General features: G+C 69.0%; 40 protein-coding genes and 1 pseudogene. 27 read left to right on the forward strand and 14 right to left on the reverse strand.

What is annotated here, in order from left to right:
- Positions 1-611 (reverse strand): annotated as a pseudogene (locus V7053_RS04815) (transketolase); the annotation flags it as partial.
- 286 nt (positions 612-897) lie between these two features.
- Between V7053_RS04815 and V7053_RS04820 the strand changes: the two are divergent.
- Entirely contained in the window at positions 898-1,875 is a 978-nt protein-coding gene (locus V7053_RS04820; RefSeq protein ID WP_443022510.1) for a heme o synthase, read from the forward strand.
- Between the two features lie 149 nt (positions 1,876-2,024).
- Here the strand turns inward: V7053_RS04820 and V7053_RS04825 are convergent, their stop codons facing one another.
- The 3 genes from V7053_RS04825 to V7053_RS04835 are packed head-to-tail and all read right to left on the reverse strand — an operon-like array spanning position 2,025 to position 4,745.
- Entirely contained in the window at positions 2,025-2,954 is a 930-nt protein-coding gene (locus V7053_RS04825) for a COX15/CtaA family protein (protein ID WP_334171134.1), read from the reverse strand.
- A 43-nt stretch (positions 2,955-2,997) separates the two neighbouring features.
- A complete protein-coding gene (locus tag V7053_RS04830; RefSeq protein ID WP_334171135.1) occupies positions 2,998-3,741 on the reverse strand; it encodes an ABC transporter permease in 744 nt (247 codons plus the stop codon).
- Entirely contained in the window at positions 3,738-4,745 is a 1,008-nt protein-coding gene (locus V7053_RS04835) for an ABC transporter ATP-binding protein (protein WP_443022511.1), read from the reverse strand. Before V7053_RS04835 ends, V7053_RS04830 begins: the two co-directional genes overlap by 4 nt.
- Before the next feature lie 145 nt (positions 4,746-4,890).
- Here V7053_RS04835 and V7053_RS04840 point away from each other — a divergent pair, with 145 nt between their 5' ends.
- From V7053_RS04840 to V7053_RS04870, 7 genes are all read left to right on the forward strand, one after another.
- Complete coding sequence (locus V7053_RS04840; protein ID WP_334171137.1) at positions 4,891-5,715, forward strand: helix-turn-helix transcriptional regulator; 825 nt, start codon at positions 4,891-4,893, stop codon at positions 5,713-5,715.
- Entirely contained in the window at positions 5,715-7,184 is a 1,470-nt protein-coding gene (gene sufB / locus V7053_RS04845; protein WP_334171138.1) for a Fe-S cluster assembly protein SufB, read from the forward strand. The genes V7053_RS04840 and sufB overlap by 1 nt, the downstream gene beginning before the upstream one ends.
- The gene (gene sufD, locus V7053_RS04850; protein ID WP_334171139.1) at positions 7,184-8,464 is read left to right on the forward strand and encodes a Fe-S cluster assembly protein SufD; all 1,281 of its coding nucleotides are present in this window, start codon (positions 7,184-7,186) and stop codon (positions 8,462-8,464) included. The genes sufB and sufD overlap by 1 nt, the downstream gene beginning before the upstream one ends.
- 76 nt (positions 8,465-8,540) lie before the next feature.
- Positions 8,541-9,314 (forward strand): Fe-S cluster assembly ATPase SufC, encoded by a 774-nt coding sequence (sufC, locus tag V7053_RS04855; RefSeq protein WP_334171140.1) that lies wholly within the window; start codon positions 8,541-8,543, stop codon positions 9,312-9,314.
- Positions 9,315-9,331: 17 nt separating this feature from the next.
- The gene (locus V7053_RS04860) at positions 9,332-9,676 is read left to right on the forward strand and encodes a metal-sulfur cluster assembly factor (protein WP_334171141.1); all 345 of its coding nucleotides are present in this window, start codon (positions 9,332-9,334) and stop codon (positions 9,674-9,676) included.
- Positions 9,677-9,837: 161 nt separating this feature from the next.
- Complete coding sequence (locus tag V7053_RS04865) at positions 9,838-11,238, forward strand: class I adenylate-forming enzyme family protein (protein ID WP_334171142.1); 1,401 nt, start codon at positions 9,838-9,840, stop codon at positions 11,236-11,238.
- A complete protein-coding gene (locus V7053_RS04870; RefSeq protein WP_334171143.1) occupies positions 11,219-12,445 on the forward strand; it encodes a thiolase family protein in 1,227 nt (408 codons plus the stop codon). The genes V7053_RS04865 and V7053_RS04870 overlap by 20 nt, the downstream gene beginning before the upstream one ends.
- Here the strand turns inward: V7053_RS04870 and V7053_RS04875 are convergent.
- From V7053_RS04875 to V7053_RS04885, 3 genes are read right to left on the reverse strand one after another with little or no spacing between them, the layout of a single operon-like run.
- Positions 12,442-13,083, reverse strand: a complete 642-nt coding sequence (locus V7053_RS04875; protein ID WP_334171144.1) for an energy-coupling factor transporter transmembrane component T family protein — start codon at positions 13,081-13,083, stop codon at positions 12,442-12,444. The two genes, V7053_RS04870 and V7053_RS04875, sit on opposite strands and share 4 nt — an antisense overlap.
- A complete protein-coding gene (locus V7053_RS04880; protein WP_334171145.1) occupies positions 13,083-13,805 on the reverse strand; it encodes an energy-coupling factor ABC transporter ATP-binding protein in 723 nt (240 codons plus the stop codon). Before V7053_RS04880 ends, V7053_RS04875 begins: the two co-directional genes overlap by 1 nt.
- Positions 13,802-14,428: a biotin transporter BioY gene (locus V7053_RS04885; RefSeq protein WP_334171146.1), complete on the reverse strand. Its 627-nt coding sequence runs from the start codon at positions 14,426-14,428 to the stop codon at positions 13,802-13,804. The genes V7053_RS04880 and V7053_RS04885 overlap by 4 nt, the downstream gene beginning before the upstream one ends.
- 276 nt (positions 14,429-14,704) lie before the next feature.
- On the opposite strand from V7053_RS04885, the gene V7053_RS04890 reads away from it, so the two are divergent.
- From V7053_RS04890 to V7053_RS04915, 6 genes are all read left to right on the forward strand, one after another.
- The gene (locus tag V7053_RS04890) at positions 14,705-14,989 is read left to right on the forward strand and encodes a CBS domain-containing protein (RefSeq protein WP_334171147.1); all 285 of its coding nucleotides are present in this window, start codon (positions 14,705-14,707) and stop codon (positions 14,987-14,989) included.
- Positions 14,990-15,004: 15 nt separating this feature from the next.
- Positions 15,005-16,750 (forward strand): RecQ family ATP-dependent DNA helicase, encoded by a 1,746-nt coding sequence (locus tag V7053_RS04895; RefSeq protein ID WP_334171148.1) that lies wholly within the window; start codon positions 15,005-15,007, stop codon positions 16,748-16,750.
- Between the two features lie 117 nt (positions 16,751-16,867).
- The gene (gene fdh, locus V7053_RS04900) at positions 16,868-20,113 is read left to right on the forward strand and encodes a formate dehydrogenase (RefSeq protein ID WP_334171149.1); all 3,246 of its coding nucleotides are present in this window, start codon (positions 16,868-16,870) and stop codon (positions 20,111-20,113) included.
- Positions 20,110-20,928: a 4Fe-4S dicluster domain-containing protein gene (locus V7053_RS04905; protein WP_334171150.1), complete on the forward strand. Its 819-nt coding sequence runs from the start codon at positions 20,110-20,112 to the stop codon at positions 20,926-20,928. Before fdh ends, V7053_RS04905 begins: the two co-directional genes overlap by 4 nt.
- Positions 20,925-21,947, forward strand: coding sequence for an NrfD/PsrC family molybdoenzyme membrane anchor subunit (gene nrfD / locus V7053_RS04910; protein WP_334171151.1), 1,023 nt, complete (start codon positions 20,925-20,927; stop codon positions 21,945-21,947). Before V7053_RS04905 ends, nrfD begins: the two co-directional genes overlap by 4 nt.
- Before the next feature lie 81 nt (positions 21,948-22,028).
- On the forward strand, positions 22,029-23,630 hold the full coding sequence (locus V7053_RS04915) for an ABC-F family ATP-binding cassette domain-containing protein (RefSeq protein WP_334171152.1): 1,602 nt from the start codon (positions 22,029-22,031) through the stop codon (positions 23,628-23,630).
- Here the strand turns inward: V7053_RS04915 and pdxR are convergent.
- Entirely contained in the window at positions 23,617-24,954 is a 1,338-nt protein-coding gene (pdxR, locus tag V7053_RS04920; protein ID WP_334171153.1) for a MocR-like pyridoxine biosynthesis transcription factor PdxR, read from the reverse strand. The two genes, V7053_RS04915 and pdxR, sit on opposite strands and share 14 nt — an antisense overlap.
- Positions 24,955-25,035: 81 nt before the next feature.
- Here pdxR and V7053_RS04925 point away from each other — a divergent pair, with 81 nt between their 5' ends.
- A complete protein-coding gene (locus V7053_RS04925) occupies positions 25,036-25,737 on the forward strand; it encodes a pyridoxamine 5'-phosphate oxidase family protein (protein ID WP_334171154.1) in 702 nt (233 codons plus the stop codon).
- On the opposite strand, the gene V7053_RS04930 is transcribed toward V7053_RS04925, so the two are convergent.
- Genes V7053_RS04930 through V7053_RS04945 form a run of 4 tightly spaced genes read right to left on the reverse strand, consistent with a single transcriptional unit; the run spans position 25,706 to position 27,843 of the window.
- Positions 25,706-26,209, reverse strand: a complete 504-nt coding sequence (locus V7053_RS04930; protein WP_334171155.1) for a YbaK/EbsC family protein — start codon at positions 26,207-26,209, stop codon at positions 25,706-25,708. The two genes, V7053_RS04925 and V7053_RS04930, sit on opposite strands and share 32 nt — an antisense overlap.
- The gene (locus V7053_RS04935) at positions 26,206-27,120 is read right to left on the reverse strand and encodes an SURF1 family cytochrome oxidase biogenesis protein (protein ID WP_334171170.1); all 915 of its coding nucleotides are present in this window, start codon (positions 27,118-27,120) and stop codon (positions 26,206-26,208) included. The genes V7053_RS04930 and V7053_RS04935 overlap by 4 nt, the downstream gene beginning before the upstream one ends.
- 1 nt (position 27,121) lies before the next feature.
- Positions 27,122-27,361: a hypothetical protein gene (locus V7053_RS04940; protein ID WP_334171171.1), complete on the reverse strand. Its 240-nt coding sequence runs from the start codon at positions 27,359-27,361 to the stop codon at positions 27,122-27,124.
- Between the two features lie 11 nt (positions 27,362-27,372).
- Complete coding sequence (locus tag V7053_RS04945) at positions 27,373-27,843, reverse strand: DUF3099 domain-containing protein (protein WP_334171156.1); 471 nt, start codon at positions 27,841-27,843, stop codon at positions 27,373-27,375.
- A 199-nt stretch (positions 27,844-28,042) separates the two neighbouring features.
- On the opposite strand from V7053_RS04945, the gene V7053_RS04950 reads away from it, so the two are divergent.
- Both V7053_RS04950 and V7053_RS04955 read left to right on the forward strand, forming a co-directional pair.
- On the forward strand, positions 28,043-28,768 hold the full coding sequence (locus tag V7053_RS04950) for a beta-ketoacyl-ACP reductase (RefSeq protein ID WP_334171157.1): 726 nt from the start codon (positions 28,043-28,045) through the stop codon (positions 28,766-28,768).
- A 39-nt stretch (positions 28,769-28,807) separates the two neighbouring features.
- A complete protein-coding gene (locus V7053_RS04955; protein ID WP_443022512.1) occupies positions 28,808-29,566 on the forward strand; it encodes an SDR family oxidoreductase in 759 nt (252 codons plus the stop codon).
- A gap of 72 nt (positions 29,567-29,638) precedes the next feature.
- Here the strand turns inward: V7053_RS04955 and serB are convergent, their stop codons facing one another.
- Positions 29,639-30,517 (reverse strand): phosphoserine phosphatase SerB, encoded by an 879-nt coding sequence (serB, locus tag V7053_RS04960; protein WP_334171159.1) that lies wholly within the window; start codon positions 30,515-30,517, stop codon positions 29,639-29,641.
- 67 nt (positions 30,518-30,584) lie between these two features.
- Between serB and V7053_RS04965 the strand changes: the two genes are divergently transcribed.
- The 6 genes from V7053_RS04965 to V7053_RS04990 all read left to right on the forward strand — a co-directional run bounded on the left by V7053_RS04965 (position 30,585) and on the right by V7053_RS04990 (position 35,859).
- On the forward strand, positions 30,585-31,388 hold the full coding sequence (locus tag V7053_RS04965; RefSeq protein ID WP_334171160.1) for an ABC transporter ATP-binding protein: 804 nt from the start codon (positions 30,585-30,587) through the stop codon (positions 31,386-31,388).
- A 1-nt stretch (position 31,389) separates the two neighbouring features.
- Positions 31,390-32,184: a sulfite exporter TauE/SafE family protein gene (locus V7053_RS04970; protein WP_334171161.1), complete on the forward strand. Its 795-nt coding sequence runs from the start codon at positions 31,390-31,392 to the stop codon at positions 32,182-32,184.
- The gene (locus V7053_RS04975) at positions 32,181-33,026 is read left to right on the forward strand and encodes a TrmH family RNA methyltransferase (RefSeq protein ID WP_334171162.1); all 846 of its coding nucleotides are present in this window, start codon (positions 32,181-32,183) and stop codon (positions 33,024-33,026) included. Before V7053_RS04970 ends, V7053_RS04975 begins: the two co-directional genes overlap by 4 nt.
- A 543-nt stretch (positions 33,027-33,569) precedes the next feature.
- Entirely contained in the window at positions 33,570-34,187 is a 618-nt protein-coding gene (locus tag V7053_RS04980; protein WP_334171163.1) for a hypothetical protein, read from the forward strand.
- Positions 34,188-34,420: 233 nt separating this feature from the next.
- The gene (locus V7053_RS04985) at positions 34,421-34,678 is read left to right on the forward strand and encodes a type B 50S ribosomal protein L31 (protein WP_138442799.1); all 258 of its coding nucleotides are present in this window, start codon (positions 34,421-34,423) and stop codon (positions 34,676-34,678) included.
- 122 nt (positions 34,679-34,800) lie between these two features.
- The gene (locus tag V7053_RS04990; RefSeq protein WP_334171164.1) at positions 34,801-35,859 is read left to right on the forward strand and encodes a lipoate--protein ligase family protein; all 1,059 of its coding nucleotides are present in this window, start codon (positions 34,801-34,803) and stop codon (positions 35,857-35,859) included.
- 128 nt (positions 35,860-35,987) lie between these two features.
- Here V7053_RS04990 and pepN read toward each other — a convergent pair whose 3' ends face one another.
- Positions 35,988-38,633: an aminopeptidase N gene (gene pepN, locus V7053_RS04995; RefSeq protein ID WP_334171165.1), complete on the reverse strand. Its 2,646-nt coding sequence runs from the start codon at positions 38,631-38,633 to the stop codon at positions 35,988-35,990.
- Positions 38,634-38,757: 124 nt separating this feature from the next.
- On the opposite strand from pepN, the gene V7053_RS05000 reads away from it, so the two are divergent.
- The 4 genes from V7053_RS05000 to V7053_RS05015 form a co-directional block, all read left to right on the forward strand.
- On the forward strand, positions 38,758-40,314 hold the full coding sequence (locus tag V7053_RS05000; protein WP_334171166.1) for a circularly permuted type 2 ATP-grasp protein: 1,557 nt from the start codon (positions 38,758-38,760) through the stop codon (positions 40,312-40,314).
- 78 nt (positions 40,315-40,392) lie between these two features.
- Complete coding sequence (locus V7053_RS05005) at positions 40,393-41,319, forward strand: alpha-E domain-containing protein (RefSeq protein ID WP_334171167.1); 927 nt, start codon at positions 40,393-40,395, stop codon at positions 41,317-41,319.
- A complete protein-coding gene (locus V7053_RS05010) occupies positions 41,316-42,167 on the forward strand; it encodes a transglutaminase family protein (protein WP_334171168.1) in 852 nt (283 codons plus the stop codon). Before V7053_RS05005 ends, V7053_RS05010 begins: the two co-directional genes overlap by 4 nt.
- Before the next feature lie 164 nt (positions 42,168-42,331).
- Positions 42,332-42,747: alcohol dehydrogenase catalytic domain-containing protein (locus tag V7053_RS05015; RefSeq protein WP_334171169.1), on the forward strand; the 416-nt coding region annotated here is incomplete at its 3' end.

Genomic DNA, 42,747 nt, shown 5'->3' on the forward strand with positions numbered 1-42,747 from the left:
GTGTCGTCCTCGATCGAGATGTGGTTCTCGTCGTAGATCACCACGAGGTTGCCCAGCTCCTGGTGGCCGGCGAGGGAGGACGCCTCGGAGGTCACCCCCTCCTGCAGGTCGCCGTCGGAGGCGATGACCCAGACGGTGTGGTCGAACGGGGACTCGCCCTCGGGCGCCTGCGGGTCGTACAGGCCCCGCTCGCGGCGCTGCGAGTACGCGAAGCCGACCGAGGAGGCCAGGCCCTGGCCGAGCGGCCCGGTCGTGATCTCCACGCCCTTGGTGTGCCCGTACTCCGGGTGGCCCGGGGTGAGCGAGCCCCACGTGCGCAGCGCCTCGAGGTCCTTGAGCTCGAGGCCGTAGCCGGCGAGGAACAACTGGATGTACAGGGTCAGGGAGGAGTGGCCGGGGGAGAGGATGAACCGGTCACGGCCGATCCACTGCGGGTCGGCGGGGTCGTGGCGCATGAGCTTCTGGAACAGCAGGTACGCCGCGGGAGCCAGGCTCATCGCCGTGCCCGGGTGTCCGTTGCCGACCTTCTGCACCGCATCGGCCGCCAGCACACGGATCGTGTCCACCGCTTTGCGGTCAACGTCAGTCCACGTCAGTTCTTCAACATCCACAGCAGGCACGTAAACGAGCCCCTCTCCATCGCTGACGGCGGACCGCTGCCTCAGGAACCCGTCATGGTGGGCCCTCGGCAGCCTGCCGGCCGTTCACCATCGAAACGTCACTTGTGCATCCCGGCATGTGACCCGCACGTTGCGGGATCGGGACAACCAGCTCACATACTACGCACGCGCCTCCTCAGAGGTCAGCGGTTTGCCTCAAATTGCGCGGATTGTGAATCACGCGGAGCCCTGGGAAGGGTGAGCCCGCGGAAATGCCGGTGATACGCGCGCGGGTATGATGGAGGCTCCGAGAGCAGAAGAAAAGAGTCGCGCACCCGTGAGTACCGATGCCCATGCACCCGCCCGCCCTCAGGGGTCGAGGGTAGCCCGCAAGCTCAAGGCCTATGTGGCCCTCACGAAGCCTCGCGTCATCGAACTGCTCCTCGTCAGCACGCTCCCGACGATGATTTACGCTCACCGCGGATTCCCGTCGATCGGACTCATCGCCGCGACCCTCATCGGCGGGGCGTTCGCTGCCGGCAGCGCCGGGGCGTTCAACTGCTACATCGACCGCGACATCGACCGCCTCATGCGCCGCACTGTGAACCGGCCCCTTGTCACGGGTGAGGTGACGCCTCGTGAGGCGCTCGCGTTCGCGTGGATCCTCGGCATCGCCTCGCTCGCGATTCTGTGGTTCGGAGCGAACCCGCTCTCCTCGGTGCTCGGCGCAGGCGCCATCTTCTTCTACGTGGTCATCTACACGCTCATCCTCAAGCGGCGCACGGCGCAGAACATCGTATGGGGAGGGGCTGCCGGCTGCTTCCCCGTGCTCATCGCGTGGGCGGCCGTGACCGGCACGGTGAGCTGGCCCGCCGTCGTCCTCTTCATGGTGATCTTCCTCTGGACGCCGCCCCACTACTGGCCGCTCTCCATGCGCTACGGCGAGGACTACCGCAACGCCCAGGTGCCGATGCTCGGCGCCGTCGCGGGGGCGAAGATCGTGTCGGTCCAGGTCGTCCTGTACGCGTGGGCGATGGTGATCTGCTCGCTGCTCCTGATCCCGCTCGGCCACGCGGGCTGGGTCTACACCCTTTCGGCTCTCGTGGCAGGGGGGTGGTTCCTGCGGGAGTCGCATGCGCTCTATTCGCGGGCCCAGCGCGAGGAGATCGAGGACAAGAAGGCGATGAAGGTCTTCCACGGATCGATCAGCTACCTCACGATCCTCTTCCTGGCCCTCGCGGTCGACCCCTTCGTCGGGCTGCCGCTCGTTCACTGACCCTGGTTCGTCGAGGGCTTTGCCGCCTCACGTCGTGGAGCCCATGACGGCGCTCAGGGAAACCAACGGATCATGCAGGAGGGCCGCGGCGAACAACGCCGCGGCCCTCCTGCATGCGGGGACTGTGACTGTCAGGCCCGCGGGGACTGTCAGACCCGCGGGCTCCAGCGGGCAAGGTCTGCGGCGTTGGTCGCCTCGGCCATGAGCAGGGCGCCGACGAACATGTGGAGTCCGACCAGCAGAGCCGGGATGCCCGTGTAGTACTGGGTGATGCCGATGGCCGCCTGCAGGACGGTGAGGCCCAGGAGCCCGAGGACGGCCGTCCGGAAGGGCCCTCCCACGCGGCGGGTCAGCACGACGACGAGCGCGAACAGCGCGCCGAACGTGACGAGGTAGGCCGGGACGGCGTGCAGATGCGCGACGAGGTCCCAGTCCAGGCCGTTGCGCGGAGCGTTGGCGTCACCCGCGTGGGGGCCCGCGCCGGTGACGACGACGCCGAGGACGACGGCGAGGGCCACCGCGCCCGCCGTCGCCGCGGTGACCGGGCGCATCGAGCTCGGGAGAGCGGGCAGCGAGCGCGTCATGAATCGGCCGGCGCGTCCGTAGGCCCTGTTCACGAGGAGCATCGCGAAGACGACGAGCGCCATCGACACGAGGAAGTGAAGGGCGACGACCCAGGGGTTCAGCTGCGTCAGGACGGAGATCCCGCCGATGACCGCCTGCGCGGGGATGCTCGCGAGGAGCGCAACGGCGAGCCAGAAGAGGTCCTTGCGCTCCTTGCGGAGCTTCCACACGGCCACCAGCATCGCGAGGGCGACGGCGCTGAGGGCGAAGGTGAGGAGCCGGTTCCCGAACTCGATGATGCCGTGGTAGCCCATCTCGGGGGTCGTGGTGAGCGAGTTCGCTGTGCACCGGGGCCAGGTCGGGCAGCCGAGGCCGGACGACGTGAGGCGTACCGCGCCGCCTGTCACGATGAGCACTATCTGCCCGATGAGTGAGGCGACGGCCAGCGCGCGGACGCGGACGTCGACGGCGGTGGGCAGCCAGCCGGCGAAGCGGCGGACGGCGGTCTGGGACATGGTCAGTTTCCCTCCGGATCGGGGGCGGGACGAGGGTGGGCGGTCAGTTCCACTTGAACCAGCGAATGGCAGAGAGGCCAGCGGCGGCGCCCCACACCACGAGCACGACGGCCGCCTGCAGGTCGAGGGTGCCATGCAGGAACGCGGCCCGGGAGGCATCGCCGATGGCCCCAGAAGGCAGGAAGCCGACGATGCCGGAAATCTGGGACGGGAGCTTGGTGCTCGGCATCACGATTCCCCCGAAGACCCCGAACAGGATCCAGACGAGATTCGTCACGGCGAGGGTTGCCTCGGGGCGGGCGGTTCCGGCCACGAGGAGCCCGAGCGCGGTGAACACCGCTGCGCCGACGGCAAGCAGCACGAGTCCGAGGACGGCTCCCGGGAACGACGGCCGCCAGCCGAGGAGCCATGCAACCCCGCCGATCACGACGATCTGGATGGCGAGGACGACCAGCACGGCGAGGGTCTTCCCCGCGATGAGCCCGGCCCGGCCGAGCGGCGTGGTCGAGAGGAAGCGAAGCACGCCGTATCGGCGGTCGAATCCCGTCGCGATGCCCTGACCTGTGAAGCCGGTCGACATCGTGCAGAGTGCGAGGACCCCGGGGGCGGCCACGTCGACGCGGTTCGGGCCGAGTCCGTCGAGGAACGGTGTGAGAGTGAGGCCGATGAGGGCCATGAGGGGCAGGACGACCATGAGCACGAGCTGTTCGCCGTTGCGCAGCATCGTCAGGGTCTCGTAGCGTCCCTGCTGCCAGACGCGTCCCGACAGGGAGGTGGCGGTGCTCATGCTGTTTCGGTCTCCTTCTCTCGGCCGGTCGGCAGGGAGTCTTCCGCGGCGGACGCCTCGGCGATGCCGAGGAACACGTCTTCGAGGCTCCGGCTGCCGAGTTCGAGGGAACTCGGCATGATGCCCCGCGCGTCGAGCCAGTGGGCGAGGGCGGCGAGGTGCGCGGTCGTCAGCTCGCCCTCGGCGGTGTAGTGGCCTGCGGGGGACTCTCGCACGTCGATGGCCGGAACGGCTGCGGTGAAGGCCTGGGCGAGATCGAGCCCTGCCGGAGCGTGGAGCGTCATCCGACGTGCCGTCTGGCTCGCGCTTCCCAAGAGCTGGGCGACAGTGCCCTCCGCCACGATGCGCCCCCGGTCAAGGATGGCGACCCAGTCCGCGAGGCGTTCGGCGTCATCGAGGAGATGGGTCGTGAGGATGATCCCGAGGCCTTGGGAGCGCAGCTCGTGGATGAGGTCGAACACCACCTGCCGGGACTGGGGATCGAGCCCCGCGCTCGGCTCGTCGAGGAAGACAACCTCCGGCCGGCCGACGAGCGCCGCCGCGAGGGCCACGCGCTGCTTCTGTCCGCCCGAGAGCCGCCGGATGTTCGTGCCGGAGAAGTCGTTGAGCCCTAGCCGCTCAGCCAGCTCGTCCACGGGAAGGGGGTCGCGGTACATGCCCGCCACGTGCTTGAGCAGCGCGATCGGCCGAGCGGAAGGCGGCAGGCCGCCGTCCTGGAGCATGACGCCGACGCGCGCCCGCAGGTCGGCATCTGCTGTCTGCGGATCGTGGCCGAGAAGACGGATCGTGCCGCCGGTTCGGCGGCGGAGGCCTTGTGCGCACTCGAGGGTCGTCGTCTTGCCGGCTCCGTTGACGCCGAGGAGGACCGTGACCCGGCCTGCGTGGGCGGTGAGGTCCACGCCTGCGAGCACGCGCTTCATTCGCCCGCCCTCTGCGGCGATGGGCCCGACGTCGTGGATCAGCCCCTCGATCTCGAGGCAGGGGGAACCGGTTCTGAGCACCAGTCCATTCTACGCAATGTAGTAACGGTGCCCGACGGGCGCGGATAGGGCCGTGCAGGGCAGCGGATGTGACGCACTTATCGCCGAACTAAGCCCGCCCTTACTGGAGGTGAGGAAGAGATTAGGTGAAGATTGTGTTGTGTATTCCATGACGATGACACAGGCGCCGGCTCATTCGCGCGCCCGGGGCGTGCCCCGCGACGCTGAGGACCGCACGCGTGACCGTGTCCTCAGCGCGGTGCTCGAGCATGGGCCGGTGAGTGCAGCCGAACTCGGCGAGCTGCTCAACGTGACGCCCGCGGCGGTCCGCCGTCACCTCGACGCCCTCACCAAGTCAGGCGTCGTCGAGGTCAAGCGGGTTGCCACCTCCGGAACGGGTGCCGGACGGCCCGCCCGCCGTTACGTGCTGACCTCACGCGGGCAGTCGTCCATCGGCGACGACTACCTCGACATCGCTCGCACGGCTCTTCACCGGCTCTCCGACGTCGCCGGTCCCGGCGCCGTCGAGGATTTTGCCGAGGAGCGCTTCGCGGCGATGGAACAGCGGTACCAGCCGCTCGTCGACGCGGCCGGAGACGACATCGCGGCTCGGTCGCGCGCCCTGGCCGAAGCGCTCACGAACGATGGTTTCGTGGCGTCCTCAGCGGAGGTCACGAGCCGCGCGGGCAAGCGGATCCCGGAACACCTTGCGAGCGTCCAGCTCTGCCAGGGCCATTGCCCGGTGCAGCAGCTTGCGGCGGAATTCCCCGTCTTCTGCGACACGGAGACGGCGGTGTTCTCCCGCCTGCTCGGAGTCGACGTCCGCCGTCTCTCGACGCTGGCCTCGGGTGGCCATGTGTGCACGACGCACATCCCCACGGGGCGTGGGGCTGGGGCCTCCCTCGCCGCCGTCTCTGGTATCGGGCGCGAACGCTCCGACGCAGAGCAACTTCATTCGGACGCAGAAGAACTCCATACGAACGAGAGGCCGTGATGACGGATCAATTGGCCGAGAAGCACAACGTGGACGTCGAGCCCACAGTGATCTCGGAGATTCTGGAGAAGAACCCCGAACTCCACGGGATCGGCACCTACGAGTACGGGTGGGCCGACACGGACGTTGCCGGTGCCAACGCACGCCGCGGACTCAACGAGGACGTGGTCCGCGACATCTCATCGAAGAAGGGCGAGCCCGAGTGGATGCTCGACCTGCGGCTCAAGGGTCTCAAGTACTTCGACCGCAAGCCGATGCCGCTCTGGGGAGCGGACCTCTCCGGCATCGACTTCGACAACATCAAGTACTTCGTGCGCTCGACGGAGAAGCAGGCCGCCTCGTGGGAGGATCTGCCCGACGACATCCGCAACACCTATGAGAAGCTCGGCATCCCCGAGGCCGAGCGCAGCCGTCTCGTTGCCGGCGTCGCCGCCCAGTACGAGTCCGAGGTCGTGTACCACCAGATCCGCGAGGACCTCGAGAAGCAGGGCGTGATCTTCCTCGACACGGACACAGCGCTCAAGGAGCACCCGGAGTTCTTCAAGGAGTACTTCGGCACGGTCATCCCGGCCGGCGACAACAAGTTCGCCTCGCTCAACACGGCGGTGTGGTCCGGTGGCTCGTTCGTCTACGTCCCCAAGGGCGTCCACGTCGAAATCCCGCTTCAGGCCTACTTCCGGATCAACACCGAGAACATGGGCCAGTTCGAGCGGACGCTCATCATCGCGGACGAGGATTCCTACGTCCACTACATCGAGGGCTGCACCGCGCCGATCTACACGTCCGACTCGCTGCACTCGGCGGTGGTCGAGATCATCGTGAAGAAGGGCGCCCGCGTCCGCTACACGACGATCCAGAACTGGTCCAACAACGTGTACAACCTCGTGACCAAGCGGGCGATCGCGCACGAGGGCGCCACGATGGAATGGATCGACGGCAACATCGGCTCCAAGGTGACGATGAAGTACCCGGCCGTCTACCTCGTGGGCGAGCACGCCAAGGGCGAGACGCTCTCGATCGCATTCGCGGGAGAGGGCCAGCACCAGGACACGGGTTCCAAGATGGTCCACATCGCGCCGAACACGAAGTCCTCGATCGTTTCGAAGTCCGTCGCGCGCGGCGGCGGCCGTGCTGCATACCGCGGCCTCGTCCAGGTGCGCGAAGGCGCGAAGCACTCCGCGAACACGGTTCGCTGCGACGCGCTCCTCGTCGACACGATCTCCCGCTCCGACACGTACCCGTACATCGACATCCGCGAGGACGACGTCGTGCTCGGCCATGAGGCCACGGTCTCGCGCGTGAGCGAGGAGCAGCTGTTCTACCTCATGTCCCGCGGGCTGCCCGAGGACGAGGCCATGGCCATGATCGTGCGCGGCTTCATCGAGCCGATCGCGCGCGAACTGCCGATGGAGTACGCCCTCGAGCTGAACCGCCTCATTGAACTGCAGATGGAAGGGTCCGTCGGTTAATGACTGAGATGACTGAAGAGGTCGCCAAGGATCAAGCGCGCGTCGGCGCGCCTTCGATCGCAGGATTCACCGAGGAGGGCGAGAGCCTCTCGCCCACTCCTGTGGCCACGGGCCCGCTCGGCGGGGCCGCGGCCAAGAGCCACTCGCATGGGGGCGGCTACGGTATCCCGGACAGCTCGCGCGCGGGCCGTCTCACGTCGTACCGCCTGGCCGACTTCCCCGAGATCAAGGGCACCGAGGAGGAATGGCGGTTCACCCCGCTGCGGCGACTCGGCGGCCTGCACAAGAACGCGCTCGACGGCGCAGCCCCGACTGTCGCCGTCGAGGCGCCGGAGCGTGTGCGCGTCGAGACCGTCGGCCGGGACGACGCCCGGGTCGGCTCCGCAGGGATCCCCGAGGACAGGGTGTCCGCGAACGCCTGGGAGCACTTCAGCGAGGCCACCGTCGTCACGGTTCCTGCTGGCGCCCAGCTCGAGGACCGCGTCCTCGTCACCTTGACCGGCTCCGGCCTGGCCGCCGCCGCCCAGCACGTCGTGATCATCGCCGAGGAGGGCACGCGCGCCGTCGTCGTCCTCAACCACACGGGCCAGGCGGTCGTCTCGGAGAACGTCGAGATCGTCGTCGGCGACCGCGCCGAGCTGACGCTCGTCTCACTCCAGGAGTGGCAGGACGATTCCGTCCACGCCTCCTCACAGCAGGTCAAGGTGGGCCGCGACGCGAAGGTCAAGCACGTCTCCGTCTCGCTCGGCGGCTCGCTCGTGCGCGTCACCCCGACGGTGCGCTTCGCGCAGCCGGGGGGCGAGGCCGAGCTCTACGGCCTCTACTTCGCGGACGCGGGCCAGCACCTCGAGCACCGGACGTTCGTGGACCACGCTCAGCCCAACTGCGTCTCCAATGTCCTCTACAAGGGCGCGCTCCAGGGCAAGGATGCGCACACGGTGTGGGTAGGCGATGTGCTGATCCAGAAGCAGGCGGAGGGCACCGACAGCTACGAGAAGAACCAGAACCTCGTCCTCACCGACGGGGGCCGTGCCGACTCGGTGCCGAACCTCGAGATCGAGACAGGCCTCATCAAGGGCGCCGGGCACGCGAGCGCGACCGGACGCTTTGACGACGAGCACCTGTTCTACCTCATGGCGCGGGGAATCCCGGAGGACGTCGCCCGCCGGCTCGTGGTGCGCGGCTTCCTGAACGAGATCATCCAGAAGATCGGCGTTCCCTCGATCGAAGAGCACCTCACCGAGGCGGTCGAGCGCGAGCTCGAAGCCGGAGACCACTGACCCACAGGATTCGACCCGGCGGGAGCCGGGCGCCCCTCAGCACAGCCCGGTGAGCCCGGGCGCAAGGAGAAACTACATGTCGACTCTGGAGATCAAGGACCTGCACGTCTCGATCGAGACCGAGCAGGGCGTCAAGGAGATCCTCAAGGGCGTGACGCTCACCGTGAAGACCGGCGAGACGCACGCGATCATGGGCCCCAACGGCTCGGGCAAGTCCACGCTCGCCTCGACCATCGCAGGCCACCCGCGCTACACCGTCACCTCCGGGACCATCACGCTCGACGGCGAGGACGTCCTCGCGATGAGCGTGGACGAGCGCGCGCGGGCCGGACTGTTCCTCGCGATGCAGTATCCCGTCGAGGTTCCGGGCGTCACGATGACGAACTTCCTGCGCACCGCGAAGACGGCGATCGATGGCAAGGCGCCGGCGATCCGCACGTGGACGAAGGAAGTCAAGGACGCGATGTCCCAGCTGCGCATCGATGCCGACTTCGCCCAGCGCAACGTCAACGAGGGCTTCTCGGGCGGCGAGAAGAAGCGCGTGGAGATCCTCCAGCTCGAACTCTTCAAGCCGAAGTTCGCCATCCTCGACGAGACCGACTCGGGCCTCGACGTGGACGCGCTCAAGGTCGTCTCCGAGGGCGTCAACCGCGCACATGAGGCTGGCAACATGGGCACGCTGCTCATCACCCACTACACGCGCATCCTGCGCTACATCAAGCCGGAGTTCGTCCACGTGTTCGTGGACGGCAGGATCGCCGAGCAGGGCGGCCCCGAGCTTGCAGACCGCCTCGAGGAAGAGGGCTACGACCGCTACCTCGCCGGCGCCGGCTCCGCGGTGCAGGCCTAGTCCAACAAAGGAGAGCCATGTCTGATCCCCAAGCTGCTGGGATCCAGCCAGCACAGACCGCCCTCGAGGATGTCGAGGAGCGGCTCAAGGACGTGATCGACCCCGAGCTGGGCGTCAACGTCGTGGATCTGGGACTGGTCTACGGGCTCGAATACGGTGAGGACGGGACGCTGCTCATCAGCATGACCCTGACCACCGCAGCCTGCCCGCTCACCGACATGCTCGAGGAGCAGGTGGGCCAGGTCCTCGACGGCGTCGTAGACGAGTGGCGCCTCAACTGGGTGTGGATGCCCCCGTGGGGCCCCGAGCGCATCACCGAGGACGGGCGCGATCAGATGAGGGCGCTCGGCTTCAACATCTGACGCGGCGCAAGACGGCGCCTCGCTTCACGGCAGGCCAACGGCCGGCGGTTCCCCTCATGGAGGTGCCGCCGGCCGTCGTCGTCCGCGCCGGCAAGCGTCAAGCGCCGTCATCGAAGGGCCTTGGCCCGCCTCATCGCGAGGTCGGTGCATAAAATCGTGAGATGCCCTTCCTCGACCGTCTCGCCGCATGGGCGGCCGAGAAGCCTGACGAACCCGCCGTGGTGTGCGGGCGCGAGCACCTCTCGTGGGGGGAGCTCGCGGAGGAAGCGCGGCGCCTCGCGGGGTCCGGTCAGGACGTGCGTGTGCTCCGGGAACCGAACGGCGTGCGCTTCGCCGTGGATTGGGCCGCGGGGGTGGCCGGAGAACGGGAGTGCGCGGTGCTCGACCCGGCGTGGCCAGAGCCCCTCGCCGAGCATGTCGGCCGTCTCCTCGGCGTGCGCTGGCGCGGCAGGGCGGTGGGCCCCGCGGCCCTCGCGGACGGCGACGACGATTCGAGCTTCCTCGTCGGCTTGACCTCGGGGACGACGTCGGTGCCGAAGGCCTTCTCGCGCACGAGGGCATCGTGGCGACGATCCTTCGAGGCGTCGACCCGGCTGTTCGAGCTCGGACCCGAGGACCGTGTGCTGGCTCCGGGGCCCCTCTCGGCCAGCCTCAACCTCTACACGCTCTCCGAGTGCCTCTACGCAGGCGCCACCTTCCACACCCTGGGGCACTTCGATGTCGCCGACGCCCACGCGGAGATCCTGGGCCGAGGCATCACACGGCTCGTGCTGGTCCCGACGATGCTGCGGGTGATCGCGGAGCGCGGCCTCGCGGGCGATATCGACGCAAGCGGCGTCACCGCGATGGTCTGCTCGGGCCAGAAGCTCGACCGTAGGACCCTTGAGGCGACCCGACGATGGGCCCCGCACGCGGTCGTGTGGGAGTACTACGGCGCCTCCGAGCTGAGTTTCGTGGCGGCGACCTCCCACCGGCCTGGTGACGGGCCTGCCGAGGTGGGCACCGCCGTCGGACGCTCGTTCCCGGGCGTCGAACTCGCGATCCTCGACGACGAGGGAAGGGCCCTCCCGCCCGGCGAGACCGGCAACATCGCGGTGCGGAGCGCGATGGTGAGCGACGGCTACGTGTGGGGCGACGACGGTCGCGCCTTCACGCGTCTGGGCGAGTGGTGCACTGTCCGCGACCAGGGCTTCCTGCGCGACGGCGAGCTGCACGTCCTCGGCCGGACGCAGGACATGATCAACACCGGGGGCCACAACGTGTACCCGCACGAGGTGGAGGCGGCCCTCGCGATGCTTCCCGGCGTCGCCGAGGTCGTCGTCGCCGGCGTGCCCGACGACGTTCGCGGGCAACGCGTCGTGGCCGGGGTCGTGCCCGCCCACGCGGGACTGTGCCAGCTCCAGCTCCGCGCGGGCCTCGAAGGCCGGCTCGCGCCCGCCAAGCGACCGCTGCAGTACCTCGAGCTGGACGAGCTGCCCCTGACGGAGCGGGGGAAGCTCAGCCGAGCGGAGTTCCAGCGGTGGATCCTTGAAGGCGACAGCCGTGCGCGGCAGCTTGCCTGACGCGCGGACGGCACCTCTCATCGTTGCGGGCCTGCGGACCCCGCTCGCTCGCGCCGGCACCTCGCTCGCGGGAGTCGAGGTCCAGCACCTGCTCGCGCCGGTGCTCCGCGAGCTCGTCGAGCGGACGCGGGTCTCGGCCGAGGCAGTCGCCGAGGTCGTCGTCGGCAATGCCGCAGGCGGCGGCGGAAACCTCGCCCGCCTCGCCGCGCTCGAGGCCGGCCTGCCCGCGTCCGTTCCAGGCTTCACGGTCGATCGCCAGTGCGGCTCGGGTCTCGACGCAATTGTGCTCGCGTGCCGGCTCGCGCAGACGGGTGCGAGTCGGCTGCTTCTGGCAGGGGGTGCCGAGTCGATCAGCACGGCGCCGTTGCGGGGACGGCGGGCGGCCGACGGCGCCATCGAGTTCTACTCCCGGGCGCGGCACGCCCCGCCCGGAGACGCAGGGGACGGCGACCCGGACATGGGAGTGGCGGCCGAGACCGTGGCGCGAGAAGCCGGGATCTCCCGGGACCGCCAGGACCGCTTCGCCCTTCGCAGCCATCGGCGGGCCCTCGCCGCCGCGGCGGCAGGCAGGTACGACGCCGAGCTCGTGCCCGTGACCGCTGGCGCAACGTCGGTGAACGCCGACAACGGTCCCCGCGCCCGGCTTGACGCGCCGCTCCTTGCACGCTTCCCGGCGGCGTTCGTGCCCGGGGGAGCGGTGACGGCGGGGAACTCCTGCGGCGACGCGGACGGTGCCGCGGCCGTCGTCGTCGTCGGACCCGGAAGCAGCGCAGCCCTCGACAGCCCGCGGGAGACGGCGCTCGCCTTCCTCGACGCGGAGACGGCAGGGGTCGATCCCCGAAGGCTCGGACTCGGCGGCGCCGCGGCGGTAGAGAGTCTGCTCGGGCGCCACGGCCTAGCAACGACCGATCTCGCGGCCATCGAATTCAACGAGGCGTTCGCGGGCCAAGTGCTCGCGTGCATGGATCGGCTCGGCCTCGACGACGCCGCGATAGACCGGGTGCTGAACACCGACGGGGGCTCGATCGCCCTCGGCCACGCCTACGCGGCGTCGGGAGCGGTCTCCGTCGTCCGGCTCCTCGCCCGGGCCCAATCGCTCCCCGAGGGGTCGCTGTGCCTCGCGATGATCAGCTCGGCGGGCGGCCTCGGCACCGCGGCCCTCTTCGAAACGTGCCGCGTCACGCCGAGCACGCGGCGCGCCGTCTAGCCCAAGGGGACGTCGTCGGCCTCGCCGAGGCCCCTGGCGGCCAAAGCGTCGCCCGTGCGCCGCGCGTAGGCAACGGCCGAGAGCACGACGGGCAGCGTCCGCGCTCGGACGCTGCGCTCCAGCCCGCGGGCCCGCGCTGCGTCCCCGACTTCCTCGAACGCGCTCGCGAGGACAGGGATGCTGCGGACCATGATCGCGATCGCGAGGGCGAAGCGCTCGGGATCGGCCCCGAGGCGCCGGAACGGCGAAGCGAGCCGAGCGACGGCGTCGAGCAGGTCCTGCAAGGGGACGGTCGCGGTCAGGAGGCCTGCAGCCACGAAGCAGAGCAGGAGGTTCAAGACGATGCGTGCCGCCGTGGCCGGCCCCTGCTGCCACCACTGGAACGCGAAGAGGATCGCGACGAGGGGCAGGACCACGCGTGACGAGTCGGCGAGGCGCCGCAGGCCGAGGCCGGCCGTGAGCCACGCGACCAGGACGGCGGAAAGGGCTGCCGCGGAGGCGCGCCAGTCGAGGAGTAAGAAGCTCGCCGCGCCGGCCGCGAGCACCGCGAGGAACTTCGCCGCGAGAGGAACGCGATGAAGCCAGGAATCCCCCGTGACGTAACCGGCGAGAATCCCGCCGCGCCTTCGCCTGCCCATCAGCGTGGCTCCATTCCCGCACCGCACAGCTCCCGGTAGAAGCGGACCGCTTCCGCGGGTTCGCCGTCGAACGCCACGCGGCCGGCCTCGACGACGAGGACGCGATCAGCGTCGAGGGCGAGCTCGAGGTCATGGGTCGAGAGGACGACCTGCTGGGGCAGCGCGGCGAGGGTCCGGCGCAGGAGTTCGCGGTTGCGGAGGTCGAGCAGGGTCGACGGCTCGTCGAGGACCAGGACGGCGGGCTCGACCGCGAGCACCACGGCGAGCGCCATGAGCTGCCGCTCGCCGCCCGAGAGCTCGTACACGCTCTGATCCGCGAGCCGCGCGAGCCCGAATCGGTCCAGGACATCCTGCGCGGCGGCAGCGCGCACGCTCCGCTCCCGGTGACGGCGGCGCAGGGACAGCTCGACGTCCTCGCGGCCGGTCGGCATGACGAGCTGGGAGAGCGGGTCCGTGAACACGAACCCGACGCGCTGGCGGACCGCCCTCGTCTCCTGCTGCGCATCGAGCCCGTCGATGCGGACCGTCCCTGAGCTCGGCTCGACGAGCCCGTTGAGGAGGCGCAGCAGCGTCGACTTCCCCGACCCGTTGGCCCCGACGACGGCGACGCGACGCTCGGTGAGCACCGCGTCGACCCCGTCGAGGACCACCTTCTCCCGCGGGCCGCAGTCCCCGTCCACGGGCACGCTCACGCGGACTTCGGCCAGCTCGATCCGGCTCACGCGCGGCGGACGCGCCGGACCAGCACGTCGGGGAAGGCCCGGTGGACGGCCGTCGCGGCGAGGGCGGCGACCACGTTCTTCAGGATGTCGCCGGGGTAGTACACGAGGTCCGCGACGAAGGCCGCCTGCCACGAGAGCTTGAGATTGACCATCATGCCCAGGACACCGAGCGCGTGGATGATGACGATGGAGACAGCCGTCGCGGCGAGGAAGAACCACAGCGTGCGGCGCCGGGGAGCGGCGCGGCGGACGACGAGCTGCGCGAGCGCCCCGAGCACGAAGGCCCCGACGAAGAAGGCAATGATGTAGCCCGCAGAACCGCCCGCGAGGATCTGCAGGCCGGCACGGCCTCCGGAGAAGATCGGCAGCCCGGCGAAGCCCAGAACGAGGTAGAGCCCGACGGCGGCCGCAGCCCTCGACGCCCCGAGGACGAGCGCCGTGAGCGCAACCGCGAGGGTCTGGAGGGTGATGGGGACGCCGAAGCTCCCCACCGGGATGCCCGGGGCGAGGGCGGACGCGGCGATGAGGGCCGCAAACACGGCGACGAGTGCGAGGGACTGGGCGTCCCATGTCCGGCGGTGACCCGACGTTCCCGCCGCTGCCCGCTCGGTCTTCTGGCTCATGGATCCTCCTTGGTCACCCGGCACCTCGCCGGAGCTCTGCTTCAGAAGGCTACGCACCGCCGTCGTACGCCATTTTGTGAGGAGTCGACGATGCTGCCCGCCCCGCCCTTGGCGGTGGTCTACAAGAGTGCTGGCCGCCGCGGTGGTGCGTTTTCTGCCGAACCGTACGGGTAACCCGAAGGTGGTCCCGCCTCGACGGGGCTGGGACTTCGCTTCCGCCACCGCGACAGAACCGGGCGCGGCTGGCGCGGACCGACAACCCACAGGAGGAATCGGATGGCTACCGCACGCGAAATCATGACCCCAGTCGCTGAATGCGTCGGCGAGAACGAGACCCTCGAGGTCACGGCCCAGAAGATGCGGGACCCGGCCGTCGGGATGCTGCCCATCTGCGGCGAGGACAACCGGCTCAAAGGGGTCATCGCTGACCGCGACATCGTGGTCAAGTGCCTGCCCGTGATCGACGGGCATGACCTGGTCGGCATGGTCGCCCAGGCCGACACGGCACGGAGCCTCCCTGAGGACCAGGTCGGCGAGCTCGTCAAGCTCATCTCGTTCTGAGACCGGCCTCCCTGAATGACGGCAACTCGGCCACATCTGGCGGACAACCGCGCAAGCGAGCCGTCGGCCCCGGAGGCTCCGCCTTCGACCGACGGCTCCACTACCCCCTGGGCGGAGCGGCTCGGGCGCATCGCCGCGGAGCAGTTCGGGATCGACGCTTGGCGAGAAGGGCAGCTGGAGGCGTTGGTGGCGGCGGCCGAGGGGCGCGACGTCCTCGCCGTCATGCCCACGGGCCACGGAAAGTCCCTGATCTACCAGATCCCAGGAACGGCGCTTCCTGGCGTCACCGTCGTGGTGAGCCCCCTCATCGCCCTCCAGCGCGAGCAGGCCGACACGATCAACGAAACCCTCGGCGCCCCGCGCGCCGTCGCCCTCAACTCCTCCGTGGGGGCGCGCGCGCTCCGGGAGGCGTGGGCAGCCCTCGACGGCGGGGTCGCCTGTTTCGTGTTCCTGGCCCCAGAGCAGCTGGCCCGGGAAGAGACCATCGAGCACCTCGCGCGGCTCGACGTCGCGCTCTTCGTCGTGGACGAGGCGCACTGCATTTCCTCCTGGGGCCACGATTTCCGCCCCGACTACCTCTTCCTCGGCGACGTCGCCCAACGCCTCGGCGCCCCGCCCGTCATCGCGCTCACCGCGACCGCCTCCCCGCACACGCGCGCCGAGATCGTGGAGCGCCTCAGACTCAGGGAACCGCTCGAGCTCGTGCAGAGCTTCGATCGGCCCAACATCGAACTTCGGGTCGTCCGGCACGCCGGCGACCTCGACAAGCGGCAGGCGGTCCTGGACCAAGTCGCCGGGCTCCGGGGCCCCGGTCTCCTCTACGCCGCAACGCGACGGGGAGCCGAGGAGTACGCCGAAGAGCTGTCCCAGCGTGGGCTTCGCGCCGAGGCCTACCATGCAGGACGGCGGGCGGCAGACCGCACCGCGGTGCATGAACGGCTCCTCCGCAACGAGATCGACGTCGTCGTGGCCACGACAGCGTTCGGGATGGGCATCGACAAGCCGGACGTCCGCTTCGTAGTCCACGCTGACATTCCTGACTCCCTCGACAGCTATTACCAGGAGATCGGCCGGGCCGGCCGCGATGGCGAGCCGGCGCTCGCAGTCCTCCACTACCGGTCCGAGGACCTAGGGCTCCAGCGCTTCTTCGCGGGGCGTTCCTTCAACGCCGAGGACGTGGACGCAGTCTTCCGCGCCGTGCGCGGCGGAGGTCCCGTGCGGGCGGCCGCCTTGAGGCGCGAGGCCGGCCTCGGTCCCCGCGCACTCTCCCGGGCGCTCAGCCTGCTCGAACACAGCGGTGGCGTCCTCGGAAGCAGTCAAGGCTATCGGTCCGCGCCTGGGATGTCCGCCGAACGGGCCGTGGAACTCGCCCAGGCCGAGGACGAGTCGCGTCAGCGCATCGACCAGTCGCGCGTCGAGATGGCCAGGGGCTACGCCGAAACGGACGCATGCCGCCGGCACTGGCTCCTCAACTACTTCGGCGAGGAAGCGGACGCGTGGTGCGGCAACTGCGACAACTGCCTCCACGAGGGGAGCGCGGAGGAAGCCGAGGAGCGTGAGGCAGCGACGCCGGACGACTGGTCGCTCCAGACGCCCGTTCGCCACCGGGAGTGGGGACCGGGCCTCGTCATGTCCGTCGAACCGGACCGCATCACCGTCTTGTTCGAGTCGGTCGGCTACAAGGAACTCGCGCTCGCTGTCATCGACGAGAACGAGGACCTCCTGGTCCGGGAGAGTCGGGCTGATCGAACGTCTGACTGAACCGGTCTGATTGATTCCGGTGCTGGCGGGGCACCAAGACGTCAGGGTTAGTATGACTCCCGTGCGCCGCGTGATGTCAGTCACGCGACGGCGGTCCGAAGCTGGGAGGAGTGTCCCATGGCAAGTCCGCTGCAGTGGCCGGTTCTGCGGCAGTTTCTCGAGCACGATCCGACAGGCCGACACCACGCGGCGAAATCGCGCGCCACGGAAGAACACAGAGCGCGCATTGAAACGGCAGACCGGGTAGTTCACTCGGTCTGCCCCTTCTGTGCGGTGGGGTGCGCGCAGAAGGTCTATGTGAAGGACGAGAAGGTCGTCCAGATCGAGGGCAACCCCGATTCGCCCATCAGCCGAGGAAGGCTCTGCCCCAAGGGCTCGGCTTCGCTCCAGCTCACCACGGGCGACTCCCGCGAGAAGTACGTCCTGTACCGCCGCCCGCACGGTAGGGACTGGGAGCGCCTCGATCTCGAGACCGCCATGGACATGGTCGCCCGCCGGGTCGTCGACACGCGCCGGGATACCTGGGAATGGGACATCGACGGAGTGCGCACGCGCCGCACGCTCGGCATCGCGAGCCTCGGCGGGGCGACGCTCGACAACGAAGAGAACTATCTCATCAAGAAGCTCTTCACCTCCCTCGGGATCGTCCAAGTCGAGAACCAGGCGCGCGTCTGCCACAGCTCGACCGTCTCCGGCCTCGGCACGAGCTTCGGCCGTGGCGGCTCGACGACCTACCTCCAGGACCTCCAGCGCGCAGACTGCATCCTCATCCAAGGCTCGAACTTCGCCGAGGCGCATCCCGTCGGCTTCCAGTGGGTCATGGAAGCGAAGGAACGCGGAGCCAAGATCATCCACGTCGACCCCCGGTTCTCGAGGACCAGCGCCCTCGCGGACACGTTCGTGCCAATTCGGGCCGGAACCGACATCGCGTTCCTCGGGGGGCTCATCAACTGGGTCATCACGCACGACGCGTACTTCCGCGAATACGTCGTCAACTACACCAACGCCGCGACGATCCTGCGCGAGGACTTCGAGGACACCGAGGATCTCGACGGGGTCTTCTCCGGCTTCGACCGGGAGAAGCAGTCGTACGACACGGAGACCTGGCAGTACAAGGGCGGCTACGCGGCCGCCGCGTCGGGGGAGCGGGACTCGGATCTGCAGGAGTCGGGGAGCGCTCTCGGGGGTTCCTCTCACGCGCAGTCCCACGGCTCGGGCGGCGCGGGCGTCCACGGACAGTGGGAGCGTGACGAGACGCTGCAGGACCCGCGCTGCGTGTTCCAGGTCCTGCGGCGCCACTATTCGCGCTACACGCCAGAGATGGTCGAGCAGATCTGCGGGGTTCCGCAGGAGCTGTTCGCCGAGGTTGCCGAGGCACTCACCTCAAACTCGGGGCGGGACCGGACGACAGCGTTCGCGTACGCGGTCGGGTGGACGCAGCACACAACCGGGACCCAGTACATTCGCACCGCCTCGGTGCTCCAGCTGCTTCTGGGCAACATCGGGCGCCCCGGGGGCGGCATCATGGCCCTGCGCGGCCACGCCAGCATTCAGGGTTCGAGCGACATCCCGACCCTCTACGACCTGCTGCCCGGCTACCTGCCCAGCCCACACGCCGAGCTTCACCTCGACCTGGACGGGTACATCGAGGCCGATTCCGCAAAGGGCGGCTTCTGGGCCAATATGCGTGCCTATACGGTGAGCCTGCTCAAGGCCTGGTGGGGCGACGCTGCGACCGCCGAGAACGACTTCTGCTTCGACTACCTCCCGCGGATCACGGGCAGCCACAGCACCTACGACACCGTGAACGCCCAGCTCGAGGGGACCTGCAAGGGTTACTTCCTGATGGGCGAGAACCCCGCCGTCGGCTCGGCCAACGCGCACTTGCAGCGGGCCGGCATGGCCAAGCTCGACTGGCTGGTGGTCCGCGACTTCTCCCTCATCGAGAGCGCGACGTGGTGGAAGGACGGGCCCGAGATCGCTACGGGAGAGCTCCGCACCGAGGACATTGCCACGGAGGTGTTCTTCTTCCCCGCCGCGGCCCACACCGAGAAGGCAGGCAGCTTCACCAACACGAACCGGCTGCTCCAGTGGCGTGATCAGGCCGTGGAACCGGAAGCCGACCGTCGGAGCGACCTCTGGTTCATCTGGCACCTCGGCAACCGTATCCGGAAGATGCTCGCGGAGTCCCAGGATGCCGCCGACCGGCCGGTCCTGGACCTCACATGGGACTACCCCACGATAGGGAGCCAGGACGAGCCCGATGCCGAGGCGGTCTTCGCCGAGATCAACGGCAAGCATGCCGACGGCTCCCCGCTTTCTGCCTACACCGAGCTCAAGGACGACGGTTCCACATCCTGCGGGTGCTGGATCTACTGCGGATGCCGGGCGGAGGGCGTGAATCAGGCTGCCCGCCGCAAGCCCCACACCGAGCAGACCGTCTCGAGCCGCGAATGGGGCTGGGCGTGGCCCGCGAACCGGCGGGCGCTCTACAACCGTGCGTCGGCGGATCCCCAGGGCCAGCCTTGGAGCGAGCGCAAAAAACTCGTCTGGTGGGACGAAGCGGAGGGCAAGTGGACGGGCGACGACGTCCCGGACTTCGAGCCGACGAAGCCGCCGTCGTACCGGCCCGACGACGACGCGCGAGGGCCCGCCGCCCTAGCGGGAACGGATCCCTTCATCATGCAGGCCGACGGCAAGGGATGGCTCTACGCGCCCGCCGGGCTCGTGGACGGGCCCATGCCCACCCACTATGAACCGCAGGAGTCGCCGTTCGAGAACGCGCTGTACGGAGAGGACCGGAACCCGCTGCGCAAGCTCCTTCCGCGTGAGGGCAATCGGTATCACCCGAGCGGTCGCCAGCGCGGCGCTGAGGTCTACCCGTACGTCCTCACGACGTATCGCCTCACCGAGCACTTCACGGCCGGAGCGATGACCCGATGGCTCCCGTACCTGGCCGAACTGCAGCCCGAATCCTTCTGCGAGGTCTCCCCGCAGCTTGCCGCCGAACGCGGCCTCACGCACCGGGGATGGGCCACCCTCGTCTCGGCGCGCGGAGCGATAGAAGCCAGAGTCCTGGTCACGGACAGGATGAAGCCGCTGAGCGTCCAGGGCAGGACCGTGCATCAGATCGGCATGCCGTACCACTGGGGCCCCAACGGCCTCAGCCGGGGCGACGCCATGAACGAGCTCTCGTCCATCTCCATGGACCCGAACGTCCACATCCAGGAGGTCAAGGCCCTCACGGTGGACATTCGCCCCGGCCGACGGCCGAGGGGCGCAGATCTCGTGTCCTTCGTGGACGAGTACCGCCGGCGCGCCGGCATCGACGAGCACACCGGCATGGAGGGAATCAAGGCATGAGCGTCACCCAACTCGGCATGCCCAGCCTGGGCGTCCCGCGCAAGGGATTCTTCACCGACACGAGCCTGTGCATCGGCTGCAAGGCCTGCGAGGTGGCCTGCAAGGAGTGGAACTCGGTCCCCGCAGACACTGCTCTCGAGCTCACCGGCGAGTCTTTCGACAACACGTCCGCGCTCGGCGCGAACACGTGGCGCCACGTGGCGTTCATCGAGAAGCAGGTTCCCGCGGAGGACCCGTCGGCGCATGATGGCGTCAAGTGGCTCATGTCCTCGGACGTGTGCAAGCACTGCACCCACGCTGCGTGCCTCGACGTCTGCCCCACGGGTGCCCTCTTCCGCACCGAGCACGGGACCGTCGTCGTCCAGCAGGACGTCTGCAACGGCTGCGGCTACTGCGTGTCGGCCTGCCCCTACGGCGTGATCGACCAGCGCAAGGACGACGGGCGCGCCTTCAAATGCACGATGTGCTACGACCGCCTGGAGGCCGGGGAGGAGCCCGCGTGCGCGAAGGCGTGCCCCACGAAGTCGATCCAGTACGGCGAGCTCGACGAGCTGCGTGAGCGTGCGGACGCCCGCCTCGCAGAGCTGCACGAGCGCGGCGAGGAGGGCGCACAGCTCTACGGGCGTGACCCGGACAACGGAGTGGGCGGCGATGGGGCCTTCTTCCTCCTGCTCGACGAGCCGGAGACGTATGGGCTTCCCCCGGACCCCATCGTGACGACGCGCGACCTGCCCGCCATGTGGAAGCGCGCGGCCGGCGCCGCGGCAGGCCTCCTCGCCGGCGCTGCCCTCGCCTTCTGGGGAGCCAAGAAGTGAGCCCGCGACGGGAACGCCGTGAGGAGTTCACCTCCTACTACGGCAGGCCGATCCTGAAGGAGCCGACGTGGGAGGCGCTCGACATCGCCGGCTACATCTTCGCCGGCGGTCTCGCGGGGGCTTCGTCGATCCTCGCGGCCGGAGCCCAGCACAGCGGTCGCCCTGGACTCGAGCGGACGGCCAAACTGACGGCCTTGACCGCCATCTCGGCGTCTGTCGTCGCGCTCGTCCATGATCTCGGGCGCCCTGAGCGGTTCGTGAACATGCTGCGCGTCGCGAAGCCGACCTCACCCATGAGCGTCGGGTCGTGGATCCTCTCCGCCTACGGGCCGTTCGCTGGGGCAAGCGCGGCGGCAAATCTGCTCGGCATCTTCCCGCGAGCGGGGAAGGCCGCAGGAATAGGCGCCGGTATCACCGGGTCTGCGGTCGCGACGTACACGGCAGTCCTGATCGCTGATACCGCTGTCCCCACGTGGCACGACGCTCACGGGCGGCTTCCGTTCGTGTTCGCCAGCTCGGCTGCCGCCTCGGCAGGCGGCGTCGCGGCGGCGCTGGCTCCGCTCGCCGAGAGCGCGCCCGCGCGTCGCATGGCCGTCGTGGGCGCCGCGCTCGAGACCGCCTTGAGCGTCGCCATGGAGCGGAGCGGCCATCTCTCGGCCGAGACCTTCCATCAGGGACGGGCGGGGAAGCTCCTGCGGCTCTCGAAGGCCTGCACGGTCGGCGGAGCGGTTGGACTCGCGCTCGGAGGAAGGTCGTCCCGCGTCGTGAGCGTGCTCGGCGGGGCGGCCGTCGCGGCCGGGTCCGCTCTGCTCCGGTTCGGCGTGTTCGAGGCAGGGCGTGCCTCGACGCGTGACCCGAAGTACGTCGTCGTGCCCCAGCGCGAGCGGCTCGACGCTGAGCGGCAGGCCAGCGCGCGGACCGGCACCGAGCCCCGGGCAGTCGGCGAGGCGGCGGGGACGACGGCGGACGGGGCCGGTGCGGCGTCGAAGACTGCCGCGGGGGAGGCGCAGCCGGCCTGAGCGAATGTGTCTCAGCCGCCCGGGATCACTAGCATGGGATGTGGCCCACCTCGGGCCGACCCTGCGAAAGGCCTCTCCCACGTGATCACTGTCCAAGACCTCGAACTCCGCGCTGGCGCGCGCCTGCTCATGGACGGGGTGACCTTCCGGATCGACAAGGGAGACAAGATCGGCCTCGTCGGGCGGAACGGCGCGGGGAAGACGACGCTCACGCGCGTCCTCGCGGGGGAGGGTGTCCCCGCCGCCGGCACGGTGACCCGCAATGGCGAGATCGGCTACCTGCCCCAGGACCCGCGGACCCCCGACATGGAGCAGCTCGCGCGGGACCGCATCCTGTCCGCGCGGGGGCTCGACGTCGTCGTCCGCAAGCTCCGCGAGGCGCAGAACGCCATGGCGAGCGGAGACGCCGAGGTCCAGCGGAAGGCGATGTCCCGGTACGACCGGCTCGAGGCGGAGTTCCTCGCGGGCGGCGGGTATGCGGCTGAGGCCGAGGCGGCCGCCATCTCGGCCAACCTCGCCCTCCCCGACCGCATCCTCAACCAGCCGCTCCGGACACTCTCCGGCGGTCAGCGGCGCCGCGTCGAGCTCGCGCGGATCCTGTACTCGGCGGCCGATACGCTGCTCCTCGACGAGCCGACCAACCACCTCGACGGAGACTCCATCGCGTGGCTCCGCGACTTCCTGAAGGCCCATCAGGGTGGCCTCATCGTCATCTCGCACGACGTCGACCTGCTCGAGGCCACCGTGAACAAGGTCTTCCACCTCGATGCGAACCGCGCTGTGATCGACATCTACAACATGGGCTGGAAGCGCTACCTCACCCAGCGCGAGACGGACGAGCGTGCACGGCGGCGCGAGCGGGCCAACGCCGAGAAGAAGGCTCAGGTCCTCCTCGACCAGGCTAACAAGATGCGCGCCAAGGCCACCAAGGCCGTCGCCGCGCAGAACATGGCCAAACGGGCCGAGCGCCTGCTCGCGGGCGTGGCCGACGAGCGCGTCGCCGACCGCGTCGCAGCTCTCCGCTTCCCCGAGCCGGCTCCGTGCGGGAAGACGCCCCTGCAGGCCGAGGGGCTCTCGAAGTCCTACGGGTCGCTCGAGATCTTCACGGACGTAGACCTCGCCGTGGACCGCGGCTCGCGCGTCGTCATCCTGGGCCTCAACGGCGCCGGCAAGACCACCCTCCTGCGCATGCTCGCCGGGGTCGACTCGCCGGACACGGGCGAGATCCACCCCGGCCATGGCCTCAAGGTCGGCTACTACGCGCAGGAGCACGAGACCCTCGACCCTGACCGCACGGTGCTCGAGAACATGCGCCGCGCCGCCCCGGACCATCTGGGGGACGCAGACGTGCGCGGCATCCTCGGCTCGTTCCTGTTCACGGGGGACGACGTCGACAAGCCGGCCGGCGTCCTGTCCGGCGGGGAGAAGACGAGGCTCGCGCTCGCCACGATCGTCGCCTCGAGCGCCAACGTCCTGCTCCTCGACGAACCGACGAACAACCTCGACCCTGCGAGTCGCCGGGAGATCCTCGGTGCCCTCAGGACATACAAGGGCGCGGTCGTCATGGTGAGCCACGACGAGGGGGCTGTCGAGGCACTCAATCCGGAGCGCGTTGTGCTCCTCCCAGATGGCGTCGAGGACCTCTGGAGTGCCGACTACCTGGACCTCATCACGCTCGCCTGAGCGCGGCGGCGAGGACTCCGAGGGCCCGGTCCAGCTCCGCGTCGGTCGCCCCGCCGAATCCGACAACGAGCCCTGAGACCTGATGGGTCCTCGCGTATTGGCTCAGCAGATTGAGCTCGAAGCCCGCCGCGCGCGCTGCGTCGCGGGCCCGCACCGCCTTCGGCTCGGGCAGGAGCCAAGCGGAATACATCCCGGCGATCGGCGCTGCGAGTTCTGCGTAGGGCGAGAGGGCGGCGATGACTCTGGCGGCCCTCTCGGCGTAGACGCGCCTCGCCGTCCTGACCGTGCGGTCGATCCAGCCGTCGCGCAGGAGCGTGAGGAGCGCCCGCTGGGAGGGCCAGGCCGCGCCGCTGTGCGTGGCTTCCCGTCGTCGGACGACGGCGTCGAGCAGGTGGGGTGGGGGGACGAGCCAGCCGACGCGCAGGGTCGGTACGACGGACTTCGCGGCAGTCCCGAGGTAGGCGACGCGATCCCGATCGAGTGCTGCGAGGGCCGGCACGGGCGCGACGTCGTAGCGGAACTCGGAGTCGTAGTCGTCTTCGACCACGATCGCGCCGTCCCTCCGTGCCGTCTCGAGCAGCGTCAGCCGGTCAGGGGCAGGCAGCACGCGGCCGAGCGGATGCTGGTGTGCTGGGGTCACGTAGGCGGCCACGACGCCGCTCAATCTGTCGATCGGGAGCGTTGCGGGCAGGTCGTGGACATCCCGACCTGCGCACCGGACCGTCTCGACGGCCGCACGGTAGCCGGGGTCCTCGATTCCGATGGCCCCGGGCGGGAGCTCCGGGAGGAGCTGGCGCAACCCGTCGGTCGTACCCGCCGTGATGATGATCTCGTCGGCGCTCACGCTCAGGCCGCGGGTCCGGGCGAGGCGCTCCGCGAGAGCCTCGCGGAGGTCGAGCAGCCCTCTCGGATCGTCATAGCCCCGCGGCGGCTCTGCTGTGGATACCTCGCGCCACGCCCGGCGCCAGCCGGCATCCTGCTTCGGGAACCCCCACGGCGTTCCCGCGTCGAGCCGGACGAGAAGGGCCTCGTGGCGTGGGCGGCCCTCGGCAGGCCTCCGGCGCGCTGACCCCGGGCGGACGTCCGAGATGAAGGTGCCCGACCCGTGCCGCGCCTCGGTCCAGCCCTCCGCAGCGAGCTGCTCGTAGGCCTTGTCTGCGACCGAGCGCGATGTCCCGAGCTCGGCGGCCAGTGCGCGGCTCGAGGGGAGCCGGTCGCCGGAGCCCAGTGTGCCGGCGAGGACTAGTTCGCGGACCTGAGCGGCGATCTGGGATGGGAGGGGGCTCTTGCCTGAGCGATCGAGGCTGATGGGAAGCGCGCGCACCTGGTCCCTCGGAAAGTGGTCTGTCGGATTGGTCTCAAAGTGGACCGTGCGTACAGTCCACCTAGATTCGAGGATAGAGCAATGGATTCACTCTCACCGACTCCGCGGACCACCATCACGCGAGGCCGCAATCGTGCAGTCGCCGACCGGGTGCGGCTCCACGCCTTCCTTCAGGAAGCCCTGCTCGCCCACCTCGGCGTCGTCGTCGGCGACCATCCGGTCGTGCTCCCGACCGCCTTCGGCGTTGACCTCGACGGCCCCGACGCCGGAGGAAGCCTCTATCTCCACGGGTCCGTGGCGGCGGGCTGGCTTGCGGGGGCGCTCGACCGGGACATCTGTGTGACCATCACAGAGCTCGATGGGCTCGTCGCGGGACGGAGCGCATTCCACCATTCGATGAACTACCGGAGCGCGGTCGTCATCGGTCGTGCCAGGCGCGTCGGGGATCCGGACGAACGCGACCGCGCGCTGGCCGCGATCGTCGATCACATGATCCCCGGCCGCTGGCTGACACTCCGTCCCAGCACGCGCAGGGAACTCGCGGCCACGGCCGTCCTGGCCGTGCCTCTGGCCGAGGCGTCCATGAAGGAGCGCGCGGGGGGACCGGTCGACGAACCCGACGACGTCGCCGCGGGCGTGTGGGGCGGCCACATTCCGTTGACCCTCGTCGCTGGCGCTCCGATCCCTGATGAGGACTGCGAAGGCCCGGTTCCGGCCGACGTGGCCGAACGTGCTGCTGCACTCCGCCCGGTCAGCGCACCGCGAGCGGCTCAGCGCCGGTGACCCTCGAAAGGTCTGCGTAGGTAATCGACAGCATGGAACGGTGGTCGCCCGCGCCGGCCCACAGAAGCGGGTACGCCTCGAGATGCACGTCGATCAGCGTACGGAGTGCCTTGGGATGCCCGACCGGCGCAACACCGCCCACGCGCTGCCCCGTATGGGCGAGGACGAACTCCGGCGAGGCTCGGCGGACCTTTTCGACGCCGAGTTGCCTGGCGACGAGCTTCGTGTCCACTCGGGCAGCCCCGCTCGCCAGGATGAGCAGTGGGCCGCCGTCGAGGTCGAAGACGAGGCTGTTGGCGATCGCCCCGAGGTCGCATCCCAGGGCCTGAGCGGCCGCGGAGGCGGTGGGGACGTCGTCGTCGAGGGTGCGGACCGTGTCCGGGAGGCCTGCAGCGAGCAGGGCTCGGCGGACGCGGTCGACGGCGGCCGGGTCGCTGTGCGGCTCGGCGGCCGTTGGGACGCCCGAGGTCACCGATACCCCTGAGCGTCGAGGATCGCGTCCTCTTCCTCCTCGGCTGTGGGGCGTCGCCGCTTCTTCGGGACGAACCGCGCGGCCCTTGCCGCAGCTGCGTCCGCGACCCGCTGGGCCTCGGCGTGGTCGCGGCCCTCCTCCTGCGCGGTGGAGGCCGCCTCCGCGGCCTCGGCCGCGGCGTCGATCGCCTTGTTGCGGGCGTGCTGCCGGGCAGCGTAGCCGAACCCGATGAACATCAGAACGCCGAACGCGAGCCACTGGAGCGCGTAGGAAAGATGGGTTCCGTCGTCCGGCTGCGGCATGGGCAGGGCCGTCGGCGTCGTGGCCGCGGCAGGCGACTCGCTGGCCATGAGGCCGTATGCCCCCGTCTGGATGGGGTAGTGGAGCTGGCTCGCGTACGTCGGCAGGTTGATCTCTGCAAGCTGGCCGGCGGGCGCCCCCCGGTTGAGGCTCGCCTCGCTCGGGAGGAGGCGCACGACGACGGTCACGTCGCCGGCGGGGGGCGCCGGGACGGTGTCCGGTTTGCCCTGCTCCTTGTTGCCGATCGGCAGCCAGCCGCGGTCGACGATGACGGTCTGCCCCGAATCGAGTCGCAGCGGGACGACTACTTCGTACCCGGGCTGGCCGTTGAGCGGCCTGTTGCGCACGACGCGCGTGTCGGCGACGTCGTACGCGCCGTGCAAGCTGACCTGCTGCCATTCGTGGTCAGAGCCGAGCTGCTTGAACTGGTCAGACACCTGGCTGAACGGCACGGGGGCCGCGTTGTAGTTCCTGTTGACGAGGTCGATGACCGCCTGGGTCTCTGCAAGCCGGGACATCTGCCAGCGGCTGAGGAACACGCACGCCACGGCGAACAGGATCGCGAGGCCGAGGTAGGTGAGCCACTGGCGGGAGAAGAGGAAGCGGTACACGTCAGCGATCCCCTCCATCGGTCGTCACGGTGGATTCCCGGTGCGGCAGCGTCTCGATCCACAGTGACCGCGTCTGGAGATAGTCTTCGAGCCAGCCGCGATGCTCGTCGCACGCCAGCCAGACCTTGCGCCGCTCAGGGGTGTGGATGCGGGGATTGTTCCAGAGCAGTTGCCATGCGGCGGGGGCACGACAGCCCTTGCGTGAGCACATCGCGACTTCCTGCGCGCCGACCGGCAGCATTCCCAGCAGGTTCACCCGTCCTTCTCCTCCTTGCCAGCGCTCTCGTTGTGAGAGCTCGGCGCCTTGTCGTCGTGGTCCGTCGCGCCGTCGTCTTCGGTTCCGTCGACCACCTCGCCGGGAAGGACGACGTTGTCCTCGGAGAGCCGCCCGTACCCCCCCTCCAGCTCGGCCAGCGGTGGGGCGTCGAGGAGGCCGTCGCTCGTGGTGTCCGCCTTGTCCTGGGCGTTCGCAATGACGACCGCGACCCACGGGAGGAAGACCGCTCCGGCGACCGCGATGAGCTTGAGCCACCCGTCGAGGAAGAAGAGCAGCACAATGCAGACGACACGGATGCCCATGGCCGTGGCATAGCGGACCATGCGTTTGTGCATGTCAACGCTGTGGGCTTCGGCCGCCGTCGTGATGCTGTGGACCTCCGGATCGTCGGAGGACCGCTCGTCCTCCGGTCCCTCACCGGTCCCGTCAGTCAATCTCTTCATCATTCTCCCAGTCGATCCATTGTCCCACTGGGCCACCGACCGGGCTAATCCGGCCCGTGATCGCGGGGCAGTTGACGCCCGGTAAGCGGCAGTGCGGCTCCGCGGCGGCTAGGATGCTCGACAGAGAACGGCAGTCGGACGCCGGGCGCCGGCCGCTTTCGTCCCACACGCTGCCGGATCACCGACCCCTCGAAGGAGCACCGTGAGCACGGAAGCCCACACCCCGCGCAGCGTCCTCGTGACCGGAGGAAACCGCGGCATCGGCCTGGCCATCGCAAAGGCCTTCGCCGCCATCGGCGACAAGGTCGCTGTGACCTACCGGACGCCGACTGAGCTCCCCGAGGGCATCCTCGGCGTCCAGGCCGACGTCACGGACGAGGCGTCGGTCGACCGCGCCTTCACCGAGGTGGAGGCCGCCCACGGGCCCGTCGAGGTGCTCGTCGCCAATGCCGGCATCACCAAGGACATGCTGCTCCTGCGGATGAGCGAGGACGACTTCACATCCGTGCTCGATACGAACCTCACCGGCGCGTTCCGGGTCGTCAAACGGGCGTCGAAGGGCATGATCCGGTTGCGGCGGGGCCGCGTCGTCCTGATCTCCTCCGTCTCCGGCCTGTACGGCGCGCCGGGCCAGATCAACTACTCGGCGTCGAAGGCGGGGCTCGTAGGCCTCGCACGGTCGTTCACCCGCGAACTCGGTTCGCGTGGCATCACGGCGAACGTCGTGGCGCCCGGCTTCATCAAGACGGACATGACGGCGGAGCTCCCCGAAGCGACGCAGAAGGAGTACCTCTCGCGCGTCCCTGCCGGACGGTTCGCCGACGCCGACGAGGTCGCACATGTGGTCCGCTGGATTGCGAGCGACGAGGCTGGCTACATCTCAGGCGCCGTGATCCCGGTCGACGGCGGCCTGGGCATGGGGCACTGAGGGACTGAATTCCACGCAGGAAGGAACGACATGACAGAGATGGGCACAGGGCACGGAGCGCAGCTCGCTGGCAAGACGGCGATCGTCACAGGATCGTCGCGGGGCATCGGGGCGTCGACCGCGAAGATCCTCGCAGGCGAGGGGGCCGCCGTCGTCATCAACTACCGGCAGAAGGCGCCGCGCGCCAACAAGATCGTGGCGGAGATCGAGGCTGCCGGCGGGCGCGCCGTCGCCGTGGGGGGCGACCTCACGGATTCAGACGACGTCGAGAAGCTCGCCCAGGCCGCGATCGACGAGTTCGGCTCGCTCGACATCCTCGTGCTGAACGCCTCCGGCGGGATGGAGAGCGGACTCGGCGAGGACTACGCGCTGCGGCTCAACCGCGACGCGCAGGTCGCGATGCTCAAGGCCGCGGCGGAGCGGATGAAGCCTGGCTCGCGGGTCGTCTTCGTCACGAGCCACCAGGCCCATTTCATCGACTCTGTCCCGACGATGGACGCCTATGAGCCCGTCGCACGGTCCAAGCATGCGGGCGAACTCGCGTTGCGCGAGCTCCTCCCGTGGCTCGAGGAGAAGGGCATCACGTTCGTCGTGGTCTCGGGTGACATGATCGAGGGCACCATCACGGCGACCCTGCTCGAGCGTGCGGCACCAGGCGCCATCGAATCCCGCCGCGAGGCCGCGGGAAAGCTCTACTCCGTCGACGAGTTCGCCGCGGAGGTCGCGAAGATGGTCACGGCCGACGTGCCGAACGGCCACACCGAGCTGGTCGGTGGGGCCGAGCACTTCACCGGCTGAGCCGCGCGAGCCGAGAAGCTGCAGGACGGGGCCCTTCAACGCTGGAAGCGTTGAAGGGCCCCGTCCGCTTCTTCAGAGCCCGGCGAAGTGCCTGACGACGTCGAGGTAGGGAAGGTCGACGGCGGCGTCGGCCGCCGCGCGCACGGCGGGTTTTGCATGGAACGCCACGCCGAGCCCCGCAGCCGCGAGCATGTCGAGGTCGTTGGCGCCGTCGCCTACCGCGATGCACGCCTCGAGCGGCACGCCACGTTCGGCGGCCCACACGCGGAGGCTGTGCTCCTTGACGGCCCTGTCGACGACCTCGCCCACGACCCGGCCGGTAAGCCGGCCGTCCGCAATCTCCAGCTCGTTCGCGCGCCAGAAGTCGAGGCCAAGCCGCTCGGCGAGCGGCGAGAGGATTTGATTGAAGCCCCCGGACACCACGGCGACGGCGTGCCCGGCAGCGTGGTACGCGGCGACGAGTTCCGCGGCACCGGGCGTCAGCAGCACCGCCTCGCGGACGCGGTCGATGACCTCGACCGGGAGCCCCTCCAAGGTGCGCACGCGGGCGTGGAGGCTTTGGGCGAAATCGAGTTCTCCCCGCATCGCCGCCTCCGTGACGGCCGCCACCTCGGCGCGCTTGCCCGCGTGCTCGGCGAGGAGTTCGATGACCTCCTGCTGGATGAGCGTGGAATCCACGTCCATGATGAGGAACTTGCGCTCGGCCTCCCGAACTCGTGCCGGGACGAGCGCGGCTTCCGCCTCGGCGAGCCCGGCGAGCGCCTCGCGCGCCTCCGCCACTCGGGAGGCGTCGAGCTCGACGGCGGCCGTCAGGACCTCGTAGCGTCCGTCGCCGGACGGCGCGAATCGTCCGACCGAGGCGCCGATCGGTGCCAGGAGCTCGACGGCGGCGCGTTCCGCCTGCGGCAGCAGGGTGCGGGCAGAGAGGATCAGGGCGAAGCGGGAGGGCATAGGCCAAATTCTATCGATTGCGACCGCGGTTCGCCGACGGCGGAAGTCTGCAATAGGGTCTACTTTCATGAGCGATGTACTCCAGCTTTCCGGCGTGAGCGTGGTCCGCGGCGCCAAGACGCTGCTCGACGGCGTCGACTGGAAGGTCCGCGAGGGCGAGCGCTGGGTAGTTCTGGGGCCCAACGGAGCGGGCAAGACCACCCTTCTCCAGCTTGCTGCCGCGCGGATGCACCCCACCCGCGGCACCGTGAAGATCCTCGACGAGACGCTCGGCAGGGTCGACGTCTTCGATCTCCGGCCGCGCATCGGCCTCGCCTCCGCGGCCCTCGCGAACCAGATTCCCGAGCACGAGAAGGTGCTGAACGTCGTGGTGACCGCCGCTTATGGCGTGACAGGCCGGTGGCGGGAGGCCTACGAGAAGGACGACGAGCGCCGCGCGTTCGCACTCCTCAACGAGTGGGGCATGGGCCCTCTCCTCGGCAGGGTCTTCGCGACGCTGAGCGAGGGCGAGCGGAAGCGCGTCCAGATCGCCCGCGCCCTCATGACCGACCCCGAACTGCTCCTGCTCGACGAGCCCGGCGCTGGGCTGGACCTCGGTGGCCGCGAGGAACTCGTCTACAAGCTCAGCGAGCTGGCCGAGGATGAATTCGCGCCGGCATTGGTGCTCGTCACGCACCACCTCGAAGAGGTGCCTCCCGGCTTCACCCATGCGCTGCTGCTGCGAGACGGGCGTGTCGTCGCCGAGGGCGAGATCGACGGCGTGCTGACAGAAGAGAACCTCAGCGAGACGTTCGGACTGCCGCTTGACGTGACTGCGAATGGCGGTCGCTACACCGCAGTCCGGCGGGCTACCGCCGGCGCGACCGTCTGACGTGAATATCTGGGGGGACCTCCTCGTCTTCGTCGCGGGCCTCTGGGCCGGCACGATCAACACCATTGTCGGCTCGGGTTCGCTCGTGACGTTCCCTGTCCTCGTCGCGCTGGGGTACCCGCCCGTCAACGCGATCATCTCGAACGCCATGGGCCTCGTCGCGGGCGGGTTCTCGGGAGCGTGGGGCTATCGGCGGGAGGCCGCGAGCGCCTGGCGCACGCTGCTGCGGCTCCTGCCCGTCTCGTTCGTCGGGGGCCTCCTCGGTGCGATCCTCCTGCTGCATCTGCCCGAGAGCGTGTTCGGCTACGTGGCTCCCGTGCTGGTCGTCATCGCGATCCTGCTCGTCATCTTCCAGCCCCGGCTCGCCGCGTGGGCGAGGCGGCGGCAGGCGCTCACCCACGTCACCCCTGAGCAGGCGGACCATCAGAAGCTGCCGATGATCCTCTACGTGCTCGTCTTCGTCATCGGCGTGTACGGCGGGTACTTCACGGCGGCGCAGGGCGTGCTGCTCATGGCGGTGCTGGGGATCTTCTTCCACGGCACGCTCCAGCAGTCCAACGCGATCAAGGTCATCCTGAGCCTCGTCGTGAACCTGATCGCCGCCGTCTCCTACCTGCTGCTCGCGTTCGACCGGATCAACTGGCTCGTCGTCCTGCTCATCGCGGTCGGATCGCTTCTGGGCGGCTTCCTGGGCGCAGGCATCGGGCGGCGGATGTCGCCGACCGTCCTCCGCGTCGTGATCGTGGTCCTCGGCGTCGTGGCGCTCATCAACCTGGTCGGGAAGCTCATCGCATGAGCGTCGTCCGCATCGAGGGCGCGGACGACCCGAGGGTGGCCGACTACACGAGCCTGACCGACGTGCACCTTCGGAAGGTCCGCGAACCGGCCGAAGGTCTCTACATCGCGGAGTCGTCTCGGGTGCTGCGGCGCGCATTGGCCGCCGGCCACGAGCCCCGTTCGTTCTTCCTCGCGGAGAAGTGGCTCGAGGGGCTCGCCGACGTGCTGGACGCTTTTCCCGACGTGCCGGCCTTCGTCGGACCGCCGGGACTGCTCGAGGAAATCACCGGCTTCCACCTCCATCGAGGGGCGATGGCGGCGATGCAACGTCCCGCGCCGGTTCCGGTCGAGGCGCTCCTCGCCGACGCGCGCACGGCCGCGGTGCTTGAGGACATCGTCACCGTGAAGCGGCGTTCGAGGATCGCGGTCTTGGAGAATCTTACGGACCATACGAACGTGGGTGCGGTCTTCCGCAGCGCGGCGGCAATCGGCGTCGACGCCGTCCTGGTCACACCCCAATGTGCTGACCCGCTCTACCGCCGCTCCATCCGCGTGTCGATGGGCACGGTGTTTCAGGTGCCCTGGACGCGGATCGAGTCGTGGCCTGGCGACGTCAAGCTGCTGAAGGCGGCAGGCTATGTCGTGGCCGGGATGACGCTGGGGGAGGGCGCGATCACGCTCGACGAGCTGGTTGCCGAGGGCCACGAGAATCTGGCCCTGGTCTTCGGCACCGAGGGCGACGGTCTGACCCCGGAGACGGACAGGGTGCTCGACCGGCGCGTCACGATCCCGATGATGAACGGCGTCGACTCGCTGAATGTCGCTGCCTCGTCTGCGGTCGCCTTCTACGCCACGAGGTAGCGATTCACCGGCGCCACTTCAGGGATCGGCAGGGCCCTCGCCGAACGCCTCCCATCCACTCGTCGCCCTCGGGCAGGCTGGAGGTGCCGCTCCTAGCGCTTCCTGGAGCGCTTGCCGCAGTTGTCTTGCCTGGTCGAGACGGAGTTCCCTTCGAGACCCCTGCCTGCGCGCGCGAGCGGGCGCATAAGCCGATCAAGCGTTTTGGCGAGGATTGGGTGCTGCCATGACGGTATAGGGCTGGAGGACTCTCGCCCAACCCGGAGGGGTGTGGTGTACGATCCGCAGCATCGTCGTCTGAGGACTACCGAGCTGGTCATTGAGGGTCAGGTTTGGGGGCAAGAGATGCGTCGAGGAACATCTGCTGCAATCTTGGCTGCGGCTTTGGCGCTGATGGCATCAGGCTGCTCTGCGTCCGGGGCTCCTCCCTCGCCGGCAGCTTCAAGCGCGGCGGCCTCACCGACTGCGACGTCCACCGGGGACTCTGACACGGGCTCCGTATCGCTTTCATCAACGAATGGCCATACGGCGACGATCGCATACAGCATGAGCGCTCCAGAGTTCTCGACGTCGAGTACCAACAATCCGCCCGGCTTCGCCAGCGTCACCTTCAAGCTGAACGCCACGGCGACCGTCACCAACACCACATCGGGCCAGCCCGACCCTGAATCGTACGTGTGGTCCCCCTTCGCGCTGTATCCCATCGGCTCGCCGGTCTGCACCATCGGCAAGGGGTTGCTCAACAACGCGCCTGCCAACCAAGCATCAGCGGTGTTGCCGGGGATGACGATGAGAGACGGTGGCGCGCCCACCTACTGCGCCTTGCAGCTGGCGAATCTGTCGTTCGGTCCCAGTCCCAGCAACGCGTCTCCCGCCCCGCTCGGACCGGGGGAGGCCAAGCCGATGGCAGCCGCGTCGTCGGCCTCGACGCCCGGCACCATCCCCCATGTGCCGGTCGCGTCGGTGAACCAGCTCGTTGCCGGACTGGCGCAGCCGGCGAAGGTCGTCTACCAGGTGACCCCGATGCTGGATGGCCCGCAGGAGCAGACACCTTCCGGGGAGAACTGCGCCGCGTACCTGTATCTGGTGCCCGGCCAAAACAACACCTCGAGCCCCTTCCTGATCTCTGTCCCTGCCAAGTACGCCGGCGTCTGCTCGAAATAGACGTTGGAGCAAGCAGCTCAGTCAGGCGATGGCGAACCTGCGGGCAGCTGATCTCTGTCCTCTGGACTGGGCGCTCCGGCAGGGCTGAACTGCCCCCGCACCGAGGAGGCAGACCCAACCGCAGCGCCTTCCGCTGGGCGTGCCCATGCTAGAATTCATGGCTGGTCCTCCAATCGGGAGGGCGTTCACACCTGGCCTCTGGCAAAATCCAGAGCCCTAGCAAAGGTCCCATTGTGAAGTCTGATATCCACCCGAAGTACGCGCCGGTCGTCTTCAACGACCTCGCCTCCGGCACCAAGTTCCTGACCCGCTCCACGGTCACCTCCGACAAGACGATCGAGTGGGAGGACGGCAACACCTACCCGGTCATCGACGTCGAAATCTCCTCCGAGTCGCACCCGTTCTACACGGGCAAGCAGCGCATCATGGACTCGGCAGGCCGCGTCGAGCGCTTCAACGCGCGTTTCAAGAGCTTCGGCAAGAAGGCCTGACACAGGTCCTTGCCGCACGAAGGCGCCGCCCAACGGGGCGGCGCCTTTCGTCTTTTCCTGCCCACGGTCGTCCCGCGGCCTGGTGCCCTCCGCCCCCGTCGGGGCGGGATTAGGCTTGTCGGGTGGCTGAATATCACGGCGAATACAAGGTGCCGGGCGGCAAGCTCGTCGTTGCCGACATCGCGGCGGACGACGGCGAGATCACCTGGGCGAGCATCAATGGGGATTTCTTCCTCGAGCCAGATGAGGCCCTCAACGACATCAACGAAGCGCTCGTCGGCCTTTCGACGGAGGCGCCGAACGCGGCGATCGCCGCGGCTGTGAATGAAGCGGTGGGCCCCTCCACCGTCATGTTCGGCTTTGACGCCGCCGCTGTCGCCGTGGCTGTGCGCCGTGCCCTCGGGCACGCCACCACGTGGGCGGACCACGACTGGGAGGTGATCCCGCCGACGGCGTTGCCGATCACCGAGCAGGTCGCGCTCGACGAAGTGCTCACTAGGGAAGTCGGGGAGGGGATGCGCAAACCCAGCCTCCGCTTCTGGGATTGGGACGAGCCCTCCGTGGTCATCGGGACGTTCCAGTCCTATCGCAATGAGGTTGATCCCGAAGGGGTGGCGCGCCACGGGATTACCGTGGTGCGGCGAGTGAGCGGGGGCGGCGCCATGTTCATGGAGGCCGGAAACTGCATCACGTATTCGCTCTACCTGCCGACATCTCTGGTGGATGGCCTCTCGTTCGCTGATTCCTATCCCTTCCTCGATGCCTGGGTCATGGAGGCGCTGGGCTCGGTCGGTGTGAAGGCGTTCTACAAGCCCCTCAACGACATCGCGACAGAGGAGGGCAAGATCGGCGGCGCGGCCCAGAAGAGGTTCGGGAACGGCGCGATGCTCCATCACGTCACCATGAGCTATGACATCGACGCCGCGAAGATGACGGAGGTCCTGCGCATCGGCCGGGAGAAGATCTCCGACAAGGGCATCGCGAGTGCGAGGAAGCGAGTCGATCCGCTCAAGCGCCAGACCGGCCTGGACCGTGGAGCCCTTCTCGATGCCATGATGGGGACTTTCGAGCGCCGTTACGGGGCCCGTCGGGCCGAGCTCTCTTCGGCGTCGCGCGAGGCGGCCCGTGAGCTCGCATCCTCCAAGTTCGGCACCCACAGCTGGCTTCATCGAGTCCCCTGAGCCCCGGCACCCGCGCGTCGCGGTCGGCGCCCCCGCCCTCCGCCGCCGCCCTCCGTCGCGCAGCCCCCCTCCGTTGCGCCGTCACCTCCGCAGGGTGTGCACCGTGCGGAGGTGACGGCGCAAGGGGATCAGGCCCGCTGGGACCGTGACTGGGCCACGAGCGCGCGGCGCAGATGGTCGCGCTGCTCGACGACGATGCGCCGCAGTGCTCGCGGCGCCTCCGCGTGGTCGGCGAGCCACGCGTCGGCGCGCCGCAGCACGCCGTCGTCCTCGGGCGCGGCGTCGGGGTCCAGATCGCTGCCCGGGAAGAGCCCGGACACGATCCGGCTCGCCATCTCGTTGGACCTCTCGGCCCACACCTTGCCCAGTGACGAGAAGTAGCGCTCCTGGAAGGGAAGGAGGAGCTCCGCAGACCCGAGGCCGAATCCCCCGATGGTCGCGCTGAGAAGCTCGTTGGAGAGGTCGTCGCGCTCGACGACGGCGCTCCAGGCTTCAGCCTTGGCGTCGGGCGTTGGGCGGGCCGCGAGGGCGAGGGCCCACCCCACCCGTCCCCGGGCGGTCGCGTCCCGCTCGAGCTCGGCTTCGAGCGCATGCTCGTCCGCTTCTCCCCGGGCGGCCAAGGCCTGCCACAGCGACCAGCGCAGCTCTGCGTCTGCCGCGATGCCCGGCACGGCGCCGTCGTCATCCAGGAGTGAGCGAACCAGAGCTAGCTGGCCGCCGCCGAACCGGCTGCCCCTCGCGAGTGCCCGCGCCCACGCAAGCTGTGGATCGGAGCCTGGATCGGCCTCCTTGAGGTGGCCGGCGACGCGAGCCAGATACTCCTCGCGGAGCGCGTCCCGTTCGCCGGCGCACGCATACCGCTCTATCGCGGTCCTTGCGTTGTCGAGCACGGTGAGAAGAACGCCGATGGTCGACTCGGACGGTCCGAACGCTGCGACGGCTCGCACATAGTCGCGAGCGGGGGCTCCGCCATCTCGTACCTCATGCCACAGCGCCGTCCAGCACAGGGCGCGGGCGAGCGGGTCCGCGATGTCGCCGAGGGACGCGCGGACTGTAGCCGACGACGTCGGGTCGAGACGGACCTTGGCGTACGTGAGGTCCTCGTCGTTGACGAGGATGAGATCAGGAGCAGGAAGCCCCGCCAATGCCGGCACCTCCGTCAGCTCGCCCGACGGTCCGCCGGCGATCTCGACGTCGACACCACGCGTGCGCTCGATCCTGCCGTCGACTCCCCGCGAATACAGACCCACGCGCAGCCGATGCGGTCGGGGCGCTGATATGCCGGTCACGGGGTCGAGTGCCGTCTGCCGCACGGCAAGCGCGGCGAGCCGGCCGCCGTCGTACTCGACCTCGGGTTCGAGCAGCGGGAGGCCAGCCGTTTGGAGCCAGGCAGCCGCCCACTCGTCCATCGGCCGACCGGACGCGCGGGCGAGCGCATCGAGGAGGTCCGACAGGGACGTGTTGCCGTAGGCGTGCTTCTCGAAGTACTCGCGGGCCGCTGCGAAAAAGGCGTCCTCGCCCACGTAGGCGACAAGCTGCTTGAGCACCGAGGCGCCCTTCGCATACGTGATCCCGTCGAAGTTCTGCTCGGCAGCCTCGAGATCCGGCACGTCGGCCACGATGGGGTGCGTCGTCGGGAGCTGATCCTGGACGTAGGCCCAAGCCTTGCGCCGGTTTGCGAAGTTCACCCACGAGGTCTCCCAGTCGGTCGCCCTCTCGACGCCGAGGGTCCCCATGTATTCGGCAAACGACTCCTTGAGCCAGAGATCGTCCCACCAGCGCATGGTCACCAGATCCCCGAACCACATATGGGCCATTTCGTGCAGAAGCGTGTTGGCACGGCCCTCGTACTGCGAATCTGCTGCCCGCGAAGCGAAGACGTAATGCTCCGTGAACGTCACGAGTCCCGGGTTCTCCATCGCGCCGAGGTTGTACTCCGGTACGAAGGCCTGTTCGTACTTGCCCCAGGGATAGGCCGGAGAGAAGACCGAATGGTAGAAGTCGAGCCCGCTTTTCGTCAGGGCGAAGATCCGGTCCGCGTCGAAGTGCTCGGCCAGTGAGGCACGGCAGTAGGCGGCGAGGGGGATGGTGAGCGGGGCCGTGCCGGCTCCCGACGGATCCGCGGCCGTTCCCGTCCAGCTGTCCTCTGCATAGTGATAGGGGCCCGCGAGGACGGCGGCGAGGTAGGTCGACATCGGAGGGGTGGGGCCGAAATCCCAGCGGGCGACGCCGAGGCTCGCGCCGTCGGCGTGGAGCTCGGCTCGGGTGACGGCTGGGCCGTTCGCGCTCACGACCCAAGGCGACGGCGCCAGGACCGTGAAGGCGATCGCGGCCTTGAGGTCGGGCTGCTCGAAGTTCGCGAAGTAGCGGCGGGCGTCGGCGGGCTCACACTGGGTGTACAGGTAGGTGCTGCCGTCGGCTGGGTCGACGAACCGGTGCAGCCCCTCGCCGCTCCTGCTGTACCGCGCGAGCGCTGTCACCTCGAGACGGTTCCGGCCCTCGAGGCCATCCAACCGGATCCGAGCGCCGTCGTACACGCTCGATTCGTCGAGCAGGCGGCCGTTAAGCACGACGCTTGTGACCGCTTCGCCGACGAAGTCCGCGAAGGTGCACGCGCCGGGGACCGCGCTGAAGTCGATCACGCTCGTCGTTTCGAAGGTGGTGCTGCCCGGATCCTCTGCGGCACGGAGGTCGAGGGTCACGTGGTAGGACTCGACGTTGATGAGTCGAGCGCGCTCGGCTGCTTCGTCGCGGCTCAGGTTCTCGTTCGACACGCCGCCATTCAACCACGCCTCGCCGACGAGCCAGGATGCGGCAATCCCGAAGACACGCCCGAAACAGCCGCCGCGACAACTGCCGAATATGCATGCGCCGCGAATTGGTGAAAAGCTGTCCCCTATGTCGGATCTCTTCGAGGACTACGCCGTCGCTGCGGCCCGGACGGGCGCATACGACGAGATGTTCGCCCCCGATCAGGTGGCACGCCCCACGTACCGCCAGCTCGAGGGAGCGCTCGCGAGCCTCGATCTCGCCGACGTGAGTTCGCGGGCCGATTCCATGGCACGAACGTTCCTCGACCGGGGGGTCACCTTCGACTACGCGGGGGAGGAGCGTCCGTTTCCGCTCGACATCGTCCCGCGGGTCATCTCCGCCGCGGAATGGAACGTCCTCGAGCGGGGGGTGGCGCAGCGGGTGCGCGCCCTCGAGGCGTTCCTCAACGACGTCTACAGCAAGATGTCCGTCGCGTCCGACGGGATCATGCCGCGCCGCATCATCACTTCCAGCAAGCACTTCCACCGGCAGGTGCACGGCTTCGAGCCCTCCGGGGGTGTGCGCGTGCACATCTCCGGCATCGACGTCGTCCGCGACGGCACCGGAACGTTCCGAGTTCTCGAGGACAACGTCCGGGTGCCGTCGGGGGTGAGCTACGTGCTCGAGAACCGGCGCGCCATGGCCAAGGGCCTTCCCGAGGCCTTCAGCCAGCAGCCGATCCGACCCGTCGAGGAGTATCCCCGGCGCTTGCTCTCCGCGCTGCGCCGGACCGCACCGGCGGGCGTCGACGAACCGACCGTCGTCGTCCTCACTCCCGGCGTCTTCAACTCGGCCTACTTCGAACACACGCTGCTGGCCGGGCTCATGGGTGTCGAACTCGTCGAGGGCCGGGACCTCATCTGCCGCGGCAACCGCGTCTACATGCGGACGACGGCGGGCGAGCAGCGGGTCGACGTCATCTACAAGCGGATCGACGACGACTTCCTTGATCCGCTGCAGTTCCGCTCCGACTCGATGCTCGGCTGCCCCGGCCTCGTGAACGCGGCCAGGGCGGGCGGCGTGACGATCGCGAACGCCGTCGGCAACGGGGTGGCAGACGACAAGCTCGTCTATTCGTACGTGCCCGACCTCATCCGCTACTACCTCGGGGAAGAGCCGATCATCGCGAACGTCGACACCTTCCGGCTCGAGGAGGACGCGGCACGTGAGGAGGTGCTCGACCGGCTCGAGGAACTCGTCGTGAAGCCCGTCGACGGGTCAGGCGGCAAGGGTCTCGTGATCGGTCCAGACGCGAGCCGGGAGGAGCTCGATGCACTCCGGCGGCGGCTCGTCGAGGACCCCCGCGGCTGGATTGCGCAGCCCGTGCTCCAGCTCAGCACGGTGCCCACGCTGAGCGGCAACAGGTTCGGTCCACGCCACGTGGACCTGCGTCCCTTCGCCGTGAACGACGGCGACGACGTGTGGGTCCTGCCCGGCGGGCTGACCCGGGTCGCGCTCAAGGAGGGCAGCCTCATCGTCAATTCGAGCCAGGGCGGCGGGTCGAAGGACACCTGGGTGCTTGCGGAATCCCGCAACGTGCCCATCGAGGCAGAGCCGAGGCACTCGATCAGCATCCGCGAACGAACCAGCGTCTGGCCCGTCGAGAGCAGCTGGCGGGATCGGCAGGCGGAACAGCAGCAGTGAGCCCGCGCCGTCGTCCGTCTGCCCCCGCCCGTACCGCGCCCGTCGTCGCCACCGCTCCCACCGCCCGAGGAGGCTTCCTTGCTCAGCCGCATCGCTGAATCCCTGTTCTGGATCGGGCGCTACGTCGAGCGCGCGGACGGGACGGCCCGAATCCTCGACGTCCACCTCGAGCGGCTCAATCACCTCCCTCCGGAAGACCAGCGCAGCGTGGCCCAGGACCTGCTCGGGGTGATGGGGTCCCGCCCGGACCACGACGAATTCGGGCTGCCGGAGCTCCTTCACGCCATCGCCTTCGACCGGACCCACGCGACGTCGATCGCGGGCTCCCTCGGCGCCGCGCGCGAGAACGCACGCCGGGCCCGTGAGACGGTGTCCTCGAGCCTGTGGGAATGCCTCAATACGACGTACTACGGACTGAGCCAGCACCGCAAGGACGTCGTAGGGACCTACCGCTTCTGCCACTGGGTGCTCGAGCGGACCGCGATGGTCGGCGGACTGACCGATACGACGATGAGCCACGACGAGAGCTGGCTCTTCCTGGTCCTCGGACGGTCCCTCGAACGAGCCGACATGACGGCGCGGATGCTCTCGACGCGCGAGGTGCACACGGCTGGCATGTCCTGGGTCAACATGCTGCGCTGTGCGGGCGCGTACGAGTCGTTCCTGCGGACCAGGCGTGCCGCCTTCGATGACCGGCATGCCGCGGAGTTCCTCCTCATGGACCGCCTGTTCCCGCGTTCGATCGTGTACGCGCTGCGCGACGCCGACGAAGCCCTCGCCAAACTCGATCCCTCGGATACCCGGCTCGGGCACATCAACGACGCACGGAGGATCGTGGGCCAAGCAAGGACATTCCTCGAGTTCCACCGGACCGACGACCTCATGGTCGAACTGCCCGAGCACATGGAACGGGTCCAGCGCGCCGTGGCCCAGGCGTCGGACGCGATCTCGCGGAAGTACTTCAATCGGGCTGACGAGCTGGCCTGGGTGGGAGAGGTTTCATGACCAGGCTGAGGATCGTCCACCGGACCGCCTACCGCTACAACCAGCGCGTCACGCTCAGCTACAACGAGGCACGCATGACGCCGCTCACCGAGCCGCAGCAAGTGGTCCTCGAATCGCAGGTCCGCGTTCTGCCGACCCAGGCGGCCGTGAGCACGTACCGCGACTACTGGGGAACGCGCGTGACGGCGTTCGACATGCAGTTGCCGCACGAATACCTCGAGGTGACGTCGACGACGACGGTCGAAGTGCATCGCGTCGAGCGGGCACCGGCGGAGGGATCGATTGTGCCGTGGGAGCGGTTGAGGAGCCCTGAGATCCAGGACCAGTTCAGCGACTGGCTCCCGCAGTCGCGGTTGTCTGGGCCCGGCGCCGAAGTGCTAGGGCGCGTGCCGCTGCTCGCTGAAGGACTGGATCCGAATGCGGCGGCCCACGCCGTGTTCGAGTGGCTGAGGGGCGAGATGCGCTACATGCCAGGCTCGACCGGCGTCACGACGGACGCAGAGCAGGCGTGGAACCAGCGGCAGGGCGTGTGCCAGGATCTCGCGCATCTCGCGATCGGCTCGCTGCGCAGCTTGGGCATCCCCGCGCGGTACATATCGGGCTATCTGCACCCGCGCTCGTCCGCCGAGGTCGGAGAGGTCGTCGCGGGTCAGTCCCACGCCTGGCTCGAGTGGTGGGACGGCGACTGGCGCAGCTGGGATCCGACCAACCACAAGCCGGCAGGAGACTTCCACGTGACGGTGGCCCGGGGCCGGGACTACCGGGACGTGCCCCCGCTCAAGGGGATCCTCTCCGGGGGCGGCGGATCGCATCTCGACGTGTCCGTGGAGATCGCTCGCCTCGCCTGACGTTTCGGGAGCCGCGAAGCCGCGGCCCCCGAAGGCCCCTTCTGGTATCTCCAGCCTCCAGCCTCTATCGGAAGACCGATCGCTTGGCGATCATGACCGTGGAGCCCCTCGGCTCCTCGACCAGCCGTCTTCCCAAGAGGCGCCACGCATCAGGAGGTTCCACCATGAAGGCACTCGTCTACCACGCTCCCGGCCAGAAGGCCTGGGAGGACGTACCTAATCCGGCCATCCAGGATGCGACGGATGCGATCGTGAAGATCGAGACGACCACGATCTGCGGCACGGACCTGCACATCCTCAAGGGCGATGTCCCAGCCGTGACTGACGGAAGGATTCTCGGCCACGAGGGCGTCGGGGTCGTCACCGAGGTCGGCTCGGAATGCACCAAGGTCAAGGCGGGTGACCGAGTCATCGTTTCGTGCATCAGCAAGTGCATGCGGTGTGACTTCTGCCGCTCCGGCCTGACCTCGCACTGCCAGACCCTCGGCGGGATCGGCTGGATCTTCGGCCACCTCATCGACGGGACCCAAGCGGAGTACGTCCGGGTGCCGTTCGCGGACAATGGTCTCATCTCCCTCCC

The sequence above is a fragment of the Sinomonas sp. genome, assembly GCF_036848755.1.
In the GTDB taxonomy this organism is placed as follows: domain Bacteria; phylum Actinomycetota; class Actinomycetes; order Actinomycetales; family Micrococcaceae; genus Sinomonas.

What these genes read in the sequence shown, in the direction of transcription:
- V7053_RS04905 (WP_334171150.1), top strand. Translation starts at nt 20,110, where the DNA reads ATGAGCGTCACCCAACTCGGCATGCCCAGCCTGGGCGTCCCGCGCAAG.
- V7053_RS04820 (WP_443022510.1), top strand. Translation starts at nt 898, where the DNA reads ATGGAGGCTCCGAGAGCAGAAGAAAAGAGTCGCGCACCCGTGAGTACC.
- V7053_RS04885 (WP_334171146.1), bottom strand. Translation starts at nt 14,428, where the DNA reads ATGAGCCAGAAGACCGAGCGGGCAGCGGCGGGAACGTCGGGTCACCGC.
- V7053_RS04975 (WP_334171162.1), top strand. Translation starts at nt 32,181, where the DNA reads ATGAGCGTCGTCCGCATCGAGGGCGCGGACGACCCGAGGGTGGCCGAC.
- V7053_RS04890 (WP_334171147.1), top strand. Translation starts at nt 14,705, where the DNA reads ATGGCTACCGCACGCGAAATCATGACCCCAGTCGCTGAATGCGTCGGC.
- V7053_RS04980 (WP_334171163.1), top strand. Translation starts at nt 33,570, where the DNA reads ATGAGCGCTCCAGAGTTCTCGACGTCGAGTACCAACAATCCGCCCGGC.
- sufB (WP_334171138.1), top strand. Translation starts at nt 5,715, where the DNA reads ATGACGGATCAATTGGCCGAGAAGCACAACGTGGACGTCGAGCCCACA.
- V7053_RS04865 (WP_334171142.1), top strand. Translation starts at nt 9,838, where the DNA reads ATGCCCTTCCTCGACCGTCTCGCCGCATGGGCGGCCGAGAAGCCTGAC.
- serB (WP_334171159.1), bottom strand. Translation starts at nt 30,517, where the DNA reads ATGCCCTCCCGCTTCGCCCTGATCCTCTCTGCCCGCACCCTGCTGCCG.
- V7053_RS04945 (WP_334171156.1), bottom strand. Translation starts at nt 27,843, where the DNA reads ATGATGAAGAGATTGACTGACGGGACCGGTGAGGGACCGGAGGACGAG.
- V7053_RS04895 (WP_334171148.1), top strand. Translation starts at nt 15,005, where the DNA reads ATGACGGCAACTCGGCCACATCTGGCGGACAACCGCGCAAGCGAGCCG.
- V7053_RS04860 (WP_334171141.1), top strand. Translation starts at nt 9,332, where the DNA reads ATGTCTGATCCCCAAGCTGCTGGGATCCAGCCAGCACAGACCGCCCTC.
- fdh (WP_334171149.1), top strand. Translation starts at nt 16,868, where the DNA reads ATGGCAAGTCCGCTGCAGTGGCCGGTTCTGCGGCAGTTTCTCGAGCAC.
- V7053_RS04825 (WP_334171134.1), bottom strand. Translation starts at nt 2,954, where the DNA reads ATGTCCCAGACCGCCGTCCGCCGCTTCGCCGGCTGGCTGCCCACCGCC.
- V7053_RS04955 (WP_443022512.1), top strand. Translation starts at nt 28,808, where the DNA reads ATGGGCACAGGGCACGGAGCGCAGCTCGCTGGCAAGACGGCGATCGTC.
- sufD (WP_334171139.1), top strand. Translation starts at nt 7,184, where the DNA reads ATGACTGAGATGACTGAAGAGGTCGCCAAGGATCAAGCGCGCGTCGGC.
- V7053_RS04840 (WP_334171137.1), top strand. Translation starts at nt 4,891, where the DNA reads ATGACGATGACACAGGCGCCGGCTCATTCGCGCGCCCGGGGCGTGCCC.
- V7053_RS04940 (WP_334171171.1), bottom strand. Translation starts at nt 27,361, where the DNA reads ATGCTGCCGGTCGGCGCGCAGGAAGTCGCGATGTGCTCACGCAAGGGC.
- V7053_RS04965 (WP_334171160.1), top strand. Translation starts at nt 30,585, where the DNA reads ATGAGCGATGTACTCCAGCTTTCCGGCGTGAGCGTGGTCCGCGGCGCC.
- V7053_RS04830 (WP_334171135.1), bottom strand. Translation starts at nt 3,741, where the DNA reads ATGAGCACCGCCACCTCCCTGTCGGGACGCGTCTGGCAGCAGGGACGC.
- sufC (WP_334171140.1), top strand. Translation starts at nt 8,541, where the DNA reads ATGTCGACTCTGGAGATCAAGGACCTGCACGTCTCGATCGAGACCGAG.
- V7053_RS04875 (WP_334171144.1), bottom strand. Translation starts at nt 13,083, where the DNA reads ATGGGCAGGCGAAGGCGCGGCGGGATTCTCGCCGGTTACGTCACGGGG.
- V7053_RS05000 (WP_334171166.1), top strand. Translation starts at nt 38,758, where the DNA reads ATGTCGGATCTCTTCGAGGACTACGCCGTCGCTGCGGCCCGGACGGGC.
- V7053_RS05010 (WP_334171168.1), top strand. Translation starts at nt 41,316, where the DNA reads ATGACCAGGCTGAGGATCGTCCACCGGACCGCCTACCGCTACAACCAG.
- V7053_RS04925 (WP_334171154.1), top strand. Translation starts at nt 25,036, where the DNA reads ATGGATTCACTCTCACCGACTCCGCGGACCACCATCACGCGAGGCCGC.